Origin of the sequence: Neobacillus sp. GCM10027624 (assembly GCF_042675345.1) — a bacterium.
GTDB classification, from domain to species: domain Bacteria; phylum Bacillota; class Bacilli; order Bacillales; family Cytobacillaceae; genus Neobacillus; species Neobacillus cucumis_D.
Genome location: NZ_JBHTHD010000006.1, coordinates 1 through 57671, shown reverse-complemented (window position 1 = coordinate 57671; position 57671 = coordinate 1). Strand labels below are relative to the sequence as shown.

The 57671-nt window shown below is 40.9% G+C and carries 53 protein-coding genes, 1 rRNA gene and 1 riboswitch (1 of these 55 running past the window's edge); of the genes, 9 read left to right on the top strand and 45 right to left on the bottom strand.

The genetic code is table 11. From position 1 onward, the window contains the following. Window positions 1-1118, bottom strand: the beginning of a protein-coding gene (locus ACFQZ9_RS10815; protein ID WP_498943773.1) for an ATP-binding cassette domain-containing protein. 1162 nt of this gene lie to the left of the window's left edge; 1118 of the gene's 2280 nt are visible here — the first part of the coding sequence; it begins with the start codon at window positions 1116-1118; its stop codon lies off the left edge, out of view. Window positions 1119-1279: 161 nt separating this feature from the next. Beyond that, window positions 1280-2665, bottom strand: coding sequence for a class I SAM-dependent RNA methyltransferase family protein (rlmD, locus tag ACFQZ9_RS10810; RefSeq protein WP_498943772.1), 1386 nt, complete (start codon window positions 2663-2665; stop codon window positions 1280-1282). A 136-nt stretch (window positions 2666-2801) separates the two neighbouring features. Here rlmD and cidR point away from each other — a divergent pair, with 136 nt between their 5' ends. From cidR to ACFQZ9_RS10795, 3 genes are all read left to right on the top strand, one after another. Next, complete coding sequence (cidR, locus tag ACFQZ9_RS10805) at window positions 2802-3692, top strand: LysR family transcriptional regulator (RefSeq protein ID WP_498943771.1); 891 nt, start codon at window positions 2802-2804, stop codon at window positions 3690-3692. A 258-nt stretch (window positions 3693-3950) separates the two neighbouring features. Next, on the top strand, window positions 3951-4481 hold the full coding sequence (locus ACFQZ9_RS10800; protein ID WP_198312980.1) for an acyl-CoA thioesterase: 531 nt from the start codon (window positions 3951-3953) through the stop codon (window positions 4479-4481). Window positions 4482-4483: 2 nt separating this feature from the next. Beyond that, window positions 4484-4855, top strand: coding sequence for a hypothetical protein (locus tag ACFQZ9_RS10795; protein ID WP_198312979.1), 372 nt, complete (start codon window positions 4484-4486; stop codon window positions 4853-4855). Between the two features lie 138 nt (window positions 4856-4993). Here the strand turns inward: ACFQZ9_RS10795 and ACFQZ9_RS10790 are convergent, their stop codons facing one another. The 3 genes from ACFQZ9_RS10790 to ACFQZ9_RS10780 form a co-directional block, all read right to left on the bottom strand. Next, window positions 4994-6457: a nicotinate phosphoribosyltransferase gene (locus ACFQZ9_RS10790; RefSeq protein ID WP_498943770.1), complete on the bottom strand. Its 1464-nt coding sequence runs from the start codon at window positions 6455-6457 to the stop codon at window positions 4994-4996. Window positions 6458-6520: 63 nt separating this feature from the next. Then, window positions 6521-7072, bottom strand: coding sequence for a cysteine hydrolase family protein (locus ACFQZ9_RS10785; protein ID WP_498943769.1), 552 nt, complete (start codon window positions 7070-7072; stop codon window positions 6521-6523). Window positions 7073-7180: 108 nt separating this feature from the next. After that, window positions 7181-8122, bottom strand: coding sequence for a diacylglycerol kinase family lipid kinase (locus ACFQZ9_RS10780; RefSeq protein ID WP_498943768.1), 942 nt, complete (start codon window positions 8120-8122; stop codon window positions 7181-7183). Window positions 8123-8513: 391 nt separating this feature from the next. Between ACFQZ9_RS10780 and plsY the strand changes: the two genes are divergently transcribed. After that, entirely contained in the window at window positions 8514-9128 is a 615-nt protein-coding gene (gene plsY / locus ACFQZ9_RS10775; protein WP_498943767.1) for a glycerol-3-phosphate acyltransferase, read from the top strand. A 39-nt stretch (window positions 9129-9167) separates the two neighbouring features. Here the strand turns inward: plsY and ACFQZ9_RS10770 are convergent, their stop codons facing one another. Next, entirely contained in the window at window positions 9168-9722 is a 555-nt protein-coding gene (locus tag ACFQZ9_RS10770; RefSeq protein WP_198312974.1) for a thioredoxin family protein, read from the bottom strand. 223 nt (window positions 9723-9945) lie between these two features. Here ACFQZ9_RS10770 and putP point away from each other — a divergent pair, with 223 nt between their 5' ends. Continuing rightward, on the top strand, window positions 9946-11427 hold the full coding sequence (putP, locus tag ACFQZ9_RS10765) for an SLC5/6 family protein (RefSeq protein WP_498943766.1): 1482 nt from the start codon (window positions 9946-9948) through the stop codon (window positions 11425-11427). 30 nt (window positions 11428-11457) lie between these two features. On the opposite strand, the gene ACFQZ9_RS10760 is transcribed toward putP, so the two are convergent. The 7 genes from ACFQZ9_RS10760 to ACFQZ9_RS10730 form a co-directional block, all read right to left on the bottom strand. Then, window positions 11458-11997, bottom strand: coding sequence for a DUF1697 domain-containing protein (locus ACFQZ9_RS10760; RefSeq protein ID WP_498943765.1), 540 nt, complete (start codon window positions 11995-11997; stop codon window positions 11458-11460). A 40-nt stretch (window positions 11998-12037) separates the two neighbouring features. Then, window positions 12038-12835, bottom strand: coding sequence for a nucleotidyltransferase domain-containing protein (locus ACFQZ9_RS10755; protein ID WP_498943764.1), 798 nt, complete (start codon window positions 12833-12835; stop codon window positions 12038-12040). A 375-nt stretch (window positions 12836-13210) separates the two neighbouring features. Further along, window positions 13211-14638 (bottom strand): Asp-tRNA(Asn)/Glu-tRNA(Gln) amidotransferase subunit GatB, encoded by a 1428-nt coding sequence (gene gatB, locus ACFQZ9_RS10750; RefSeq protein WP_198312970.1) that lies wholly within the window; start codon window positions 14636-14638, stop codon window positions 13211-13213. A gap of 12 nt (window positions 14639-14650) precedes the next feature. Beyond that, window positions 14651-16108 (bottom strand): Asp-tRNA(Asn)/Glu-tRNA(Gln) amidotransferase subunit GatA, encoded by a 1458-nt coding sequence (gene gatA / locus ACFQZ9_RS10745; protein ID WP_498943763.1) that lies wholly within the window; start codon window positions 16106-16108, stop codon window positions 14651-14653. Window positions 16109-16122: 14 nt separating this feature from the next. Beyond that, window positions 16123-16416: an Asp-tRNA(Asn)/Glu-tRNA(Gln) amidotransferase subunit GatC gene (gene gatC, locus ACFQZ9_RS10740; RefSeq protein ID WP_198312968.1), complete on the bottom strand. Its 294-nt coding sequence runs from the start codon at window positions 16414-16416 to the stop codon at window positions 16123-16125. A gap of 857 nt (window positions 16417-17273) precedes the next feature. Further along, on the bottom strand, window positions 17274-17696 hold the full coding sequence (gene fosM, locus ACFQZ9_RS10735; RefSeq protein WP_498943762.1) for a FosM family fosfomycin resistance protein: 423 nt from the start codon (window positions 17694-17696) through the stop codon (window positions 17274-17276). Window positions 17697-17718: 22 nt separating this feature from the next. Then, complete coding sequence (locus ACFQZ9_RS10730) at window positions 17719-18087, bottom strand: hypothetical protein (protein WP_498943761.1); 369 nt, start codon at window positions 18085-18087, stop codon at window positions 17719-17721. Between the two features lie 276 nt (window positions 18088-18363). Between ACFQZ9_RS10730 and ACFQZ9_RS10725 the strand changes: the two genes are divergently transcribed. Both ACFQZ9_RS10725 and ACFQZ9_RS10720 read left to right on the top strand, forming a co-directional pair. Continuing rightward, window positions 18364-19008, top strand: a complete 645-nt coding sequence (locus ACFQZ9_RS10725; RefSeq protein WP_198312965.1) for a lysozyme family protein — start codon at window positions 18364-18366, stop codon at window positions 19006-19008. Window positions 19009-19025: 17 nt separating this feature from the next. Beyond that, window positions 19026-19484 (top strand): OsmC family protein, encoded by a 459-nt coding sequence (locus ACFQZ9_RS10720; protein ID WP_498943760.1) that lies wholly within the window; start codon window positions 19026-19028, stop codon window positions 19482-19484. A gap of 160 nt (window positions 19485-19644) precedes the next feature. Here ACFQZ9_RS10720 and ACFQZ9_RS10715 read toward each other — a convergent pair whose 3' ends face one another. The 9 genes from ACFQZ9_RS10715 to ACFQZ9_RS10675 all read right to left on the bottom strand — a co-directional run bounded on the left by ACFQZ9_RS10715 (window position 19645) and on the right by ACFQZ9_RS10675 (window position 28751). Continuing rightward, a complete protein-coding gene (locus ACFQZ9_RS10715) occupies window positions 19645-20079 on the bottom strand; it encodes a YueI family protein (protein WP_232490222.1) in 435 nt (144 codons plus the stop codon). A 457-nt stretch (window positions 20080-20536) separates the two neighbouring features. Next, window positions 20537-21823: an isocitrate lyase gene (aceA, locus tag ACFQZ9_RS10710; protein WP_498943759.1), complete on the bottom strand. Its 1287-nt coding sequence runs from the start codon at window positions 21821-21823 to the stop codon at window positions 20537-20539. 48 nt (window positions 21824-21871) lie between these two features. Continuing rightward, a complete protein-coding gene (aceB, locus tag ACFQZ9_RS10705; protein ID WP_498943758.1) occupies window positions 21872-23464 on the bottom strand; it encodes a malate synthase in 1593 nt (530 codons plus the stop codon). A 188-nt stretch (window positions 23465-23652) separates the two neighbouring features. Beyond that, entirely contained in the window at window positions 23653-24702 is a 1050-nt protein-coding gene (locus ACFQZ9_RS10700; RefSeq protein ID WP_498943757.1) for a glycoside hydrolase family 15 protein, read from the bottom strand. Window positions 24703-24794: 92 nt separating this feature from the next. Further along, on the bottom strand, window positions 24795-25412 hold the full coding sequence (locus tag ACFQZ9_RS10695; RefSeq protein ID WP_498943756.1) for an NAD(P)-binding protein: 618 nt from the start codon (window positions 25410-25412) through the stop codon (window positions 24795-24797). Between the two features lie 45 nt (window positions 25413-25457). Then, entirely contained in the window at window positions 25458-26915 is a 1458-nt protein-coding gene (cobA, locus tag ACFQZ9_RS10690; protein ID WP_498943755.1) for a uroporphyrinogen-III C-methyltransferase, read from the bottom strand. 29 nt (window positions 26916-26944) lie between these two features. Next, window positions 26945-27265 (bottom strand): nitrite reductase small subunit NirD, encoded by a 321-nt coding sequence (nirD, locus tag ACFQZ9_RS10685; protein ID WP_198312957.1) that lies wholly within the window; start codon window positions 27263-27265, stop codon window positions 26945-26947. 240 nt (window positions 27266-27505) lie between these two features. Further along, the gene (locus tag ACFQZ9_RS10680; RefSeq protein WP_498943754.1) at window positions 27506-28492 is read right to left on the bottom strand and encodes a hypothetical protein; all 987 of its coding nucleotides are present in this window, start codon (window positions 28490-28492) and stop codon (window positions 27506-27508) included. A 25-nt stretch (window positions 28493-28517) separates the two neighbouring features. Next, window positions 28518-28751 carry a hypothetical protein gene (locus ACFQZ9_RS10675; RefSeq protein ID WP_133339855.1) on the bottom strand — a complete coding sequence of 78 codons (234 nt, stop codon included), beginning with the start codon at window positions 28749-28751 and terminating at the stop codon, window positions 28518-28520. A 375-nt stretch (window positions 28752-29126) separates the two neighbouring features. Between ACFQZ9_RS10675 and ACFQZ9_RS10670 the strand changes: the two genes are divergently transcribed. Then, window positions 29127-29948 (top strand): DUF8832 domain-containing protein, encoded by an 822-nt coding sequence (locus ACFQZ9_RS10670; protein ID WP_498943753.1) that lies wholly within the window; start codon window positions 29127-29129, stop codon window positions 29946-29948. A gap of 51 nt (window positions 29949-29999) precedes the next feature. Here ACFQZ9_RS10670 and pruA read toward each other — a convergent pair whose 3' ends face one another. The 8 genes from pruA to ACFQZ9_RS10630 all read right to left on the bottom strand — a co-directional run bounded on the left by pruA (window position 30000) and on the right by ACFQZ9_RS10630 (window position 41278). Further along, complete coding sequence (pruA, locus tag ACFQZ9_RS10665; protein WP_498943752.1) at window positions 30000-31547, bottom strand: L-glutamate gamma-semialdehyde dehydrogenase; 1548 nt, start codon at window positions 31545-31547, stop codon at window positions 30000-30002. A gap of 135 nt (window positions 31548-31682) precedes the next feature. Beyond that, window positions 31683-32828 (bottom strand): CamS family sex pheromone protein, encoded by a 1146-nt coding sequence (locus ACFQZ9_RS10660; RefSeq protein WP_498943751.1) that lies wholly within the window; start codon window positions 32826-32828, stop codon window positions 31683-31685. Window positions 32829-32842: 14 nt separating this feature from the next. Continuing rightward, complete coding sequence (gene ligA / locus ACFQZ9_RS10655) at window positions 32843-34849, bottom strand: NAD-dependent DNA ligase LigA (protein ID WP_498943750.1); 2007 nt, start codon at window positions 34847-34849, stop codon at window positions 32843-32845. A 26-nt stretch (window positions 34850-34875) separates the two neighbouring features. Further along, window positions 34876-37116 (bottom strand): DNA helicase PcrA, encoded by a 2241-nt coding sequence (gene pcrA / locus ACFQZ9_RS10650; protein WP_498943749.1) that lies wholly within the window; start codon window positions 37114-37116, stop codon window positions 34876-34878. A 67-nt stretch (window positions 37117-37183) separates the two neighbouring features. Then, entirely contained in the window at window positions 37184-37867 is a 684-nt protein-coding gene (gene pcrB, locus ACFQZ9_RS10645; protein ID WP_498943748.1) for a geranylgeranylglyceryl/heptaprenylglyceryl phosphate synthase, read from the bottom strand. Window positions 37868-38071: 204 nt separating this feature from the next. Further along, window positions 38072-38389, bottom strand: a complete 318-nt coding sequence (locus tag ACFQZ9_RS10640) for a YerC/YecD family TrpR-related protein (RefSeq protein WP_198312948.1) — start codon at window positions 38387-38389, stop codon at window positions 38072-38074. Window positions 38390-38417: 28 nt separating this feature from the next. After that, window positions 38418-39470, bottom strand: coding sequence for a DUF3048 domain-containing protein (locus ACFQZ9_RS10635; protein ID WP_498943747.1), 1053 nt, complete (start codon window positions 39468-39470; stop codon window positions 38418-38420). A 65-nt stretch (window positions 39471-39535) separates the two neighbouring features. Then, entirely contained in the window at window positions 39536-41278 is a 1743-nt protein-coding gene (locus ACFQZ9_RS10630) for an amidohydrolase family protein (RefSeq protein ID WP_498943746.1), read from the bottom strand. Window positions 41279-41443: 165 nt separating this feature from the next. On the opposite strand from ACFQZ9_RS10630, the gene ACFQZ9_RS10625 reads away from it, so the two are divergent. Beyond that, complete coding sequence (locus tag ACFQZ9_RS10625) at window positions 41444-41758, top strand: YgaP family membrane protein (protein ID WP_198312945.1); 315 nt, start codon at window positions 41444-41446, stop codon at window positions 41756-41758. A gap of 1393 nt (window positions 41759-43151) precedes the next feature. Here ACFQZ9_RS10625 and purD read toward each other — a convergent pair. The 15 genes from purD to rrf form a co-directional block, all read right to left on the bottom strand. After that, window positions 43152-44423 (bottom strand): phosphoribosylamine--glycine ligase, encoded by a 1272-nt coding sequence (gene purD, locus ACFQZ9_RS10620; protein ID WP_498943745.1) that lies wholly within the window; start codon window positions 44421-44423, stop codon window positions 43152-43154. A gap of 13 nt (window positions 44424-44436) precedes the next feature. Beyond that, complete coding sequence (gene purH, locus ACFQZ9_RS10615) at window positions 44437-45975, bottom strand: bifunctional phosphoribosylaminoimidazolecarboxamide formyltransferase/inosine monophosphate cyclohydrolase (protein WP_498943744.1); 1539 nt, start codon at window positions 45973-45975, stop codon at window positions 44437-44439. After that, entirely contained in the window at window positions 45950-46552 is a 603-nt protein-coding gene (gene purN / locus ACFQZ9_RS10610) for a phosphoribosylglycinamide formyltransferase (protein WP_198312942.1), read from the bottom strand. Before purN ends, purH begins: the two co-directional genes overlap by 26 nt. Next, window positions 46549-47583: a phosphoribosylformylglycinamidine cyclo-ligase gene (gene purM / locus ACFQZ9_RS10605; RefSeq protein ID WP_498943743.1), complete on the bottom strand. Its 1035-nt coding sequence runs from the start codon at window positions 47581-47583 to the stop codon at window positions 46549-46551. Before purM ends, purN begins: the two co-directional genes overlap by 4 nt. A gap of 15 nt (window positions 47584-47598) precedes the next feature. Next, window positions 47599-49011: an amidophosphoribosyltransferase gene (purF, locus tag ACFQZ9_RS10600; protein WP_198312940.1), complete on the bottom strand. Its 1413-nt coding sequence runs from the start codon at window positions 49009-49011 to the stop codon at window positions 47599-47601. After that, window positions 48987-51212 carry a phosphoribosylformylglycinamidine synthase subunit PurL gene (gene purL, locus ACFQZ9_RS10595; RefSeq protein WP_498943742.1) on the bottom strand — a complete coding sequence of 742 codons (2226 nt, stop codon included), beginning with the start codon at window positions 51210-51212 and terminating at the stop codon, window positions 48987-48989. The genes purF and purL overlap by 25 nt, the downstream gene beginning before the upstream one ends. Further along, window positions 51196-51879 carry a phosphoribosylformylglycinamidine synthase subunit PurQ gene (gene purQ, locus ACFQZ9_RS10590; RefSeq protein ID WP_198312938.1) on the bottom strand — a complete coding sequence of 228 codons (684 nt, stop codon included), beginning with the start codon at window positions 51877-51879 and terminating at the stop codon, window positions 51196-51198. Before purQ ends, purL begins: the two co-directional genes overlap by 17 nt. Then, the gene (gene purS / locus ACFQZ9_RS10585) at window positions 51876-52130 is read right to left on the bottom strand and encodes a phosphoribosylformylglycinamidine synthase subunit PurS (RefSeq protein ID WP_498943741.1); all 255 of its coding nucleotides are present in this window, start codon (window positions 52128-52130) and stop codon (window positions 51876-51878) included. The genes purQ and purS overlap by 4 nt, the downstream gene beginning before the upstream one ends. Next, entirely contained in the window at window positions 52123-52836 is a 714-nt protein-coding gene (gene purC / locus ACFQZ9_RS10580; RefSeq protein WP_498943740.1) for a phosphoribosylaminoimidazolesuccinocarboxamide synthase, read from the bottom strand. Before purC ends, purS begins: the two co-directional genes overlap by 8 nt. Window positions 52837-52912: 76 nt before the next feature. Beyond that, window positions 52913-54208 carry an adenylosuccinate lyase gene (gene purB / locus ACFQZ9_RS10575; RefSeq protein ID WP_198312936.1) on the bottom strand — a complete coding sequence of 432 codons (1296 nt, stop codon included), beginning with the start codon at window positions 54206-54208 and terminating at the stop codon, window positions 52913-52915. A 3-nt stretch (window positions 54209-54211) separates the two neighbouring features. Beyond that, window positions 54212-55357, bottom strand: coding sequence for a 5-(carboxyamino)imidazole ribonucleotide synthase (purK, locus tag ACFQZ9_RS10570; RefSeq protein WP_498943739.1), 1146 nt, complete (start codon window positions 55355-55357; stop codon window positions 54212-54214). Beyond that, window positions 55350-55838, bottom strand: a complete 489-nt coding sequence (purE, locus tag ACFQZ9_RS10565) for a 5-(carboxyamino)imidazole ribonucleotide mutase (RefSeq protein WP_498943738.1) — start codon at window positions 55836-55838, stop codon at window positions 55350-55352. The genes purK and purE overlap by 8 nt, the downstream gene beginning before the upstream one ends. A gap of 132 nt (window positions 55839-55970) precedes the next feature. Next, window positions 55971-56072: riboswitch (purine riboswitch) on the bottom strand. Between the two features lie 89 nt (window positions 56073-56161). After that, window positions 56162-56368, bottom strand: a complete 207-nt coding sequence (locus ACFQZ9_RS10560; protein ID WP_498943737.1) for an NETI motif-containing protein — start codon at window positions 56366-56368, stop codon at window positions 56162-56164. Beyond that, window positions 56365-56907 (bottom strand): DUF2179 domain-containing protein, encoded by a 543-nt coding sequence (locus ACFQZ9_RS10555; RefSeq protein ID WP_198312932.1) that lies wholly within the window; start codon window positions 56905-56907, stop codon window positions 56365-56367. The genes ACFQZ9_RS10560 and ACFQZ9_RS10555 overlap by 4 nt, the downstream gene beginning before the upstream one ends. 480 nt (window positions 56908-57387) lie before the next feature. Then, window positions 57388-57504, bottom strand: a 5S ribosomal RNA gene (rrf, locus tag ACFQZ9_RS10550). Window positions 57505-57671 lie beyond the last annotated feature (167 nt).

Genomic DNA, 57671 nt, shown 5'->3' with positions numbered 1-57671 from the left:
GCACTTGGTTCGTCGAAAATGTATGTAATATTGTTTAAACTGCTCCCTAAATGACGAGCGATTTTTACCCTTTGAGCTTCGCCACCGGACAGGGTGCCCATTTTTCTTGATAGACTCAAATACCCTAGCCCCATGTCGACTAGTTGTTTTACATGTGGGATTGCTTGTTGTGCTATAGATTCTCCCATAGGATCTTTTATGTTCTTTAGTTCTTCTAGTATTTCTGGGAGCTCTAAGTGGTCGTATTCTGCAATATTTAAGCCATTTATTCTACATTCTAATACCTTTGGATTCAGGCCTGAACCTTGGCAGGTTGGGCATAATGAATGTGTTGACACCGCTAAGACATCATCTTGGGATACTTGCCTTAGTTTTGAAATGTCTCTATTTATATAAAGGCGCGTAAATCTAGGTAATAACCCATCCCACTCTGCGTTGTGTGGTCCATTTTTGGTATGAAACGGTGCATAGGCTCTTTCACCTTCTCTTGGACCATATAATAGCAGGTGGAGGTCTTCTTCAGAATAGTCCTTTATGGGTTTATCTGGATCGAATAATCCGCAGGTCATCATCCAATTTCCTTGCCAACCGGCAGGTGATAATGGCTTAAATTTCACCGCATAATCTCGAAGTGACTTATCGTAGTCGATCATCTTATTTAGGTTGGGCGTAATTACCTCCCCATATCCACCACATTCTGGACATCTACCAAAAGAACTTTGACTTGAAAAATCGGTGGCAGAACCTATTGCTGGCTTTCCTATTCTTGAAAACAAAAGTCTAACCAATGGATTTATATCCATATAGGTGCCTACTGTTGAGCGCGAATTGCCCCCTATAGGTCTTTGTTCTACTACTACAACCGGACTTAAGTTTTGCATAAGATCAGCGTGGGGTCTTTCATACCTTGGCATTTGATTTCTGACAAAGAGAGGATAGTTCAAAGTCATTTGTCTTCTACTTTCTGTTGCTAATGTATCAAAAACGACTGAACTCTTTCCTGAGCCTGAAAGACCAGTAAATACGATGATTTTTTCTTTTGGTATGTTTAAATCTATATTTTTTAAATTATTTTCTTTAAGCCCTCTTAAAATAATTTCATCTTTTATTTCTGACATTTTATCACCCTTTCTTATTTTATCTACTAAGAGGCGCCTTCAACACTTTAGACACCGGTAATTAGCAAGAGTTGGGCATTGAAAAGACCCCGAAATCGCAAAAGATTTTTTAAACGAAATCAGGGCCTGAGTAGCAAAAGTTTATTCGAACCAGCAAATGTTTATATTAAGGTTATATTTTTTTGCATCAACATAGCAACCGTCTCAACATGCGTCGTCTGCGGGAACATATCCACCGGCTGGACTTCTATGGTTTTATAGCCCCCGTCTTCAAGGATTCGTAAATCTCGTGCCAATGTTGCCGGATTGCAGGATACATAGACAACTTTTTTCGGCTTCATTTCAATAATCGTTTGCAGCAGGGCTTCATCACAACCTTTACGCGGTGGATCAACAACTAATACATCTGCCGTATTACCTTCCTTATACCACTTAGGGATTACCACTTCTGCTTCCCCAACTGCAAACTCCGCATTAGTAAAACCGTTTAAAGCTGCATTGCGCCGAGCGTCTTCAATCGCTTCCGGAACCACTTCCACCCCAAAGACTTTTCTCGCCTTTTGCGCTAGAAATAAAGAAATCGTTCCGATGCCGCAATATGCATCAATAACATTTTCATCACCGGTCAGGCCTGCATATTCGAGTGCCTTATCATAAAGCACCTTGGTTTGAACAGGGTTCACTTGATAAAAAGAAAGGGCCGAAATTGCAAACTTTACATCCCCAATATAATCGTAAATGATTTCATTTCCCCATAAAACGGTTGTTTTCTCACCGAGAATGACATTTGTTCGCTTTGAATTCACGTTATGGACAATCGATTTAATCTTCGGCAGCCGTTCCACAATTCGTTCAACAAGCTTGTTTTTCTGAGGGACATCAGATGTCCGCGTGATGATTACGACCATTAACTCACCGGTTTCCCGGCCATACCGCGCCATAATATGGCGAAGATCCCCTTTATGTGTTTCCTCCTGATAGGCAGGAATCTGAAGCTCACCGCAGATTTCTTTTACCACTTGAACAGCCTCATTAATTTCCGGAAGCTGAATGAGGCTTTCATTTGTATCAACAATTTCATGGCTTCTTGGCTTAAAAAAGCCAGAAATCAGTTTTCCATCTTTTTCTCCAACCGGAACCTGTGCTTTATTACGGTAATGCCATGGATGGTCCATGCCTAAAATTGGGTGAACCTTCACGTCTTCGAGCTTTCCGATTCTGGTAAGTACCTGGCGTACTAGATTTTCCTTATACTTCAGCTGCCCCTCATAACTGATGTGTTCAAGCTGGCAACCACCGTACTTATAGGCCTCACTGCTGTCGATTTCAACCCGGTAGGGGCTTTTTTCATGAAGCTCGACTAATCGTCCAAAACCGTAGCCCTTGTTCACCTTGATTACCTTCACTTTTGCCTTTTCTCCAGGCAGTCCATTCGGAATGAACAGCGGGTATCCATCCACTTTAGCTACTCCTGCTCCATCATGGGTTAAATCTTCAAAAACTACATCTATATATTCATTTTTACTCACGGGTAATGTTTTGCTCATTTAATTCTTCCTTTTCTCCGATTTGACTAGCAAGATTGTATCATATTATCGATTGGAATACGAAGGGCACATGGCGGATTAAGCCGATTAGAAGTAAAATAAGTCTAAACCATTCAACATAAGCAGGTGCATGATCGTGGATATTAAACATTTACAATATTTTATTGAAGTAACAAATTTCAATAGTTTTTCCCGTGCGGCTGAACATTTGTTTATTACACAGCCTACGATCAGTAAGATGATAAAAAATCTTGAAACTGAACTGGGAGTGGAGCTTTTTGACCGTTCCCGCAAGCAATTAACATTAACGGATGCCGGCCGGGTGATCCTTGAGCAGGCAAAATTAATTGATAAAGCGTTTAATAATTTAGAAACAGAACTAGACAATTTATTAGGACTTAAAAAAGGGCATATCCGGATTGGATTGCCGCCGATTTTTGACGCGGCTATTTTTCTCAAAATTGTTGGCAACTTTCATGAAAAATATCCCGGTATTACCTTTCAATTAGTTGAGGATGGCTCAAAGAAGATCGAAGAAGATGTGGCGAACAATCTACTTGATGTCGGTATCATTGTGCTTCCTACGAAAAATGAACTTTTTGAGCATTTCTCTTTTATGGAGGAGGATTTGAATCTTATCCTCCACCCCTCTCACCCGTTTGCTGATCGTTCAGAGGTTGAACTGGTCGAACTACAAAATGAAGCGTTTATTTTATTTAATAAGGATTTTGCCTTAAACGACCGGATTATTCTTTCTTGTAATAGTGTGGGCTTTAACCCGCATATTATCTCTGAAAGTTCACAGCGGTCTTTTATTGAAGAGATGGTTGCCAATAAGCTTGGAGTTTCCCTATTGCCGGAAAGTGTGTGCAAGGATTTAAATCCAAACGTAAAAGCGATTAAAGTTGTTAATCCTTCCATCAGCTGGCATCTGGCGATCATTTGGGGGAAGAACCAATACCTTTCTTATGCGGCGAAAGAGTGGCTGGAGTTCACGAAAAAAGAACTTGTAAAACATTATCATTAATTTTCTCCAAAGATGCTCCCGCCCTGGGTCATCTTTTTTCCTATTATCCCCAACTATAAATGTTTTTGCATAACTGAAAGCATTTACATAGATAAAAGCTATACTACTGATAAAATATAACCATTTTACTTCCAAAACCACCGGGCGTACACTTAAAAGCATGTTAGAAACACCCTTTAATAACTTGGAAATAGTACTTAACCACTAGCTACCCCTCAACAGATTAGACTATATTCCAACTTGAAAGGAAGCAACCAGATGAACGCAAAAAAAGTAAAAGAAAGCCGCATTGTCAATACTGCACAAGTATTATCATGCGATTTAAATAACTATAATACATTATTCGGTGGAGTGTTAATGAAAAAGCTCGATGATGCCGCAACCTTATCGGCACGAAGGCATTCACGGGAAAAAGAATGTGTAACAGCTTCAACCGACTCAATCGATTTCTTATGTCCGATCCACCAAACAGATTCAGTCTGCGTCGAATCGTTCGTTACCTATACAGGAAAAACATCAATGGAAGTATTCTGCAAAGTCATTGCCGAAGACATTATGACCGGTGAACGCCGAATCGCAGCAACCGCTTTTCTAACCTTTGTTGCATTAGGGGAAAATAAACGTCCTGTGGAAGTTCCCAGCGTCATCCCGGAAACTGAAGAAGAAATATTTCTCTTTCAAACCGCGAAAGAACGTGCGGAAATGCGAAAAATCAGAAGACAAAAATCGAAGGAATTAGCCGCCTATATTTCACTTAAGAAACCTTGGGACACTAAAGAGGAGGAATAATAATGATTACATTATCCAGTCTTGATGAGTTAACAGAAGCTAAAGAAGTTCTTAAAACATTAAAAGCAGAATATCCGGTCCTTTTTGAAAAGCTCCAGGATATGATCAATCTTACCAGGGCATTTCAATTTAAATATTATTATATGGGATGTTTGATTATGGGAGAAGATCCGGGAGAACATACACCTAAATTTGTTTACGGTTCTGTCCTCAGACTCTATAAAAGAGAGTTACAAAAGTTATTAGCTGATGCTGATATTGAGGTATTAAATCAATTGTTTACAGATTTTAAAAACATCGGGTACTCCAAGATTAGCCTTTTAGTCCTTGGTCATGCGCCTGAATCATTAGTCGGGTCCTCAAGTATTCAATAATACTTTTAGGATATAGCAAAGGTCTTCCCCTTAACGGAATTTAAATTCCACCTCTGCAAGGAAAAAACAGGAACTACACCCCAGTTCCTGTTTTTTTATCAAAAAGCGCACCTTACTAAAGGGGGCGCCAAATAGAACTTATTCCTTCATTGCTGCAACTTTCTCTTTTACCTCTTCAATATTTTTCATCTTGTTATCCCAGCATTTTTGGCTTAGATCGACTGGGTAATCTGTTGGGTTCATGGTACGCTTGTACTCAGGCCAAAGAGCGTTAAGATTTTGTTTCAGATACTCCCGCGAATCTTCCAGACATGGAATTTCGTACATAAGGTCACCCTTTACAAAGATATCTTCATGAAGCTCTTTTGCCGTGTAGTTCGTGACCACCTTATTGATATACGTATGAGTAGGATGGAACATCTTCAACCTCTTTTCCGGAAGCTTCTCACCCTCCATCGCAATATAATCCCCTTCAGCATGATTGTTCTGATTATTAATAATTCGGTAAATTTTCTTCATGCCCGGTGTCGTCACTTTATCCGGATTAGAGGAAATTTTAATTGTATCCTCCATTTCCCCCTGCTCATTTTCAATCGCGACAATTTTATACACAGCGCCTAGCGCTGCCTGATCGTATGCAGTAATCAGCTTCGTACCTATTCCCCAGCTTTCAATTTTTGCACCCTGGGCTTTTAAGTTTATGATTGTATACTCATCCAAATCGCTCGATGCAAAGATCTTTGCATTTTCAAAGCCTGCCTCATCGAGCATTTTACGCGCTTCTTTTGACAAGTAGGCCAAGTCACCGCTATCTAGTCGGATTCCAATGAAATTAATTTTATCGCCTAATTCTTTCGCCACTTTAATCGCATTTGGCACACCCAGCCTTAGCGTATCATAAGTATCAACCAAAAAAACGCAATCTTTGTGTGTTTCAGCATATTTGCGAAAGGCCGTGTATTCATCCTTATAAGCTTGTACCATTGAATGGGCATGGGTACCCGAAACCGGAATTCCAAACAATTTTCCCGCCCGGACGTTACTAGTTGCCTCAAAACCTGCTAAATAAGCCGCTCTTGTTCCCCAAATAGCTGCATCCATTTCTTGTGCCCGTCTTGTTCCAAATTCCATCGCCACTTCATCGCCGACTACTTGTTTAATCCTTGATGCTTTTGTCGCAATCAATGTTTGGTAATTCACAATGTTAAGCAATGCCGTTTCAATTAATTGCGCTTCCCCTAGTGGGGCATCCACACGAATGATTGCCTCATTACCAAAGACAAGCTCTCCTTCTTTCATCGCACGAATCGTTCCTGTGAATCTTAACTCCTTAAGATAACTTAAAAAATCATCCTCATAACCAACTTCATTTTTTAAATAAGCTAAATCCTCTTCACTAAAACGGAAGCCTTGAATATATTGAATCACTTTTTCTAATCCTGCAAAAACAGCATAGCCATTCCCAAACGGAAGTTTTCGGAAAAATAATTCGAAAACTGCACGTTTATTATGTATTCCGTCTTTCCAATATGTCTCAGTCATATTAATCTGGTACAAATCGGTATGTAAAGTCAAGCTATCATCATGATAAATGTGTTTCATCATAGACCTCCGAATTGCTGCATGAGCATTTTTACCATTTTAATTATTCTACCATTTTAATGACTATTTAACCATAGCGCCAAGCGATTGTTCAAAATGCCCTAAAGCCCATTCATGTCCTTTTTGATTAAAAGAAGCAACAGCTTCCTTATAGACCACAATTTTAAAACCTTTATTATAAGCATCAACCGCTGTGTGCAAGACACAAATATCGGTACATACTCCGACAAGATGCACCTCTGTAATTCCTCGTTCCCGGAGTTTAATCTCTAAATCGGTACCGGCAAATGCAGAATATCTAGTCTTATCCATAAAAGCAACATGATCATGAAGCTTATTCTCTTCATAAACTGTTTGCAGCCCACCAAACAAATGCCGTCCATCGGTTCCCCGTAAATTATGTGGCGGAAACAATTTTGTTTCGGGATGGTATTCATCCCCTTTGTCGTGAACATCAATGGCAAAAACAACATAATCATCGTTTGCAATAAATTCCTTTGTTAAAGCGATGATTTCTTCTTCAATCGCCTGCCCTGGCTCACCACAGGTCAACGCACCGTTCTCTGCTACAAAATCATTGGTGTAATCGATATTGATTAATGCTCTTTTTGACATATTTCGTTCACTCCTTCACAATCCTGTCTTGACTACTGTCTTTCATCCATTATACACAAAATTCTATTTTATCTCACTAAAAAATCCGCTCCCAAAGGAACGGACTTTTTAGCTATATCTTTTTCCCGGCACCCAATCTGTCGGGCGGTCAAGCGGGCGAATATCATCAAGTGGAACAAACACTTCCAAATGACGATACAGATTTTCAAATTCTGCCGGAAGCAAACCACCGAATTCCCCGTCTAAATTCAATTGTACCTTTTCATTTGAGTATACCTTAATCCGATTGGCCTGTGTGTAGATGACATTTGAATCATTAACGTGTTCACCACGAATCGCTAAAGTGGCAACCCTGACAAACTCGGCAAGGTTAATTTTTTTCAAAATTAACAATGAAAAAAGGCCGTCATTAATCGATGCGTCAGGCGCAAGCTTCTCAAACCCGCCAATTGAATTAGTCAGACCTACTAGAAATAGCATGGCCTCCCCTTCAAAAAGCTTTCCATCATATTCGATTCTAACCTCAGAGGCCTTGATGGATGGAAGCATCTCCATTCCTTTTAAATAATAAGCCAGTTGACCAAGCATCGTTTTTAACTTGCTTGGCACTTCGTATGTAAGTTCCGTAATTCTCCCGCCACCAGCAATATTAATGAAATACTTATCATTGATACGGCCAATATCTACAGGAATTAAATCCCCTTTTGTAATAATATCGACAGCTGTACTAATATCGCGGGGAATATGCAGGGCGCGGGCAAAATCATTGGTCGTACCAGCAGGAATAATCCCTAATTTCGGCCGAAATTCTTGTTCTGCAAGACCGTTGACTACCTCATGAATCGTTCCGTCACCACCTGCTGCAATAACTACATCATACCGACGCTTCACGGCAATCCGTGCTGCTTCGGTCGCATCCCCTGCACCGGTAGTTGCATGACAAGATGCCTCATAGCCGGCCGTCTCTAATTTTGCAAGGATTTCCGGGAGATTACGTTTTAAAATCTCACGCCCTGATGTAGGATTATAAATTAATCTAGCTCTTTTCATTCTATCATCATCCTATTTTTTGAAATCAACAATTGGCTTTTTTGGATGTCTCGTTGCACCTTCTATATTCTACCAATTAACATCCTGCCTTACAATCCTTATCGATAGCCATAATGACTATTGTATCCTGAAACTTCCGTCTACTATCATAACGTTTTTTTATTTTTTTGCAAAAAAAGCGCTTTTACACTAAAAAAGAGGCGTCATCTATGCCTTTTTCATTCTGATCATCCATCGATTTAATTTACAGGAATATCCTCCCTTGATCTTGCATAGCTATTAGCAACTTGACCACATCCGTTGGTTTCATATTCAGATGATTTCACCACAGAATGCCATCAATAGATTTTAATAAAGATCGAATAATTACTTTGACAAGGGATTGATGAAAATGTTTTGGTTGCTGCTACTTGCTTCCTACTTAATAGGAAGTATTCCGACCGCCTTAATTGTAGGAAAACTAATCTTCGGCGTTGATATTCGTGAGCTTGGAAGCAAAAATCCTGGCGCAACCAATACCTTAAGGGTTTTGGGGAAAAAATCAGCAATTTTCGTGCTTCTGATTGATGCTGGTAAGGGGGCGGCTGCCTCCTATCTGCCGTTGTACTTCCATCTTGACCACGAGCCGCTTTTCTTCGGGTTTGCAGCCGTTTTGGGGCATTGTTACCCGATTTTTGCTGGATTTAGAGGCGGGAAAGCGATTGCTACTACTGCAGGGGCTTTATTGATTGCCAATCTTCCTTTATTTTTCATTACATATCTTAGCTTCTTTTCCGTTATCTATTTAACCAAATACGTATTCTTTGGCTCCATCTCGGTCGGCTTCAGTATGCTTACCTATGCTTTTTTATCTCCAAAGCTGGAGTCTGAACTCATTTTTCTCGTATTCTCGATTTTTTTAATTTACCTTCATCGTTCAAACATCCGTAATTTCATCCTTGGAATTGAGCCAAAGATTAATGATAAAAACATAAAAAGCGACCGAATACCACCAATAAAAAAATGAGAAGTCTCCGGCTGCCTTTTCAGCCGGAGGCTTCTCATTTTATTTTAAAAGAGTTGCTAATATGCTATTGGCAACGGTCTGCCAGATGCCTGAGTCTGTTTGGTATGATTTCGCTAATCGTTTATACAATGCCAGTTGTTTCTCCTGAAAATCAGGAGACTCTTTATCCGGCAATTCTGCACGCCCTTTTTCAACAAGTGTCTGAATTTCTGGTGCTCGTGGTCCCCAAACACCCACTTCGTTTCCATCTTGGTCGATAAAAATAAAAATCGGAATCGCACGGGATGTCCCATTGGTTAAGTATTGATCCATTAACTCAAGATTCTGATCACGGAGAACAAAACGAACCCCCATGCCGGCGGCCTCTGAAATTCTCAGCAAGATTGGATTATTCAACAATGCGTCTCCGCACCAGTCCTCTGTAAGAACAATTGCCCGGAGTCCCTTCGCTTTTAAAGGTTCAAGCTTTGTTTGATCCTCTGCTCTAACACGGTAGCCCTCATAAATTGAAAGCATTTCCTCTTTATTCCGGATCATTGAATTAATGTATTCGTCTGTATTAAGCCCCTTATGAAACCATTCATTTAAGTTCATTCTATCTAATGCCCCTTCCATTTTCTTCTATGATAATTGAATCGAATATTAGGTACAACGCATGTGCTCACGACCACACTTAACATTATTTTACAATTATATATTCCTATTGTAAAAAAATAATTATTAAGGACTAGTCATATTTATACAAAGTTGATAGAATATTTTATATAGGGGAAATATTATTTTAAATTATTTCCAATATAATAAAGGGGGAAAATGTATGTCTCATCAAACTTTACAACTAGTTTCGATCGGGATTTACCTAGCCGGGATGCTTTTAATCGGTTGGTATGCATATCGTAAAACAAGCAACCTCACAGATTACATGCTTGGCGGCCGTTCGTTGGGGCCAGCTGTAACCGCTTTAAGTGCCGGAGCTGCAGATATGAGCGGCTGGTTACTAATGGGTTTGCCTGGCGGTATTTATGTTACTGGTCTTGCAAGCGCATGGATCGCCATCGGGCTGACAATTGGTGCTTACCTGAACTGGAAACTCGTTGCACCACGCCTGCGCTCTTATACACAGGTCGCAAATGATTCTATCACCATTCCAAGCTTCTTAGAAAACCGTTTTAAAGACAACACAAAATTACTCCGGATTGTTTCAGGTATTGTTATTCTTATTTTCTTTACTTTTTATGTATCATCAGGAATGGTTTCCGGTGCAGTCTTTTTCCAAAGCTCCTTTGGGACAAGCTATCATACTGGTCTTTATATCGTGGGCGGCGTTGTTGTTGCCTATACTTTATTCGGCGGCTTCCTTGCCGTAAGTTATACCGACTTTATTCAAGGATTAATGATGCTGCTTGCCTTATTATTTGTTCCGCTTCTTGGGATTTTTAAAACAGGCGGCCCTGCGGAAACATTTGAAGCCATCCGCCATATTGACCCAACATTACTCGATTGGTTCAAAGGTACAACTTTCGTAGGAATCATTTCAGCAATGGCTTGGGGCCTCGGATACTTTGGCCAGCCGCATATTATTGTGCGCTTTATGGCAATTAGTACTGTTAAAGAAACAAAAAGCGCCCGCCGTATTGGGATGAGCTGGATGATTATCACATTAATTGGAACAATCTTTACTGGTTTAATTGGTAAAGCATATTTCTATCATAATGCAGCTCATAAACTTGACAATCCAGAAGCTGTATTCATTCAGTTAAGCCAGATCTTTTTCCATCCATTATTTGCAGGATTTGCATTAGCTGCCATTCTTGCAGCTGTTATGAGTACAATTTCTTCGCAATTAATCGTTACCTCCAGTGCGTTAATTGAAGACTTGTATAAGGTGGTTGTCCGTAAAGGCGCTAAGGATAAGGAACTTGTATTCTTAGGAAGAATGGCTGTGCTGATCGTCGCTGTTGTCGCTTCCGCTCTTGCCTTCAAGCAAAACAGCACAATTTTAAGCCTTGTTGCTTATGCATGGGCAGGATTTGGAGCTTCTTTCGGTCCTATCATTCTTTTAAGCTTATTCTGGAAAAAGATGAACAACTGGGGCGCCCTCTTCGGAATGATCGTTGGTGCCGTTACCGTAATCGTTTGGAAAAATGTTGGCCTAGGGGACACCCTTTATGAAATCGTTCCAGGCTTCGTCTTTAACTTTATCGTTTCTGTTGTTGTTAGCTTAGCTACACATAAGAAAAATGCTGAAATTGAAAAAGAATTTGATGAAAGTGTCCGTTTGTTAAAAACAGGGGCATAATCAAACGTAAAAACGCCCAGCAGGGCGTTTTTATTTTTCCATTTCTTTAACCATTGAATCCAGTTTCAATACTGTTTTCCAATTCCGTATAGTTGCAGGAACTCCCAGCTTCGGAAGCTGGGCTGCCAGCTTTGAATTCCGTATACTTTGACGGAAGAATAGGTATACATCCTGCCCTTCAATATGATATTCATCATTACCCTTATTAAAGTTGTGAAGATAGTTAATCCCCTCGTCAGTAGGCATACCCGCCAAAAAGGCTACATGGACACTTTCGCCTTCTGAAAGATCTTCAAGAGAGTAGGGGCAATTCTTGATAATCCGGTCCAATTCTGAAGCGCACCTCATGACAACTGTAACAGGAAACCCGAACTCCGCTTGGATTCCTTCCTCTATTTTATGAGTCAACAATTTCGCATCCTCTTCCGACTCAAAGAGAACATTTCCACTTTGGATATAGGTTTTTACCTTTTTAAGACCGATGATTTCAAGCATTTTCTTCAAATCTGCCATCTTAATCTTATTATGTCCTCCGACATTAATTCCACGTAATAGAGCAATATAAATCATGAATAAACCTCACTTTATCTAATTAAGCCGCTATTTTAAACTATTCCCCCCACACCTCATACAATGTTTCCCTAAACAGCTGGTTAAGCTGCTCCGTTGGATCTGGAATGTCAATATTTATCCCTTTTACGTATAATTCTAGATGTTCAATTTCTTTATGAAGATATTGATTGATTACATCAATTCTTGGTTCTAATTTAAGCTCCTCTCCAGCGATTTTCCTTTTTAATAACGTACCGATTTCCTTTCGCAAGGAACCTGCTGGCAGGATACTTTCAACTAAGGAGCTAAACTCAATCGGGGGAATCGTATTATATTTTTCAATCCATTTAGCAGCTAAAATCGGCCGGAGAACGTAAAAATATTTTTTAATTTTAACATCCTGACCTTGAAGGTAATCTCGAAAATTACCTTTAGCCATATTCAAATAGTGATACAAACATGATGCAGGAGAAAAAATGTGCTCATCTAAAACTCTCATTTTTTCAATAGTGGAAAATGAGTGGTAATATATGATACTAGAGCGCAGCCATTCCAAAAGCGGCGGATTCGATTTACGAAACAACTTTAATGCCTTTGTTAATTCCCATCCGCTTACATCTAACAATGGATCAATGGGGATAGAGATTGGATCTCTGCTGGGAACTTCAATTACATCTCTCTCATGGTCGATCGATAAATACCAATTTTTCTGATGGATATAAATAAACCTTACATCATAATCACTGTCTTTCGAAGGAAATCCCCATGCCCGGCTTCCCGATTCACATGCATAAAGAACTTTAATATCATAATCTAGTTCCAGAGTTTTCAATACCTCTTGAATATGCTCTCTCAAAGTAAGTCCTCCTTTTCATCAATCTTCGACCTGTTTTCCCTCTCATTCTTTCCAATCAATCGTTTGATTAAAAATCGCATGAACCTCTCTAACTAAAGGTTTCATACCAATAGGTGCTAAAAAATCTGTCAATCCATGAAATAAATCTAGGCATTTCATAAAAGAATGAAGTGAAAACTGTCAAAATATCACCTTTTCTACTCCCTTCGACAATATCTTTTACTTTCTCCTATTAACCAAACGTTTGATTAAATTCTAAATAATCCCTTTCGCTACTGGATTTTTTCCTGGGAAATGATAAAAAGAATGTCGATTATTGCATCGACAATTTTCTATAAAAATAGCTGGCAGTTTGTGTGCTGCCAGCTTAAATGATTATCTTTTTTGTAATTCCTGTTGCAATAATTTATTAACCACCTGTGGATTCGCTTGACCTTTGGTAGCTTTCATTAATTGACCGACAAGGAATCCTACTGCTTTCTGTTTACCATTCTTAAAGTCTTCAACCGACTGTGGATTCGCATCAAGAACTTCGGCAACAACCTTCAGCAATGTTCCTTCATCTGAAATTTGCACAAGCCCTTTTTCCTTGACGATTTGTTCCGCATCGCCGCCATTCTCTATTAACTCCTTGAAAACAGTCTTAGCAATTTTAGAAGAAATGGTGCCATTTTCGATTAATTTAATCATGCTTGCCAATCCTTCTGCAGTTAAGGCTACCTCGTGCAACTCTTTTCCCTCAGCATTCAAATAGCCTGAAACCTCGCCCATAATCCAGTTGGATGCCAGCTTCGCATCAGCACCGGCATTTACGGTAGCTTCAAAGAAATCAGCGGTTTCTTTTATTACCGTAAGAACCTTTGCATCGTAGACAGGTAATCCAAGTTCTTCTACATAACGTTTTTGACGTTGATCCGGAAGCTCAGGGATTTCCGCACGAATGCGTGCTTTCCACTCATCATCAATATAAAGCTCAAGCAAATCTGGTTCAGGGAAGTAACGGTAATCATCCGAACCTTCCTTCACACGCATTAAGAGTGTTGCACCAGAAGCCTCATCAAAGCGGCGTGTTTCTTGGTCAATTTTCCCACCTGCAGAAACAACTTCTCTTTGGCGCTTCTCTTCATATTCAAGACCTTTACGAACAAAGTTAAAAGAGTTTAGGTTTTTCAATTCCGTTTTTGTACCAAATTCCTCTTGTCCAAACGGACGAATCGAAATATTAGCATCACAACGAAGCGAGCCTTCCTCCATCTTACAATCAGAAACACCTGTGTATTGAATGATTGATTTCAATTTTTCAAGATAGGCATAGGCCTCATCAGGCGTACGGATATCCGGCTCAGACACGATTTCAACAAGCGGTGTTCCTTGACGGTTGTAATCACATAATGAGTAGCCTTTTTCATGGTTTAGCTTACCGGCATCCTCTTCAAGATGGATCCTGGTAATTCCAATTTTTTTCGTATACCCGTTTACTTCAATTTCAATCCAGCCATGCTCACCAATCGGCTGGTCAAATTGTGAAATTTGGTATGCCTTTGGATTATCCGGATAAAAGTAGTTTTTTCGGTCAAATTTTGTGTGGGTAGCAACCTCACAGTTCAAGGCCATGGCTGCCTTCATTCCGAATTCCACTGCCTTTTTATTAAGAACTGGAAGAACCCCCGGATAACCAAGGTCAATTACACTTGTATTTGTATTCGGCTCAGCACCAAAATGGTTTGGACTTGCCGAAAAGATTTTTGATTCAGTTTTTAATTCCACATGGACCTCAAGTCCAATTACTGTTTCAAATTCCATTCTCTTCACCCCCTACAGTCCTGGCTTATGTTTATGAAAGTCTGTTGCCTGCTCAAATGCATGTGCTACACGATAAACCGTTGCTTCATCAAAGTGCTTACCAATGATTTGTAAGCCAAGCGGCAGACCACCATCAAAGCCGCACGGTACAGAAATACCAGGTACTCCTGCCAAGTTCACAGGAATTGTTAAAATATCATTTACATACATCGTTAACGGGTCGTCGATTTTTTCTCCAATTTTAAAGGCTGGAGTTGGTGTCGTTGGACCAACAATCACATCATATTTTTCAAAAACATCTTCAAAATCTTTCTTAATCAATGTTCGAGCTTGCTGTGCTTTTTTATAATAAGCATCATAATAACCTGAGCTTAAAGCAAAGGTTCCGAGCATAATCCGGCGTTTTACTTCATCACCAAAGCCTTCTGCTCTAGTCTTTTTATATAGATCGATTAAATTTTCAGCGTCCGGTGTACGGTATCCATAACGAACCCCATCAAAACGAGCCAGGTTGGCTGATGCTTCTGAAGAAGAAAGCAGATAATAGGTTGCAAGCGCATATTTGGAATGCTGCAGGGAAACCTCTTCCCAAACAGCCCCTAATCCTTCAAGAACCTTTAAGGCATCTAAAACAGATTGACGAACCGTTTCATTGACACCTTCACCAAGGTATTCCTTTGGAACAGCGATTCGTAAGCCTTTTATATCACCTGTTAAAGCTTGGGTGAAATTTGGAACATCCACATTTGCAGAAGTAGAGTCCATTGGGTCTAGACCGGAAATCGCCTGCAAAAGGTAGGCATTGTCTTCAACCGTTCTTGTAATCGGACCAATTTGATCAAGTGATGATGCGAAAGCCACTAGCCCGAAGCGTGATACCCGGCCATATGTAGGCTTCAATCCAACAACACCGCAAAAAGATGCTGGTTGACGGATGGAGCCGCCTGTATCAGAACCAAGTGAAAATAAAACTTCCCCAGCAGCAACTGAAGCTGCAGATCCGCCAGAGGAGCCGCCTGGAACAGTATCCAAGTTCCACGGATTGCGCGTCTTTTTGTATGCGGAGTTTTCATTTGAAGACCCCATGGCAAACTCGTCCATGTTTAATTTACCGATTGTCACAGTTTCAGCCTTTTGCAGCTTTTGCACAACGGTTGCATCGTAAATAGGATCAAAGTTTTCGAGAATTTTACTACCACAAGTTGTCCTTAATCCCTTTGTGACAATATTGTCCTTAACACCTATAGGCATTCCAAATAGCAGACCCTCTGCCGAGTCTGCGTTAAGCTTTTCATCTAGCTCTTTCGCTGTTTGACGGGCGCGTTCTTCGTCTAATGTTAAGAAGGCTTGTACCTTTTCCTCTACCGCGTTGATTCGTTTATACGATTCATCAACAAGGTCTGAGACTTTCAGTTCTTTTTTATGTAAAAGCTCATGAAGATCAGAAACTTTATAATCAAATAAACCCACTATTCTTGCACTCCCTACTCTCCCAAAATTGACGGTACTTTAATTTGGCCATCCTTATGCACCGGTGCATTTTTAAGTACCTCTTCACGCGGCAGCCCTTTTTGCGGAATATCTTCCCGCAGTACATTTTTCATATCCAAAACATGATAAGTTGGTTTCACATTTTCGGTGTCCAGTTCATTTAACTGTTCTGCAAAGGTAATAATCGCATCAAGCTGTTTTGTAAACTTTTCTGCTTCTTCTTCCGTGATGGCAAGGCGTGCAAGGTTTGCAACATGCTTTACCTGCTCACTTGAAATTCGTGACATATACTTTGGACCTCCTGCTTATGTTTAACAATGTTATTTTAATATTGATGATACCAAACTTTTCTGCGTTACCGCAATGATTCCTCATCAGTATTGGCAAGAGTTTTTACTTTTAATTTAATATTTTTCGAAAAATAAAATTATTTTGCCTTATTATGGTAATCTTGGGAATAAGGAGATTTTTTTAGGAGTTTTCATTTTGTTCGTGTGGCTGGGTGTCAGAGGTAACCTCAGTTGATTATAAAAAGAATATATTTAGGAACTAACCGAATGGCATAGTTCCCGTTCGTTGAAATTAACACTGGAGCGGGCACTTTTAGGGGCATAGTTCCCGCGGGTCTGGATTAACACGAGGCGGGCACTATCTGAGCTCCTTGGTTCCCGCGATTCCGATATTTTCACCGGCTCGGGCACTATCCAGGCTCCTTGGTTCCCGCACTTCCGATATTTTCACCGGCTCGGGCACTATCTGGGCTCCATTGTTCCCGCGATTCCGATATTTTCAACCGCTCGGGCACTATCTGGGCTCCATTGTTCCCGCGATTCCGATATTTTCAACCGCTCGGGCACTATCTGGGCTCCTTGGTTCCCGCGATTCTGATATTTTCACCGACTCGGGCACTATCTGGGCCCTATTGTTCCCGCACTTCCGATATTTTCTCGGGCTCGGGCACTATCCAGGATCCATGGTTCCCGCGATTCCGATATTTTCTCGGTATCGGGCACTATCTGGGCTCCTTGGTTCCCGCGATTCCGATATTTTCACGAGGCCGGGCACTATCTGGGCTCCATTGTTCCTGCGGCTTTAATATTAACACAAGTCTGGGCACAATCATTGGTCCTCATAACTCCCATTTCTATTCTTCATAAAATTCCATATGCTGTTTCTCCTGCTTATAATAATCCAATCTGTCCTGTAATGTCCCTGTATGAAATTCAAACTTATGACCATCCGGGTCGGTGTAGTAGATAGATTTTTTATCCTTTTCATCCCTTGAACGGCCTGAAAGAATCGTAACCTGCAAATCTTCCAGTTTATTATATGTCTTAATATAATCTTCCTCGTCGATTGAAAAAGCAATATGAGTATAGGACTCGCTTATTTCATTACGAGGGATATTCTCCTCAACATTTAATGCCAGCCACATACCATTTAAATCAAAATAAGCCGAACTTCTCCCTTTCACTAACAGCTTGGCACCAAATACATTTCGGTAAAATTCTATTGATTTCTCCAAATTGGAAACTGAAAAAAGTAAATGATTTAATCCTTTAATCACCATACCGCACCTGCTTAATTAGTTATTGAAACCGGTTCCCATTATTATATCCCCGATGCTCGGCTGAACTTTCAACGGCCCATTTTAGTAGACTTGTTCGTTCGAAGTATTGTTTTCCGTTCACAATAATATAAGGAAGCATTGTGCCATTAAATTCACCAGATTCAGTCAAGCTTTGCCGTTCAGCTGAAATAACCATTTTTAATTCGTCTGTTGTTAATCCTAGTAATTTAGAAGCTTCGTTGATATTCATCATAACGGCTACTTGATCCGCATTCGTTGCCGCTTTTGAAACAGATTGTTCCTGAAAAGGCTTGAAAGTAATAAGTGAACATCCAATGACGATTCCCAAGGACAAAATGATGGAAGCTGCTAAAAAAGATTTATTCATAGTGTCACTTCCTAATCCGACAATTTTTTTGCTTGGTTTGAAGTAAAAAACCATTTAAATAGGCAACAGTGGGGTTTTTAAATAAACGTTTGATTAAAGAGGAAATCCGTCATACCACGTCGGAAAAAGTCTATTCGTTGTTTTAACTACAATCCTTATACTATATTCTCGACAATTCCAATAAATCCCTCTATTTATATACCCCCTCATATTTCCTTACTATTTAAGATTACGTTATAATAGTCAGGTAGAATTAGAAATTGGAGAGGTAAGTGCATGAAACGAAGACGGAAAAAAAAATCCCGTTTGATTACGCTCCTGTTTATGCTTTGTTTTGCCTTTATTCTCATCAGCAAATTGCTTGAAGGCAATCCTCCTGATATTTTCAACAAGTCCTTCGCAAATGTTAAAAAATATGAACCTTTAATTCACAATGAATTGAAACAATACAATATGGAAAAATACACTCCGGTCCTCGTTGCTTTAATGCAGCAGGAAAGCCACGGCAAGGGCGGGGATCCGATGCAGGCCTCTGAATCGGCCGGACTCGCACGAAATACGATTCAAGATCCAAAGGAAAGCATCCGTCTCGGGGTAAAACATTTTCGACGGGCAGTCATTTATGGAAAACAAAGAAAGGTAGATTTTCCAACCATCATCCAAGCATATAACATGGGGACAGGGTATATCGATTATATCGCCGAGCACGGCGGAAGGCATAGTGAGGAATTAGCGAAAAAGTTCTCTTTACAGCAAGTTAAAAGAAATCCAACCATATATAATTGCGGCGGTAACAAGTTTAATTTCCGTTACCCTTATTGTTATGGTGATTATACGTATAGTACGAAGGTAGCCAAAAATATTCAATCATTGGCAGAAAACGTTCCGGCTTCCGACAGCCAAAAATCAGTTAATTTTTAAATTCAGGGAGGCTCAACATGGCGGAACATCGATTTTTTCTAAAAGCAAACTGGCCAGGATTACGCAATGATGTGGGGGAAATTGAGGCAGGGAACTTAAAAACAAAAATCTCAATTCCTTCTGAAATGGATGGACCCGGGGTTGGCACCAATCCTGATGAAATGCTGCTTGGAGCAGCAGCAACCTGTTATATCATCACTCTTGCAGCGATGATGGAGCGGAGCCATTTGGATAAGGTGAGTTTGACCATGGATTCAGAAGCAATTGTCGATGTAACAAACGGGGTTTTTACGTATAAAAAAATCATCCATCGTCCTTATATTTTGCTAAAAGCAGACGCCTCTGAAAAGGAGTATTCCCTTGCACAGAAGCTCGCTAAAAAAGCAGAAACCTCTTGTATGATAAGCCGAGCTATTCAAGGAAATGTTGAGTTGGAATTACATGCTGTGGTAGAAATGGCAACCGGCCAAAAGTAGTTACTACCATCCGACATCTTTTTCATAGAATTGCATGGAAAAATCCTTTAATAAGAACCTGTTTAACCATTTTAATCAAACGTTTGGTTAAACACGGAATTTGTTGAACGTACCCGAGAATTGTTGTAAATAGTAAATAGCGCTTGGTTCCATCCAAGCGCTATTTCCGCTTAAAGAGCTTTGCAAAAAGGCTCTTTTTCTTTTTCGTGTCAAATTGAATCGGTGCTTTTTTAGTAATAAAGATTTCTTCTTTGTCAATCGCATGGTCTAACGCTAAGACAAGCCCAATCTCTGTATCGTGGTCCTTATTGGTCACAATCGTATGCTCCATTTTATATTTGGCCGCCAGTTTTACATACTTCGATAATTGTCCGTAGTTCATCGTTCCGTTCAAAAATAAATGAGCTTTTGGATTCTTCTTTATTTCCTGTTCCACTTGAGGATAGATCTTAGCTTCGCCAACCTGACCTTTCTTAAGAGCAATGATAATCCGCTCACGTAATGTCCCTAAAAATTTCCGCCTTTCCTCCGGCTTAGTTTCTAGGGGGCCGTAGATTCCCTGCTGCAACACCTCATCAACAGATGGCTTTCTCAAAAAAATCAACTCCATTATAAATGGCTACTTATTTTTATGATAGGACGAGGAAAAAGGTTCCCTACTAAACATTCATCCACTAGTCCCTTATATCAGTTGATTCTAGGTTTACTTTCCAGTTTTTGCACTTTATTATCCAGTTCTGCTCATTTACTTTCCACTTTGACCAAAATACCTTCCACTCCTCATTTAATCCACCCGAAATCCATCTTACCTTGTCATTTTAGTACCTATCCCAAAAGAAAATTACCATTTTAAGTAAAAAAATGCAATGTCATGGGGCTCCATCTGATTCCAATTTTGCTTTACTTTCCAGTTTTCACACTTTATCTTCCACTTTTGCTTATTTACTTTCCAATTTAACCAAAATACATTCCACTACCAAATAATCATGATAATAATTCTAGTAGAGATAAAAAAATCCCTCCCCCCACACACGGGGAGAAGGATCCACTCTTTATTTTTTCGAAGAACTAAATTGCTCTTCTTCAGTTGATCCTTTTAACGCTGTGGTTGAAGAGGTACCGCCTGTGATGACCATGGATACTTGGTCAAAGTAACCAGTACCAACCTCGCGTTGGTGGCGGGTAGCCGTGTAGCCGTATTGCTCACTGACAAATTCAGCCTGCTGCAATTCGGAGTAAGCTGCCATACCACGATCTTTGTAGCCGCGGGCAAGCTCGAACATGCTGTGGTTCAAGGCATGGAACCCTGCAAGCGTAACGAATTGGAACTTATAGCCCATTTTTCCGAGCTCTTGTTGGAATTTCGCAATTGTTTCTGGATCAAGTTTCTTTTTCCAGTTGAAAGAAGGTGAACAGTTATAGGCTAATAGTTTGCCAGGGAACTGTTCATGAATCGCTTCCGCAAACTTTCTTGCTTCCTCTACATTTGGTTCAGAAGTTTCACACCAAATTAGGTCAGCATATGGTGCATAGGCTAAACCGCGGGCAATCGCTTGATCAATTCCGGCTTTTGTCCGGAAAAACCCTTCAGGAGTCCGTTCTCCGGTAATGAATGCCGCATCGTTCATATCGATATCACTGGTAATCAAATCGGCAGCATTTGCATCTGTACGGGCAACAAGCACAGTTGGAACACCCATTACATCAGCAGCCAAACGAGCTGCAATCAGGTTACGAACGGCAGTTTGAGTCGGCAGCAATACTTTTCCGCCCAAGTGGCCGCATTTTTTCTCAGAAGAAAGCTGGTCTTCAAAGTGTACGCCGGCTGCGCCTGCTTCAATCATGCCTTTCATCAATTCAAAGCAGTTCAGTTGCCCGCCAAAGCCCGCTTCCGCATCGGCTACAATTGGGGCAAACCAATCGATAGAGTTGTCACCTTCAGAATGGGTAATTTGATCAGCACGTTGAAGCGCTTGGTTAATTCGCTTTACCACGCTAGGTACACTGTTTGCAGGATACAAGCTTTGGTCAGGGTACATATGTCCGGAAAGGTTGGCATCAGCTGCTACCTGCCAGCCGCTTAAGTAGATCGCTTTCAGTCCGGCTTTTACCTGTTGAACCGCTTGATTTCCTGTCAGCGCACCAAGGGCATTGATGTACTCTTCTTCATTTAATAGTTTCCAAAGCTTTTCTGAGCCTTTTTTTGCCAATGTATGTTCAATATCGATCGAACCTCGAAGCCTAATTACGTCTTCTCCCGTATACGGTCTTGTAATTCCTTTCCAACGGCTATCCATTTCCCAGCTTTCTTGTAACCTTGCAGCTCTTTCATTTGTCATGTTAAATTCCTCCCTATTAATTTATTAAACTATTTTTTATCAAACTTTCTATAAAAGCTCGTAACCCGGTAAGGTTAGAAACTCAGCAAACTCATCATTTTGTATCATTTGGTCAAATAGTTCTGAGGCTTCAGCAAACCGCCCATTCTTATAAGCTTCAGCGCCTATTTCCTGTTTGATTTTCTCTAGTTCCTCCACCTTAAAGGCTTGATACAGTTGTGTTGTTACCTTTCGGCCGTCCGTTAACACACCTTTTGGATGGCGGATCCACTGCCAAAGCTGTGCTCTTGAAATTTCAGCTGTTGCCGCATCTTCCATAAGGTTGTGAATTGGCACTGCACCTTTTCCATCTAACCAAGAAGCAACATATTGAATTCCAACATTAATGTTGACGCGAACCCCTTCTTCGGTAATCGTTCCATTCGGCACCTCAAGTAAATCTTGAGCCGTAACCGTGATGTGCTGCTGTTTTTGTGTATTAATTTGGTTAGAATCAGGCATTTCGCGGTTAAACACTTCTAATGCAACTGGGACAAGTCCAGGGTGGGCAACCCATGTCCCATCATGACCATCGCGAGCTTCCCGTTCCTTATCAGCACGAACCTTTGCAAAGGCTTCTTCATTCGCCTGCGGGTTATTGCGAATTGGAATTTGTGCAGCCATCCCCCCCATTGCCGGAGCCTTGCGTCGATGACAGGTTTGGATGGTCAATAAAGAGTACGATCTCATAAATGGAACCGTCATAGTAACTTGCGAGCGCTCCGGGAGAATTACATCCTTCTGGTTTCGCAGCTTTTTCAAGTAACTGAAGATATAATCCCATCTGCCACAGTTTAAACCAGCAGAGTGTTCCTTTAATTCATATAAAATTTCGTTCATTTCAAATGCTGCCAAGATGGTTTCGATTAATACAGTTGCTTTAATCGTTCCTTGCGGGACACCAAGTTTATCTTGTGCGAAGACGAAGACATCATTCCAAAGGCGAGCTTCTAAATGACTTTCAAGCTTTGGAAGGTAAAAATATGGACCTGTCCCTATTGCTAGCAAATTATTTACGTTATGGAAAAAGTACAATCCGAAATCGAAAAGGCTTCCTGAAATCGGCTTTCCGTCTAGTAATACATTTTTTTCTTCTAAATGTAATCCGCGTGGTCGAACGAGCAGTACTGCTGTTTTTTCATTTAGTGTATATTTTTTACCATTTGGATTTTCAAAAGAAATCGTCCGATTTACTGCATCTCTCAAGTTGATTTGTCCTTCGACGATGTTCTTCCATGTCGGTGAAGTGGCGTCTTCAAAATCAGCCATAAAGATTTTTGCATCAGAATTTAGAGCATTAATGACCATTTTCCGGTCAGTCGGACCGGTAATTTCAACCCGGCGATCCTGAAGATCCTGTGGCAGGGGTGCAATTGTCCAATCTCCATTACGAATATGTTTCGTTTCAGGAAGGAAATCCGGAAGCTTTCCGTTGTCAATTTCCTTCTGTCGTTTTTTTCTGTACTGTAACAGTTCAACTCTTCTATCCCCAAACTTTCGCTCTAGTTCTTCAATAAAATTTAAAGCATCGAATGTCAAAACCTCATCATATTGTGGGTTTATGGCGCCCACCACTTCAATACCCGTCGTTTGCGTCGACATGAACTTAATCACCTCTTTGTTATAATACAGTAGCTATCCTCGTTTTGTATTATATAACACTGAAATTAAAAAGGGAACTACTTTTCAGAAAATTTTTTAAAAATAGTCAAAATAATCCTAAAGTAGTATTTTTTTATCAACAGAAATAATAAAAAGGCCGCTAGGGCAATCCCAACGGACTAAAAGCTTTACATAATCCGTTCATATTTCTCTTTCGCTAATATATACAGCGCACTTCCCCACCCCAATGGTGTGTTGGAATTATAGTCCGAAGATTTGGCAAAATAAAGTTCCGGAAGACTGCCATCGCTAAGCATGACTTTTTCTGTCTGCTGAATATAAGCATTAGCCTTTTCCAAATTTCCTAATTCCAAATAACATAGAGCAAGCCACGGAAGTCCGAAAGTCCATTCCGCTTCCGAACCAAAATAAAAAGATAACTCATGATGCCGTCCTTCATGCTCCAAAAGTGAATAATAGGAGTCACCCTGATAGCGAATAACCCCCCGGTCCCTTAGTAGATTTGTTTCAACCTGCTCAAGGATCAGTTTTGCTTCTTCTCCAGCCACAACACCGTAAGGATAGATTAAGCTCATCTGCGCTAAATCGCAGGGACGGTCGATACTCTCACGCGGAAATAAGGCAGATAATGTCCGTTTCCCTCTTTCCATCCATTCTCCCGGAACAAAGACCAAATCTTGGACAGCCTTAAGTCCAGCCACACAGGCACCAACAGAACTTGTATGTACCTCGCGCCATTCTTCCCACATCCCATTATCCGCATCCTCCCAATAATGAACGCAGCCTAAATACCCGACAAGCTTTTGAACAATTTCATGATCTTTTCCATCTCGGATAATTTGCTTCCCTCGTTTCTGCCCCATTCCGATTCCCCAAAGGATCGCCCCAATCGCATCATGCTGAGCATGTCCCCATGGTGTATCGATTTCTCTTACATCATGGGCTGAATAGCGGGAATGTATGTATTCCCATTGCTCGATTGGCCTTTGCAGGTTATGGATATCCAGTTTCCATTCATATTCTCGGAATAAATCTAAAATCCGATGATAGGTCATTTCATAAATGCCATTTTCCTTTTCCAAATACGGTAAGGACATATAAAAAGAATCCCTCAGCCAAACATAGTGATAATCATTCGAGGAAGATGCGAGATATAACCCATGCGGCAATCGTAACTGATCCAATATTTGATAGCTATTGCTTACTTTTTCGTTCATCTTTCAACCTCACCTTTTTTCTTTTACCCTCCTTTTTGTCCAAATTTTTAAGTCTTTATACGAAAAAAGCAGGCACCTGTAACGGTACCCGCTTAAACCATCTCATTATATAATTTTTGAAAATCCTCTTCCCGGGTGTTGCTTTTTAAAAATTCCTGGCTGACAATCGCCGTTAATAGCTTTCTTTTTACAGAAGGGTCTTTCACTTCTTCCAAAATCCGCTGCCGTACCGTAAAAAGAAACTCAAGATAGCCCTCATAGGATTCATCAAACTGCTCTTCAAGCCCCAAACGAATTCGACTTGCCAAAGTCGGACTTGCCCCGCCCGTCGAAACCGCAATATTTAAACGACCGCGGCGAACCATTGCCGGAACATGGAAATCTGAGCTATCAGGGTCATCTGCGATGGTAATAAGTTGATGGGGACCTGCAGCAGCTTTTACCATCTGATTGATTTCCATATCATTCGTCGTGGCGAACACTAAAGAGGTTTCGGCTAGGTCCTCTGCTGAAAATACCCGGCAATGCCATGAAACCTTACCTTCAGCAACCAGTCTTTGTATTTCTTTGGTTGCTTCCGGGCTAATCACAGAAATCTCCGCGCCAGTATTAAGCAGACCAATTATCTTGCGCTCTGCAACCTTTCCACCGCCAACAATCACTGCCTTTTTTCCTTCCAAATTCATCATAATTGGATAACTTACCTTCATGTTCTCGCCTCGTTATGCCCGCTTATAAATGAGCAGAAACATTTATTATTGTAACTCTACACCATTTTGCTCCGCTAAATACTCGATCAAAGCGGCTTTTGTTGCCTTTGCCGGCATATTGGGATTCATCACCCCAGCTCCTCTAGCAGCAGCAATCGTTTGTTTTCCCATACAAACCACCTGTGAATTTCTTACATACTCGTCTGCAGCAATGCCGCATTCCCTTAATGCCTCAAGAACGGGCTCCACGGATGCACTGCATGGAAAAATGATCGTATCGACCTGTGCCTCCCCGAACATTCGCTTAAAAATCGGTATGAATTGTCGATCAATTTCTTTTATACTCGTCACGAGTACATCAAATACTCCATAATTCTCTGTATTTTTCAAAACACTGTTGTCACTGACAATGAGCAAACTCCCTGAACCATGCATTTCTTCCGCCAACGTAGCGGTAAATCCCCGGTCATTTAAGGCTTTTATCGTCTTAAATGAAGGACCGTAAAAATTAGCCCTGATATTTCGAATATCGATTTGATTGTCAATTAACGCTTCGAAAAATTCAGCAACACTTTCGGGCTGGGCAAACAGTATCTTTTCATAGGCTGTCACTTTTTCTAAGTCAATATGAACCGATGTCTTTTTCCATTTTGGAAATTCTATTACATCTGCTCCATAATCCATTAATTCCTTTGCCAATTCGCTCAGACCATTGCTTGTCCGGGCTAATAAAATTTGCCGGCCATACAACGGCTTTTTTTCAAACCAGTTGATTTTCTCCCGAAGTGAAATTACATCTCCCACTAGGATTATGGAAGGATTTTTAAACTTGGCAGCTGATGCCTTCTCTGAGATATCTGCTAATGTCCCCTGCAATGTCTTCTGGCGGCCAAACGTGCCCCATTGTATCAATATCGCGGGAGTCGAAGAAGATTTGCCGTGTTCGATAAGGTTTTCACAAATGAGTGGTAAATTTCCAACGCCCATATAAAAAGCAATCGTATCCACTCCGCGCGCAAGGCTTTCCCAATCAAGCAACGGCTCTCCATCTTTAGACTTTGCATGAGCGGTTACGATCGCGAACGATTCTCCATATTCCCGGTGCGTAACTGGAATTCCTGCATAAAGGGGGGCCGCAATTCCCGATGTGATTCCTGGAACGATTTCAAAAGGTATCTGAAACTGAGCTAGGGATGCAGCCTCTTCCCCAACGCGGCCAAATACACCCGGGTCTCCACCTTTTAAACGAACAACCTTCTTGCCTTCTAATGCTTTAGCGACTAAAAGTTCATTAATGCTCTCTTGCCGTAAAATATGACGGTCGGGTAATTTTCCGCAATATATAAACTCACACTCTGAGGGTGCATATTCTAGCAACTTTGGATTGGCTAGCCGGTCATAAAGTAAAACTTCAGCCTGCATAATGGCCTCCAAGCCTTTTACCGTAATTAACCCGATATCCCCTGGGCCAGCACCAACTAAAAAAACTTTGCCTGTTCTCATCATGCTGCCTCCTTCCATTCTTTGGTGTCCTATAAAACAATAAATACAATATCCTCTTTTATTTCTACCTTAAATGTACGTACTTTATCACTATCCGAATCCAGGATTTTACCATCCGCTAAGGAAATCTTCAAATCATAGACAGGACAATATAGGTATTCTCCGCTGATAATCCCTTTAGAAAGTACACCGCCGTTTGAATACGGACTGCGATTTTCAAGTGCAAAAATCTTTCCGTTTGACAATTTAAAAAGTGCTATTTCAACTTGATCAATTTTGATAGAAAATCCTTTTCTTTCTTTAAGATTCGAATAATGCGCTACAGGAATTCGTGTAATTGTTTTTAACATTTTACTCCACTCCCTGCCTTGATTGAAAGCATAATATATTATATATTCCCGAATTTTTTTAATCTTTCTTATATTTTAACACGGATTTGAACTCTCATTTTCGTTTTTTCTATAGCTAAATTGTAATCATGGTTTTCATAAAAAATTGTGGGATTTATCACTTTTAACCCCTATAAGCGAATTGTTTCACAATATTGTCATATAAAAAAGGTGTCCCCTATTGGGAACACCTTTCATCTTTCATGCAGGCTGTTTTCTTTTTGGCCGAATTGGCAGTTTTACAACTTGGGAAGCAATCACCGGAACAAACAAGCCGACCATCGCAACCGGTATTGCCTCCCACCATGTTAATGGCGGTGTGATCAGTAATCCTAGACTATTAATGGCAAACAAGGTTAGAAAATAGAACAAACTGCCGGCAAGTCCGGCGAGCCAACTATCCCTTCTGAAAACTAAATAAAAAATCGGAATAAATAAAAGGGTTACCGGGACATAGGATGTTGGATAATGAACAAGATAAAAGACCGATTTAAAGATAAAACGTAATAGGATATAAAGTGCCGCTGCCATAACTGGAATAGTATATTCCCGGCAAAGTTTATTAACAATGACTGTAAAGAGAGCTACCAACAATACCGAATAAATCGGATACACCCATTGGGGGATCCCCCCAAAGATTTGCGACGCAGGGTCTGAGATCAACTGTAGAATTTCTTTTGAGGCAATGGAACGTCCATGAATATATTGATCATAGGATATTGCTCCGTTTTCCTGCTGCATATTTGGAAACATTAAGCACTCCAGCAAAAACATCGCAAACCAAGTATGCAGTGATTTCCATGATGGTATTTGATCCTGAGAAAACTTAAAATAGGCCCGCCATACACCTATAATCATAATATCTGTCGCAATATAATAAATAAAGTGGGTTGGACTCCAGGTGGTTAAATCAATGCCGTAAGCGATATGATAGCTAAAGTCTAAGGGGATACCAATTAAAAATAAAACATATCCAATCGTTACAAGATTTCGCGAAAACCTATCCATGTAATGCAGCTTTCGCCACTCTTTAAATAATAAAAATGCCCCAAGCGCAAAGCCAGTAAAATTAACAATATGCGGAATGGAGTATTCTTCAAATAAATATTTAAAATGGTAAGAGGCATCCCAAGCGGATCCAATGAACTTTAATAAAAAGGCAATGACCCAAATTCGATAATATTTCAATAATTTAACCCCCCTCTTTATCCCTCTATCCAAGCAGGTCAAATATATCCCCGTACACTGCAATTAAGATATAATTAATCGCCAGTGCAATTCCGAAAGTAATTCCCGATTTAAGGACATTTTTTTGTCTAAATAATTTAACAATAAAGAAGACCCCCGCAATAACCAAGAAAATGTTACAGGCTAATAGGGACCAAATCAAGCTGGGGCTTTCACTGTGAGGCACAGCGGTAACATGTAATAAATATTGTGGCAACAATGAAAAAATCTCCATCTTTTCAATCCACTCACCTTTGGTAAAAGTAAAAACCTAGATCATGTATTTCTTAATCATAGCATTTTCTGCTTATATTTTGGATAATTATTTACAATATTCCCTCATATTGGATTTACAGGCAATTCTCCATAATTTTCATTATAAACAATCAAAGTTTATAAAGTTATTAAAGAATAATTAAATTTGTCCTAATTCCTTCTTTTGACTTCGGTGTATTATCCATATTTATCATTCATTTGTATTCCTTTACTTCTCTTTAATGCTTGCTTAGTATTTAATTAGTATATGCAATCGATTAGCAAACTAAAATAACTACTCCTGTAACAATTGATTAAGTTTGAAAGGAGCCTGCCCGTTTTGAAAAGCGTTAAATTGATCCCAATCCTTTTAACTACCGCCTTACTAACCTCATGTAATCCCATTAGGGTTCCGAAATCGACAATGGACCATCAAATGAGTTCAATGCCGCAAAATGTAATCCCAACAAAATCTGAATGGAAAACACCTGAGACACTAAAGCCGAATAAGAAAATTCCAATTTCAATTCTAATAAGAGATAAATCCAATAAACCAATCCAAGCGTTTGAAACGGTCCATACAAAAAAAATGCATTTAATTATTGTCAGTAAAGATTTATCTTATTTTTCTCATCTCCATCCGAAATATAAAGGAAATGGAGAATTTGATATTTCGGCGGCCTTTCCAGCAGGCGGAGATTACCAACTCATTGCAGAAGTTACACCAAAAGGCGGCGGGGATAATAGTGTGGAAAAGCATTGGCTCCATATCGACGGGCCTATCCCTAAATCCAAACCACTCATTCCAGATCAAAAGCTAACGACAGTGGTCGACGGCTTAAAAATAACTTTATCCTTCGACCATCTAATGGCAGAAATGAACTCAAACATGACCTTTATGATTCGGGATGCGAAGACGAATAAACCTATCAAAAACCTCCAGCCTTATCTGGGAGCCTCGGGGCATGCTGTCGCCATAAAAAATGACCTACAAGAATATCTCCACATTCACCCAATGACAACCAAAGGAAACGGACCAAAAGTAACATTCATGACCTACTTCCCCCAAAAAGGAATCTATAAAATTTGGGGACAATTTCAATACCAAGGACGCATCATCGTTGCTCCCTTTATCGTGAACGTACCAAAAATGAATATGTAATTCGACAAAATTCGAGTGGTGACAGGCACCACCCGAATTTTGTCGATTCTATTAGTACAATTCAGAGGATGTTTTTGCTTGCATGTGTAGCAATAGGTAGTCCGGGCCGCCTGCTTTGGAGTCAGTTCCGGACATGTTGAAGCCACCGAATGGCTGGTAGCCGACGATGGCCCCTGTACAGCCGCGGTTGAAGTAAAGGTTACCGACATGGAAATCTTCTCGTGCTTGTTCCATGTGGGCACGGTTTGAGGTGATGACCGCACCTGTTAAGCCGTATTCAGTGTTGTTGGCAATTTCAATGGCTTCATCAAAGTTTCTCGCCTTTGTGATGCCGACAACTGGTCCAAAGATTTCTTCCTTCATAATGCGGGCGTTGGGAGCAAGGTCAGCAAAAACAGTTGGTTGAATGAAGTAGCCCTTTGAATTGTCCCCTTCACCGCCGGCCATTAATTTACCTTCTTGTTTTCCAATTTCGATGTATTCCATGATTTTTTTGAACGCGTTGTTGTCAATTACTGGGCCGGTGAAAGTGCCTTGTTCTGTAGGTTCCCCCACTGTTAGTGGTTTTGTTAACTCAACAACACGGTTTAGGACTGTATCATATACATCTTCAACGATTACTGCTCGAGAACATGCAGAGCATTTTTGACCGGAGAAACCGAAGGCAGAAGCAACAATGGATTGTGCAGCAAGCTCAAGATCTGCTTCACTGTCAACAACAATAGTATCTTTACCGCCCATTTCTGCGATCAAGCGCTTCATCCAGATTTGACCTTCGTTTATTTTTGAAGAACGTTCAAAAATACGGAGACCAACATCACGGGAACCTGTGAAGCTGATGAAACGGGTATCTTTATGATCAACTAAATAGTCACCCACTTCTGCACCGCTTCCTGGCACAAAGTTTAAGACGCCCTTTGGAAGACCTGCTTCTTCCATTACTTCAACAAATTTAGCTGCAATAATTGGTGTGGTAGACGCTGGCTTTAATAGGACCGTATTACCGGATACAATTGCAGCAACCGTTGTACCTGCCATGATTGCAAATGGGAAGTTCCAAGGTGAAATAATAATTCCTACACCAAGAGGTATATAGTCATAACGGTTGAATTCATTTGGACGGCTTTGAACGGGTACACCATTTTTATGCGCCAGCATTTGACGGCCATAGTATTCAAGAAAGTCAATACCTTCTGCTGTATCAGCATCTGCTTCTCTCCATGGCTTCCCTGCTTCTTTTGTCATCAAAGCTGAAAACTCATGTTTACGTCGGCGAATAATCGCAGCCGCTTTGAAAAGCACATCAGCACGAACCTCTGCTTTCGTTTTTTTCCACGTCTTGAATGCTTCTACTGCTGCCTGCATCGCTTTTTCAGCAAGATCTTTGTTTGCTTTCGAAACGCGGCCAATTACCTCTTCTTTATTCGCTGGGTTATAGGAAACAATTTTATCTTCAGTCGTAATTTTTTCTCCGCCAATAACAAGGTCATAATCCTTGCCTAAATAACCTTCAACGGTTTGTAATGCCTGAAGATAAGCTTGGCGGTTTTCATCAACCGTAAAATCTGTAAGTGGCTCATGTTTGTAAGGTTGTACCATGTTTTAAACCCTCCTATGTATTAAAAACGTTTACATCAAAATTCATTTTATAGTATCAATCAATTGAACTTTAGTTATAACTTGAAAAAAAAGATCCGGGTGGCCCCGGATCATTGTTTTAAAAAAGTGTACTATTTAGTAAATATGAACAAACGGTTCTGTATCGTTTGCCTTTTTGACTATAAGTGCCTCAGGACCATCAACAGATGTTACACTGACGGAAACCGAAATATATTTTGGAAAACGCTCCATGACTAGACCTGTTACATATTGGGTAAAGCCGATAGCTTCCATTTTTCCATAGAATTGAATCGGAATGGAAATTTTCAGTTCCTGGAGCTGATCGCCAACATAAAAGGCTCTGCCAATTACGCCGTTATAATTTGGAAAATACTCTTCAACATCCTGCTTAAAGTTTAAAAATGCAGTAAGGTCATCCCGATGCTTATCTTGTGCGTCGGTTGACGGGAATAAGAAATATTTTTCATTTACCTTTTTCCAGCTATCAATACTTGAGCTGCCGCTGTCAACGTTTGTATACGCAAAGAAATTACCCGGCACAACCGATGATTTACTTTGCTGTTCAAATAAGGCAATTGTCACAGGGACATTCGCTAACTTTTTCATACTTCTAATCCGCTTTAATACTTCTGCAGCAAGTTGTTTCCCTTCGCTTGCCATTTTGGAATAATCTATTTTCTTTTCATAGGTTGGTCCGTATTGTACCGTTTGATAGTAATAAATCGAATTTAAAGCAAGTCCTATGGTAATTCCGCCTAGTTTAACCGTACCATTGTCAGTTTTGGTTAAATAATCATGCTCTAAAATATGGGCAAGATAAATGGGTGTTTCACCTTTACCCGTATCAAGCGGGTTAAGACCAATATTTTCAGAAGGCTTCAATCCCTGGTTTTTTAATTGAGATTTTGTAAATTTTCGATTTAGCCAAAGTCTTACAGTATCTCGTTTAATTTCCTGTCCTTCACGAAAATAGTATTGATCCGTATCAAAGGTATTTTGGGCAATCCGCATTAAACCTGTTTCAAATTCATCAATATCGTACCTAGTGTTAAGATTGCCAACAATCATCCCGCGGGCTTCCCCTGGTTCAAATGGTAAAATCGTCCGATAATACTTATCGGAAATATTATATTTAGGAATAATTGCTTTTCCTTTCGTTTTCTCTTTTGTTTGCACGACCTCATCCTGCTTTTGAAAGTTTAATGAACAGCCGCTTAGCAGAAGGACAAACGAAAAGACAAGCAGTAAAAGCTTTTTCACGGTGGTAACACCTCTTATTTATTTAATTCAGCTAATAGCTTCTCTTCGTCCCATACTTCAATTCCTAGTTCTTGCGCTTTGGAAAGCTTAGAACCGGCTTCTTCTCCGGCAATGACCAGATGCGTTTTTTTACTAACGCTTCCAGCAACATTCCCGCCTAGTGCTTCAATTTTTTCCTTGGCTTCATTGCGCGATAGTTTCTCTAGTTTTCCGGTAAGGACAATTGTTTTTCCGGCAAAAATTGAATCAGACTCCGCTGCTAAAACTGGTTTGGCCCCTTTATATTCCATATTGACTCCGTAAGAGGATAGTTCCTTAAGCAATGAGGTCACTTCTTCTTTTTCAAAAAAGGTAACAATAGAATCGGCCATTTTTTCCCCAATTTCGTTAATAGAAATCAATTGTTCCTTTGTCGCGGCGGCAAGATGGTCCATTAAACCAAATTCCTGAGCCAATGTTTTTGCTGCTTTCGCGCCAACATGACGGATACCAAGACCAAAAAGCAGTTTTTCAAGTGAATTGCTTTTTGAAGCCTCAATTGCCTTTAACAGATTGGAAACCGATTTTTCCCCCATTCGTTCAAGGGCTAAAAGCTGCTCTCTTGTAAGCTTATAAATATCAGCGACATCGGCAATTAATTTTTCGGCAAAAAGCTGGCTGATGACTCTTTCCCCTAGACCCTCGATATTCATGGCATCACGCGAAACAAAGTGTATCAGACCTTCGCGGATTTGTGCCGGGCATTTTGGATTGATGCACCGTAAAGCTACTTCCCCGTCAAGACGGACAAGCTCACTTTCACATTCAGGACAATGCGTTGGCATGTAAAAATCTCTTTCGGTGCCTGTCCGCTCTTCAGCAAGGACATTTACGACCTCCGGAATGATATCGCCGGCCTTTTTGATCACGACTTTATCGCCAATTTTTAAATCCTTTTCACGGATTAAATCTTCATTATGCAAAGAGGCACGCTGTACAGTCGTCCCTGCTACCTTAACCGGTATAAGAATCGCTGTTGGAGTTACCACTCCTGTCCGCCCAACACTCAGTTCAATATCTAATAATGTGGTCACTACCTCTTCAGCTGGGAATTTAAACGCAACCGCCCAACGTGGGCTTTTAGCTGTTGTCCCGAGCTGTTCCTGCTGTTCGAGTGAATCTACTTTAATGACAATTCCATCAATTTCATAAGGAAGATGCGGACGCTTTTCAACCCAGCTGTTGACATACTCAATCACATCATCAATTCCCGAACATTTTCTTCGCTCTTTATTGGTTTTAAACCCGAGGGCGTCCAGATAATCAAGTCCTTCACTATGGGAGGTTACACCTAACCCTCCAATATCAGCAATACCGTATAAAAAAACATCGAGATTTCGCGATGCTGCCATTTTCGGGTCAAGCTGCCTAAGGGAACCGGCCGCTGCATTTCTCGGGTTTGCGAAAGGTTCTTCTCCATTCTCCTCTTTCGCCCGATTTAAGGCTTCAAAGGAACGCTTCGGCATAAATGCCTCTCCACGAACCTCAATGGAAACATTCTCACGTAAACGTAACGGAATTGATTTAATCGTTTTTAAGTTGGCCGTAATATCTTCGCCGATCGTGCCGTCCCCACGCGTAGCCCCTTGATGGAACAATCCATTTTCATAGCGTAAGGAAACGGCCAGCCCATCAATTTTTAATTCGCAAACATAGGAAACGTCATCACCCACCGCTTGACGAACCCGGCGGTCAAAATCTCTTAAATCTCCGTCATTAAAAGCATTACCAAGGCTAAGCATCGGTGTACGATGCTCAACCTTTTCAAAAAGGTCTAATACAGGTCCGCCAACACGTTCAGAAGGAGAATCCGACGTTTTCAACTCTGGAAACTTTTCTTCCAGGTTTAATAGTTCCTGCATTAAGCGATCGTACTCAGCATCAGGAACGGTTGGTTTGTCCAGCACATAATATTCATAGCCATATTGATTTAATAGGCTTTTTAGTTCATTGATTCTTTGTTCAGCCGTTTGAAGGTCCATAAATCCAGCCCTTTCTTCATCGTTTCTTATGCCTTTTTAATCGGCGCAAATTTGGCAAGCAAACGTTTGATTCCTGTTGGACTAGGAAAAGCAATATCGAGTTCAGTTCCTTCTCCTTCGCCCTTCACGCTGACAACCGTTCCAATTCCCCACTTACCGTGTTCGGCTTTATCGCCAACCTTCCAGCCAACTTGATCTCCGCCGGTTGTAGCTGCCACTGGCCGCATCACCGGTTTTCTCGCAGCTGGGGCTCCAAATCCTGTACCGGAGCCGGCAAACGAACCTCCTCTTGAACTAAATGGAGAACTCTTCCCAGCCTTTGGGGCCGCATCCTCCAAAAGATCTTCAGGGATTTCCTTAATAAAACGGGAAGCCGGGTTCATGTTTGTTCGACCAAAAAGCGTCCGCATTTGTGCATTAGTCAGAAATAGGCTTTGTTCCGCCCTTGTAATCCCCACGTAGGCAAGGCGGCGCTCCTCCTCCATTTCCGCTTCCTCCATAAGGGAACGGCTGTGCGGGAATACTCCTTCCTCCATGCCAATAAGGAAGACAACCGGAAATTCCAATCCCTTTGCTGAGTGTAAGGTCATGAGCACAATCGAATCCGCTTTTTCCTCTTCTTCATCCATTGAATCAATATCCGCAACAAGGGCTAAATCCGTTAAAAAGGCGACAAGGCTTTTGTCCTCGCTTACTTCCTCAAAGTTTTTCGTAACAGATAATAATTCGTCCAAGTTTTCGAGACGGCTTTGTGCTTCAAGTGATTTTTCTGCTTTTAGCATCTCTCGATAACCGGATTTCTCAAGGATTTCTTCAACTAGTTCTGTTACGGATAGGAATTCCTGCATTTGCGTATAGTTTCGAATAAAATCCCGGAATTCTCGGGCAGACTTCGTAATTTTAGGACTTAAACCAATTAATTCAATTGAATCTAATGCTTGGTATAATGAAAGATCATGCATTGCTGCAAAGTCAGCAATTTTATCGACTGAGCTTGATCCGATACCGCGTTTCGGAACATTAATGATTCTCCGCAGGCTAATATCGTCGTCGGGATTTGAAATCAGTCGTAAATAAGCTAACATGTCCTTGATTTCTTTTCTGTCATAGAATTTTGTACCGCCAACAATGCTATACTCAATATTTGATTTCAGCAAAACTTCCTCCATTACACGGGACTGTGCGTTCGTCCGATAGAGAATAGCAATTTCCGAAAGCTTGTGCTTACCATCACGGGTCAATTCTTTAATTTTGCCGGCTACAAACTGTGCCTCACTCTGTTCGCTGTCGGCACGGTAATACATAAGTTTATTTCCCTCTGGATTTTCTGTCCAAAGGTTTTTCGCTTTTCTATTCAAATTGTTTTCAATCACTTTGTTCGCCGCAAGAAGGATTCTTTTCGTCGAGCGATAGTTTTGTTCTAAAAGGATAACGGTGGCGTTTGGATAATCTTTTTCAAAAGATAATATATTCGCAATATCCGCACCACGCCATCTATAAATCGACTGATCAGAATCACCGACAACGCAAAGATTTTTAAAGCGCATGGCCAGCAGCTTTACTAATAAATACTGGGCTTTGTTCGTGTCCTGATACTCGTCGACATGAATATATTGGAATTTCCGCTGATAATATTCTAAAACGTCTGGAACACGACGGAACAATTGAATGGTCATCATGATTAAATCATCAAAATCAAGCGCCTGATTTTTTCGTAAACGTTTTTGATATTCTTCATACACATCACTAACGACCTGATCAAAGTAACCGCCTGCTGTTTTTGAATATTCCTCAGGATCAATTAATTCGTTTTTGGCAGAACTGATTGCCCCGAGCATCGCCCTCGGGTCAAACTTTTTCGGGTCAATGTTCTTATCTTTTAAAATTCCTTTAATAACCGATTGTTGATCCGTTGTGTCAAGAATCGTGAAATTTCGATTAAAGCCAATCCGGTCAATATCTCGGCGTAAAATTCTTACGCACATGGAGTGAAAGGTGGAAATCCAAATTTCTTCCGCAGCTCCGCCCATCACTTTTCCGATTCTATCTTTCATCTCTCTTGCCGCTTTATTCGTAAAGGTGATTGCCAAAATGTTATATGGATTCACCCTTTTTTCCACAATTAAATACGCAATCCGATGTGTTAACACTCTTGTTTTACCGCTCCCGGCACCAGCCATTAGTAATAAAGGTCCGTCTGTACACTTCACAGCGCTTTGCTGTTCCGGATTTAAGCCATTTAATAGCTTTTCTGATAAATATTGCATTCTTCTTCACCGCCAAATCAAACATTTGTTCTTATTTTACCATTGTTTTTACTCTTCCTGCAATTTTCTATCGAACTGCCTGTACTGTTTTTAAGGCATTTTTAAAATCTTCATAAATTGCATTTCCTACGACAATTACATCAGCAAACTTTGCCATTTCTACTGCCTGCTCATATGTGGATATACCACCGCCATAAAAAAAGGTCGCTTTTTCAAGGACTTTTTTCACGTCTGAAACCACTTCTGGTTGTCCATATTTCCCGCTAAACTCGAGATAAAAAATAGGCAGTTGAAACATTTTTTCAGCCATCATTGCATAGGCCCTTACATCTTCAGCCGTAATCTCCGTAACAGCATTTGTCAGTTTGGCCGCTTTGCATTCACTATTCATGATGCAATAGCCTTCCATAACGATTTCTTCCCAATCCATAATGTCGCCAAATTCTTTCACTGCTTGATGGTGAAGCCCAGTAATCCATTTTGGATCCTTACTATTTAAAATCGTTGGAATAAAATAGAGATCAAATCCAGGGGTAACTGTTTCAACACTTGATACCTCCAGAACACATGGTACAGCAAACTTACGTATTCTGGCCATTAAATCGAGGACATTTTCGAGTGTAACTCCATCTGTACCTCCCACTATCACTGCATCCGTACCTGATTCACAAATTGCTTCTAAATGTTCATCCGATATCTGTTTATTAGGGTCGAGTTTAAACACATGGCGCCACTCGCGAAAATCATACATCCCAAGGTCCTCCTACATTCATTTCATTACACCATTATAGCATTAGAGGAAACGTAATAAAAAAGAAAACCTAATAGAAAGAAAATCCAACTAGAAAAGCGAAAGCGCTTGTTCAGCCTAAGGCAAGTGCTGAAGCAATCTAGAGGACTAGGCGATGGAGCTGGACAAAAGAAAAACCGAAGAATTTCTCTCCGGTTTTTGGCTTTATGCTTCCTCAGTTGTAGTCGATTTTTCTTCCTTGACTCGTTCTAGCACCATTTCATAGGTGTCATTTCCATAGTTTAAGCAGCGTTTTACACGTGAGATAGTTGCAGTACTCGCACCAGTTTCTGCCTCAATCCGGTGATAGGTATTTCCTTCACGAAGCATTCTTGCTACCTCTAAGCGTTGGGCCAATGACTGAATTTCATTAATCGTGCAAAGGTCATCAAAAAAACGATAACACTCTTCAAGATCTTTTAACGAAAGAATCCCTAGAAAAAGTTGATCCAGTTCTTTCCCTCTTAGCTTATTTATTTGCATATTTTATACCCCTTTAGTTTGAATAAAATTATTTCACATTAAACGAAACACTTTTTTGCATTCCAGGGTCTGTTGGAACAACATTTACCCATGTTTTACCTTGGACAAATGGAACCTCTTCCCCATTCTTCATTGGGACAATCCTACCGTTCTCATTTTTCCATTCCACTTCGTTTACTTTCCCCATCTGTACTAAATAACCTTTTCCTCCGGATTGAAAATCAATCGTACGCCGTCCCTTTTTGTCGATTACTTCATGCTTTGCCTCAACAATGAAAATATTATCTAGAAGAATCGGGTCTTTTGTTTCTAAATCAACAGTTTGTTCCCCGCCCTGGAAACGTTTATATTTCCCTGTAGCAGGATCATACTCATACACACAATCAAAATCGCCGCTAGCATAATAAGAAATCTTTACCGATTTAGCATCGGCGCCGGTAACCTTCTTAGCGTCCTCTTCTGAAAGAAATTTAAAGGCAGGTGGTGTTTTGTCCATTGAATAATGGTTCATTTTCGCACCCTTTAAAATATTATCATAGGTGATATACGAATTGTGCGGTGCTACTCTAAAACTCGCCCGATGGAAAAGTGTTCCGTCATAAACTATGCCATTCAAGTTGTCAATATAGCCTGATTTAAGCATTTTTTTGGCTTCCGGGCTATAGCCGTGAGCAATATAAAGTGCATTTAAGCCTTTGGCTAAATCAATATAATAATCCCGGGCGCTCCGAACCGGCCCGATATTTTTCGGCTTTTCGCTTTGAAATACGGCAAGAAATCTTGTGATATTCCCTTCAGCCAAAATTTCATAAACGATATCAGCCTTGTTTAAACCTGATTGCGGTCTTGCTGCAGGATGGTTATTAATCATTACAGCAACAGCCCTGCTATCTGTTTCAGTCTGTGAACCCTTTCCGGTTAAAGGAAAATAATACGGGAATTCATTCTTTTCATCCGCTTTTTGTTCAACTTTTCCTACATCTTTTTTCACATTCTCATCAGGCTTTTTGACAGTTTCCTTTTTGCTGCATCCGGACAACAATAAGAAGACAGCTGCCACTATGACCGCCCATTTCTTCATCTAATAGCCACCCCTATTTTTGGTTAAAAGACTTTTACACTGTAATGCATTAACCTATTTACATTTTAACGCATTATAGACGGAAAGAGTACTGTTTTATTCATAACATCGTACATTCCTTGCTGCGTAATTCGAATGTACGGTAAATGGGTAGAAGAGAAAAATAATAAACTACTAATGGGGTCTCCAAATGAATACCCTCGTTCACTCAGTTCTTCAAGAAGTCTTTTTTCTTCCTCCATTAAACGTTCCATCGGCTTTTCCGACATGATTCCTCCCAATGATAAAGGAACCTCACAAATCACTTGACCATCCTGCACTAACACAATTCCTCCGCCAAGTTCTTTCATTCGATCAAATGCATGGATCATATCTTTTTTATTTTTACCGATTAAAATAATATCTCCTGTGCCCGAAAAAGAACTTGCAAGCGCGGATAACTTTGAAGTAAATCCTTTTAGCATGGTATTGATTCTCCACTTACCTTTACGGTCAATCAATGTGAAAAAGCTTTCATCATGATTCGTTGGCAGTTCATCTCCCGAAACATCAATGGCAATGGAATAAGGTTTGGTTATAACAGAATTCTCCATTTTAATCCCAAATGGCATCGAAAATTGTAAATCATCAATAGTTAAATCCCAATCCAGTTGCAGTGGCTTAAGTCCGAAATCCGGCCAGTTAATCTGTGTATTCACTTCCGTTGGTTTCCCGTCGCGTTTAACCCATTGACCTTTCGCAAGAACTGAAACAGGAGTTGGGTCTTCAATACTCGATAAAAAGTTTATATTGGCAACCCTTCCTGTTGCAATACTTCCGTGTAAATGTTCAATGTTATAGTACCTTGCGACATTAATCGTAGCCATATTATAAGCATCAATGCTCGGAACATCCTTTTCAATGGCAATCCGGATCATTTGATCAATAATCCCCTGCTCGTAAAAGTTTGATGTTGACCCATCTGTCGTAAACATGAACCGATCATAGGTTTGAATCCCTAATCGTTTTATATCGTCAAGAAGTACTGGTAAATCTGGCCGAATCGATGAATGGCGCAATGTTACCATATAACCTTGCATAAGTCGATTATAAACCTCTTCACCTGTCATTGATTCATGGTCGCAATCTGCCCCAAGCAGCATCAGCTTTGCTAACGTCTTTTCAGATGCACCCGGAAAATGACCTTCAATTTTCTTCCGCATCCGCTTTGCTTCCTGAATCCAATGAAGCATCATATCGTCCCCATCTAGAAGCTTCGGCCAACCAGTTAATTCCCCACCCTGAAGGACTGCATCATGCTCAAGCCACAATTTTACATTACTATGTGAAAATGTTTCCTCTTCCCCTAATATTTCTGTTTGTGAGTCAAAACGGCTCCACCAAAACATCGTAGTCGGAATGGTCCGCAGCTCTCTTAATAATGAAAACGCTTCCCTTTTTTTTAAGTTTAAAATTAGCGCCATATTGTCATTGATTAAGGTTGTCGTTCCAAATTGTGATGCATATTCCGCTAATGTATGGGGATTATATAATTGAAACGGATGGGCATGCGGTTCAATGTATCCAGGAACAAGGATTTCATTTGTGCAATCGATCACTTCGCAGTTCTTTAATTTAGCCGGCAAGTTTTCGCCGACATAAACAATTCGATCATCATAAATCCAGATATTAGCTCTCATCCATTGACGAAAAGCCTGATTTAAATACAAAGCATTTTTTAATAAAATGGTGGGAGAAGTTCTCCCTTCTAATACTGATACATGCGTCCGTAAATGTTTATTTTTCCATCGATAACGTTGTTCCAGCACACGATATCCCTCCCTCTTTTAGTCTATTTATCTATAAAAGAATATTGATTTAATCGTAAAGAAAACCCTTACAAAATCCATTTGTTATTATACTATCATATTTCGCAATGTAAAGCAGTAAAGACTTGATAAATAATGTAAAATTTTTGTGAAGGAGTGAACAAAATGAATATTAAACCAAATATCGGGATATTAAATGCATTAATTCGCATTACCTTTGGCTTGACTGTTCTTGCTTGGGCAACCGCCAAGCTTGTTAAAAGACCTTGGAGAGACTCTTATTTATTGGCAGCCGTTTGTGGTGCGATGAAGGTGGGAGAAGGAATTGTCCGTTACTGCCCAGTAACGGCTCTTTATAAAAAATGTCCTGTTATGAATCCCGAAATTAAACAGTCTGAGGCTCATCATGATTCGATGGATGGGTTGGAGGGATTCACAAATCTGGATGGGGATGAGGTATTGCCTTATAACCCTACCTAAATAGAGGTTCACTATAGATAAATGCCTTTTCCTTGACCGGGAGAAGGCTTTTTTTATCGCTTTTCCTTTTATCATGTATTCGCATTTTTCAGCTTCATGGACACTATCCAACCCCGATCGTTCCCGCTCACATGTTTTTTCACTCTTCTTGGGCACTATCTACCTCGAGCCTTCCCACTAATATGGTCTTTCTCGCTTTTTGGGCACTATCTAACCCCGAGCGTTCCCGCTTTTATGATCTTTCTCGCTTCTTGGGCACTATCTAACCCCGAGCGTTCCCGCTTTTATGATCTTTCTCGCTTCTTGGGCACTATCTAACCCCGAGCATTCCCGCTTTTATGGTCTTTCTCGCTTCTTGGGCACTATCTAACCCCGATTGTTACTGCTTTTATGATCTTTCACACTTCTTGGGCACAATCTCTTTCACACTTCTTGGACACTATCCAACCCCGATCGTTCCCGCTTTTATGATCTTTCTCGCTTCTTGGGCACTATCTAACCCCGAGCGTTCCCACTCACATGTTTTTTCTCGCTTCTTGTGCACTATCCAACCCCGATCGTTCCCACTTATATGATCTTTCTCGCTTCTTGGGCACTATCCAACCCCGATCGTTCCCGCTTTTATGATCTTTCTCGCTTCTTGGGCACTATCCAACCTCGATCGTTCCCGCTTTTATGATCTTTCTCGCTTCTTGGGCACTATCCAACCTCGATCGTTCCCGCTTTTATGATCTTTCTCGCTTCTTGGGCACTATCCAACCTCGATCGTTCCCGCTTTTATGATCTTTCTCGCTTCTTGGGCACTATCCAACCTCGATCGTTCCCGCTTTTATGATCTTTCTCGCTTCTTGGGCACTATCCAACCTCGATCGTTCCCGCTTTTATGATCTTTCTCGCTTCTTGGGCACTATCCAACCTCGATCGTTCCCGCTTTTATGATCTTTCTCGCTTCTTGGGCACTATCCAACCTCGATCGTTCCCGCTTTTATGATCTTTCTCGCTTCTTGGGCACTATCCAACCTCGATCGTTCCCGCTTTTATGATCTTTCTCGCTTCTTGGGCACTATCCAACCTCGATCGTTCCCGCTTTTATGATCTTCCTCGCTTCTTGGGCACTATCCAACCTCGATCGTTCCCGCTTTTATGATCTTTCACGCTTCTTGGACACTATCTAACCTCGATCGTTCCCGCTCATATGGTCTTTCACACTTCTTGGGCACTATCTAACCCCGATCGTTCCCTCTAATATGTTCTTTCTCGCTTCTTGGGCACTATCTAACCCCGATCGTTCCCGCTTACATGTTTTTTTCCTGTTCATGAGCACATTTATCCAGAAACTTTCCTATATATAAAAAGAGAAAAGAGGGCTGGCAGCGTAGCCAGTCCCCTCTCATTAGCTATTTACAAACCTTGCTGCTTTATAACCGATATCTTTTCGATAAAAGACACCATCACATTGCAGATTTTCAAGTTCGGTATAAACCTTTTTCTGGGCATCCTCAACAGTTTGCCCAAGTCCCCCCACAAGCAAGACTCTGCCGCCATTCGTAATGAATTCATCCTGCTCATTCTTCGCTGTACCGGCATGAAAAATATAAGCCTGTTCACTAAATTCATTTAACCCATTTAGGACAGCACCCTTTTCATAGGTTTCAGGATATCCCTTTGCTGCCACAACGACCCCAATCATCGTCTGCTCGTCCCATTCAAGACTTGGTGCTCGGCCATCCAAAAGCTCAAGAATCACTTCAACCAAATCAGATTTTAACCTTGGTAAAATGACTTGGGTTTCCGGATCTCCAAATCTTGCATTAAATTCAATAACCTTTGGACCCTTATCGGTTGCAATCAGTCCAGCGTATAAAATCCCGCAAAAGCTTCTTCCTTCTGTAACCATGGCTTCTGCAGCAGGCTTAAGAATCGTTTCTACCGCTGTTTGAACCGTTTCATCACTAATTTGCGGAACAGGAGAATAAGCTCCCATTCCCCCCGTATTTGGACCTTGGTCCCCATCAAACGCTCGCTTATGGTCCTGAGCGATTTCAAGTGGTATTACAGTCTGCCCATTTACAAAGGCCATAAGTGAAAACTCTTCACCTGCCAAAAATTCCTCAATTACAACACGAGAAGACGCTGCACCGAACTTAGCACCAACTAGCATTTCTTCAAGGCTTTCCAAGGCTTCCTCTTTGGTCATCGCCACGGTAACACCTTTTCCCGCTGCAAGTCCATCCGCTTTTATTACAATCGGAGCTCCTTTTTCTTCTATATAATTACTTGCCTCATCAAAGGAAGTGAAAACCGCATAATCAGCAGTTGGAATTTGGTATTTTTTCATTAATTCCTTTGCAAACGACTTACTGCCTTCAATTTCAGCAGCTGCTTTTTTAGGGCCAAAAACAGGAAGACCTGCTTCAGTAAATCGATCTGCCAGTCCTTCAAGGAGCGGAACTTCAGGTCCAATAATCGTTAACCCAATTCCTTCCTCTTTCGCAAATTGAATCAATTTTTCTTGTTCAGACTCTTGCAGCGGAACCAGTTCAGCAAAATCCTCCATACCGGGATTCCCAGGAGCTGCAAAAACATGGTCCACATTACTGCTTTCACTTACTTTACGGCAAATCGCATGCTCTCTTCCACCACGGCCAATGATTAAAACCTTCACAACTACACCCCCATTAGTGTTTGAAATGTCTTACTCCTGTAAAGACCATGGCAATTCCGTACTCATCCGCTTTTTTAATCGAATCTTCATCGCGAATCGATCCACCTGGTTGAATAATTGCAGTGATTCCTGCATTTGCCGCTGCCTCAACGGTATCGTCCATTGGGAAAAAGGCATCAGAGGCAAGTCCTGCACCTACTGCTTTTTCTCCAGCTTGTTTAAAGGCAATTTCAGCTGCTCCAACGCGATTCATCTGACCAGCACCAATTCCGATGGTCATCCCATTTCTTGCAACAACAATGGCATTTGATTTAACATGTTTCACAACCTGCCAGCCCAGCTTCAATGATTCCCACTCTGCTTCTGTTGGTTGTCTTTTTGTTGGAATGGTGATCGTCGCATCCTCAAGTGTGTAACGATCTTGTTCTTGAACAAGCAGTCCGCCTTCAATCGTCGTCATTTTGAATTCAGGTTTTTTAGCTTGATCAAATGGTATAGTTAAAAGGCGAAGATTTTTCTTCCCTGTTAAAATCGATAAGGCTTCCTCAGAAAATGCCGGAGCAATAATAATTTCTAAGAAAATTTCACGAAGCTTCCCTGCAGTCGCCGCATCCACTTCTCGGTTGAATGCAATAATTCCACCAAAAATAGAAACAGGGTCGGCAGCAAATGCCTTTTCAAAAGCTTCATACGCTGTTTTTCCTGTGCCAACACCGCATGGATTCATATGCTTAACCGCTACAGCAGCCGGCTCTGAGAATTCTTTCACAATCTGAAGCGCAGCATCCGCATCATTAATATTATTATAGGAAAGCTCTTTCCCGTGAAGCTGCTTCGAATTTGCGATTGAAAAAGCAGAACCTAATGGTTTTTTATAAAAAGCTGCTTTTTGGTGTGGATTTTCTCCGTAACGGAGTGATTGTTTCAATTCATAGGTTACCGTTAAATTTTCCGGTGTTTCCTCTTGAGCCAAATCTGTCATATATTGAGCAATCAGCGCATCATATGCAGCAGTGTGACGGAATACCTTTGCGGCAAGCTTTACTCTTGTCTCAAGCTTCGTTTGACCTTCCGCTTTTAATTCCTCTGCAACCGTTTGATAATCAGCTGGGTCAACTACGACTGTAATATATTGATGATTCTTCGCGGAAGCACGGAGCATTGTCGGGCCGCCAATATCAATATTTTCAATCGCATCTGCTACCGTCACATCCGGCTTCTCGATGGTTTGCTGGAATGGATAAAGATTTACACATACTAGTTGGATCGGTTGAATTCCGTGCTCTTCTAATTGACCTTGATGTGCAGGATCATCGTGTTTTGCCAATAAACCACCATGGATCAGTGGATTCAAGGTTTTAACACGGCCTTCTAAGATTTCAGGAAACCCGGTAACATCACTTACACTAAGAACTGGAATTCCTTGTTCCTGAATAGCTTTCTTTGTTCCGCCCGTAGAAATAATTTCAAAACCAAGATTTACAAGTTCTTTTGCAAACTCGATTACGCCAGTTTTATCTGAAACACTAATAAGTGCTCGCTTTTTTGCCATTTACAATACCCCCTTGTGTTAAAAGCACCTGTAAAATTGCCGGATATAGCTTGTGTTCAATTGCATGGATTTTGTTCTGTAGGCTTTCACGTGTTTCATCTTCTTCCAAACGAACCCGTTCCTGAACGATAATCGGCCCAGTGTCCATTCCCTCATCAACAAAATGAATAGTTACACCGCTCCATGTTGCTTTTGCGTCAAGCGCCTGACCAATGGCATCTTTACCAGGAAAGGCAGGAAGTAAGGAAGGATGAATATTGACGATTCTTCCTTGAAACTCTCGCAGTAAGGTCGGTCCTATTAAACGCATATAGCCCGCGAGGACAATGAATTCCACGCCACGTCTTTTTAACTCCGCAAGAATTTCCGTCTCATAGGCATCCTTTGATGGATAATCCTTAGCCGAAAAAGCAAAGCTTGGAATTCTGGCGGCATTTGCCCGATCAACCGCAAAAGCACCAGGTTTGTCACAAACTAGAAGTGAAATATCGGCCTTTAGCTCTCCAGATTGAACGACATCAATGATGGCTTGAAAATTACTTCCGCTCCCTGATGCAAATACTGCGATTTTTTTCATTTTTTTCCTCCAGCCGGGATGATGCTAGTTCCATCCGTTTCGGTTACACTCCCGATTTCATACGCTGTTTCACCGCATTGCCCAAAATGTTCTAGCACATCAGAAGCAATCGTCTTGTCTACTGCAATCACCATACCAATTCCCATATTAAAGATATTATACATCTCCTGTCGGTCAATTTGTCCAACAGATTCCATTAGCTTGAACACAGGTGGAATGTTAAAGCTTTGTTCCTGAATTTCTGCACCCAGTCCCTCTGGGAGCATTCTTGGGATATTCTCGATAAAACCACCGCCGGTAATATGAGCCATTCCCTTTAAGTTGAATTTTTTCAAAGCAGATAGAATTGATTTCACATAGATCTTTGTTGGCTTCAGCAGTTCTTCCCCTAAAGTACAACCAAGTTCATCAACATACTCTGATAAAGACTGATTAGCAAAAACTTTGCGTACAAGGGAATAGCCATTGCTATGGATTCCACTTGATGCCAAACCGATAAGAACATCCCCAGGTTTAATCGCTTCACCTGTAATCAATTGTGTTTTTTCACAAGCACCTACCGAAAATCCTGCTAGATCATATTCTGATTCATTGTACAAACCAGGCATCTCTGCCGTTTCTCCGCCAATTAAAGCACAGCCTGCTTGTTCACAGCCATCCGCGATTCCTTTTACAATTGCCTCAATCTTTTCAGGCACAGCCTTTCCGCAGGCTATGTAGTCAAGAAAATACAAAGGCTCTGCTCCTTGGACCACAATGTCATTCACACACATTGCTACCGCATCAATGCCGATTGTATCGTGCTTATCCATCATAAAAGCAAGCATCAGCTTGGTTCCGACTCCGTCCGTTCCCGAAACGAGGACTGGCTCTTTTAATTGAAGCGCAGATAGGTCAAACATGCCCCCAAAACCGCCTAAACCGCCCAATACTCCGGCCCTTGCTGTTTTTTGAACATGCTTTTTCATTCGTTCAACCGCCTCATAGCCTGCTTCGATGTTTACTCCCGCTTCTTTATATGCATTTGCCACGACAGTTCCTCCTATCTACTTTTGGTAATAGTATTGAAGTGTATCCGGATAAATTTCTGTCGGGTAATTTCCTGTAAAGCAGCCTAGGCAATACCCGCCTGTTCCGTTCGCATCCTTTTTACCAATTGCTTCAACCATCCCTTCAACGCTTAAGAAGGTAAGCGAATCGGCTCCAATCAGTTCCCTGATTTCCTCGACTGATTTATCGGAAGCAATCAATTCTTCCTTTGTTGATGTATCAATTCCATAGAAACATGGATTTTTTATTGGTGGAGAGCTGATCACAACATGGACTTCTGTCGCTCCAGCATCTTTTAGCATGGTGACAATTCGTCTGCTGGTCGTTCCGCGGACGATTGAATCATCGACCATGACGACCCGTTTTCCTTCCACTACTCCACGAACCGGTGAAAGTTTCATTTTAACCCCTTGCTCGCGTAACGATTGTGAGGGCTGAATAAACGTTCTGCCAACATAACGGTTTTTAATTAACCCCATTTCGTACGGAATCCCAGAGGCTTCCGCATAACCAATTGCTGCAGAAATACTTGAATCGGGTACCCCGGTAACAACATCTGCTTCAATCGGGGCTTCTTTATATAATTGCTTCCCAAGATTCTTCCGGGCTGTATGAACATTGATTCCTTGAATATCACTATCAGGTCTTGAAAAATAAATATATTCCATCATACAAATAGCTTTTGTTGAACTCACCGCAAATTGTTCCGAGACAATACCGTTATCGTTAATGATAAGCAGTTCCCCTGGCATAATATCGCGTATATATTCCGCACCGATGACATCAAATGCACAGGTTTCCGATGCCACAACATAGGCATCGCCAAGGCAGCCAAGTGATAATGGCCGTAATCCATGTGGGTCAAGTGCTACCAATAATTCTGTTTCCGTCATAATCAGGTAGGCATAAGCCCCTTTTAGCATAGAAAGTGCGTTCTTCGCCTGATCTTTCAACTCAGAATAACCGCTTCTTTTCATTAAGTGAGCCAAGACCTCTGTATCTGAACTTGTTTGAAAAATACTTCCCTGTGATTCCAGCTGATGTTTAAGCGAATTAACATTAACGAGATTTCCATTATGTGCAAGGGCAAGACTACCAACTTGAGAATGGAACAGCAGGGGCTGGACATTTTCATATCCTCCGCCCCCTGCAGTTGCATAACGCACGTGACCAATTGCCCCGTTCCCTGTTAATTCTTTCATCGCATCGGCAGTAAAAATTTCCGTAACCAATCCTTCACCTTTTACGCCTTTAAGTGCCTTACCATCAGTTACAACAATGCCGGTACCTTCCTGTCCACGGTGCTGCAAACTGTGAAGTGCATAATAAGTAAGCTGTGCCGCGTCTTGATGTCCCCAAACTCCAAAAACTCCGCACTCTTCATTTAATCCCTTGATTTCAGCAAGCATGGGATAGCTCCTTTCCAAGCAGCTTTTAATTCGTTCACCGAAGCATCAAGTACAAAGCCGTTATCGCCTGATACCTGCAATGTTGCTGTATCGGTTACTTCCCCAATCAATTTTGCATCAACTAAACGTTCAAACTCTGTTTGATTTTCTTTTTTCACTGTTATTAGAAAACGAGATTGTGTTTCACTAAATAAAGCTGATACAGCATTTCCTGTGATACTCACTTCTGCTCCCAGCTGATTGTCAGCAAAAAGGCATTCTGCTAAAGCCACTCCTAGGCCGCCTTCAGAAAGGTCATGCGCTGATTCAACCACACCCGCACGGATTGCAGCGAGCACTTTATTCTGTCTTTCTTTTTCAATCTTGACGTTCAACTCAGGGGCACGGCCAAAAACTTTTCCGTTCAATAGTTTTTGCAGCTCACTACCGCCAAACTCATCTTTTGTTTCTCCGACAAGATAAATTAAATCTCCGCTGTTTTTAAAATTTTGTGTTGTAATATGATCAAGATCCGTCACTAAACCGACCATTCCAACAACCGGTGTTGGATAGATGGCTGTTCCGCTTGTTTCGTTATATAAAGAGACGTTTCCGCCAATGACCGGTGTCTCAAGAACACGGCAAGCTTCACTCATGCCGTCTGCTGCTTTTTCAATTTGCCAGAAAACTTCAGGCTTTTCCGGGTTACCGAAATTTAAGTTATCGGTAATAGCCAATGGTTCCGCACCTGAGCAAACGATATTACGAGCCGCTTCCGCAACAGCAATTTTTCCGCCCATTTCCGGATCTAAATACACATAACGTGAATTACAATCCGTTGTCATGGCCAAAGCTTTACGAGTACCGCGAATTCTGACTACCGCTGCGTCCGATCCTGGTGATACAACTGTATTTGTCCGTACCATGTGATCATACTGCTCATAAACCCATTCCTTGCTGGCAACCGTTGGCTGACTTAAAAGGTCTAAAAGAGTTGCTTTCATATCCTCTACAAAAGGAGCCTCATTCTCCATTGCCTGGAACTCTGCAAAATAGCTTGGTTCTGTTGATGGCTTATGGTAAACCGGTGCATCCTCGGCTAATGCATCAGCTGGAACATCTGCAACAACTTCTCCGTTATGAAGTAAGCGGAGCTGTTTATCACTTGTAACCTTCCCAATGGCAACAGCTTCTAAATCATATTTTTTAAAAAGATCTACGATTTCTTGTTCTCTTCCTTTTTTCACAACAATGAGCATCCGTTCTTGCGATTCAGATAACATCATTTCATACGGAGTCATTCCTGTTTCCCGCTGTGGAACAAGGTCTAAGTTCATTTCAATTCCCATTCCAGCTTTACTTGCCATTTCCGCGGAAGAACTGACTAAGCCTGCAGCGCCCATATCCTGAATTCCTACAAGGGCATCGGAGTGAATGAGTTCTAAACATGCTTCGAGTAACAGCTTCTCCATAAACGGATCGCCAACCTGTACAGCTGGGCGGTCTTCACTGGATTGCTCCGTTAATTCCTCCGACGCAAAGGTAGCGCCATGGATTCCGTCACGGCCTGTTTTCGCACCGACATACATAACCGTGTTGCCTTCGCCATGCGCCTGACCTTTTTTAATATCCTTATGGTCAATTAGACCAACACACATTGCATTGACTAATGGATTTCCTTCATAGCATGGATCAAATTGAATTTCGCCGCCTACGGTTGGAATTCCGATACAGTTGCCGTATCCGGCAATCCCAGCGACAACTTCTTTAAATAAATAGCGGACACGTGCTGAATCTAACTCTCCAAAACGAAGAGAATTTAGCATTGCAATTGGACGTGCCCCCATTGAAAATACGTCACGGATAATCCCGCCGACACCTGTTGCTGCACCTTGGTAAGGCTCGATAGCTGAAGGATGGTTATGACTTTCAATTTTAAACACAACCGCCTGATTATCACCGATATCAACAATACCTGCCCCTTCCCCAGGGCCCTGAAGTACACGCTCACCTGTAATCGGGAATTTTTTCAATACTGGCTTGGAATTTTTGTAGCTGCAGTGTTCAGACCACATAACCGAAAATAAGCCTGTTTCTGTATAATTTGGCGTGCGTCCAAGGATTTTTTCAACCAACGCAAACTCTTCATCGGACAAACCCATTTGCTGATATACTTTTTCCGCTTTAATCTCATTCGGATTTGGTTCACGCGTTAACAACATGTGCTTCCCTCCAAGTCTTTACAATCGATTGAAACAATTTAAGCCCGTCGGCACTGCCTAAAAGAGCATCCACAGCTCTTTCCGGATGCGGCATCATACCTAATACGTTGCCTTTTTCGTTCATTATACCAGCGATATTTTCTAAGCTTCCGTTCGGATTTTCCTGGTAGGTAAAAACGATTTGGTTATTTGCTTTTAGCTTTGCCAGCGTTTCCTCGTCGCAATAGTAATTCCCTTCACCATGTGCAACTGGAATCGTGATGGTTTCTCCTGCAGCTAATTCAGAAGTAAACATCGTTTGATTGTTTTCAACCTTTAATTCAACTTGCTTACAAATAAAGGATAAACTTTCGTTTCGTCTCATTGCTCCCGGAAGCAAGCCTGCTTCCAAAAGAATTTGAAATCCGTTGCAAACACCCATAACCGGCTTGCCGGCTTGTGCCGCCTTCACAACCTCTTTCATGACATTACTGAATCGGGCAATGGCTCCTGAGCGTAAATAATCTCCGTATGAAAAGCCTCCTGGAAGTAAAATCCCATCAAACTCATCAAGGCTTTCTGCATCATGCCAAACATATTCAACCTGTTCCCCAAGCTCATCTTTAATCGCATGAAACATGTCAATATCACAGTTTGATCCTGGAAAAACGATTACCGCAAATTTCACTGGACCACACACTCCTCTACCTCATAACGGTAATCTTCAATAACCGGATTTGCTAAAAGGTTTGAGCAAATTTCATTGATCACTTCATGAATATCACGGTTAGACTTTTCAATTGTTAACTCCATATATTTACCGATTCGGACATCGGCCACTTCCTTGTAGTTTAAAGAATGTAAAGAATGAGTTACTGCTTTACCTTGAGGGTCTAATACACTTTCTCTTAACGTGACAAATACCTTTACTTTAAACATTCTGATGTCCTCCCAATCTCGCTAAAATATTTTCATATGCATCTGTTAAACTTCCAAGGTCCCGACGGAATACATCTTTATCGAGCTTTTTATTTGTCTCTTTCTCCCACAATCTGCAGGTATCAGGTGATATTTCATCGGCAAGCAGGATTTGCCCATCCGTGTCTTTTCCAAACTCTAATTTAAAGTCAATCAGACGAATACCCAATTCTTCGAAAAAGCTCGATAAAACTGCATCAACTTCTAAGGCTTTCTCTCTTAATACCTTGATTTCTTCTTCTGTAGCTAAATCCAATTCAAGAATATGGTCGACGGTAACAAGCGGGTCGCCAAGTTCATCATCTTTTAAGTAAAATTCAACAATTGGAGCCTTCAACGGCGTTCCTTCTTCAACACCTAGTCTTTTGGAAAAGCTTCCTGCTGCAACATTACGGACAACTGTTTCAAGTGGGATAATATTAACCTTTTTCACAAGTTGTTCTAATTCCGACACACGCTCGATAAAATGCGAATCAATACCCTTTTCTTTTAACTTTAAAAAGAGCAAACTCGTAATCTCATTATTTAAACGCCCTTTACCTGTAATGTCTGCTTTCTTTTGCCCGTTAAAGGCAGTTGCAGAATCTTTATATTCCACTAAAACAACCTGGTCATTTTCCGTTTTATAAATTCTTTTCGCTTTTCCTTCGTATAGAAGTTCTTTCATCAGGAACGCCTCCAAATTTTGCAATATTGGGAATTTTATTCGTAGAAGAGGGGCCCAACTGCTGCCCCTTATTTTTTTAGTTCAAACCTAAACGGTCAAAAATCGTATCTACATGCTGCAGGTGATAGCTGTAATCAAAGCAGTCTGCAATTTCTTCCGCATTAAGAAGGCTGGTAATTTTTGTTTCAGCCTCAATCAACTGACGGAATGGTACTTGTTTTTCCCATGCTTCCATTGCTTTTGGCTGAACAGTATCGTAAGCCTCTTCACGTGATAATCCTTTATCTATCAACGCAAGCAATACACGCTGTGAATAAATTAATCCAAGTGTACGATCCATATTGCGCTTCATATTTTCTGGATAAACTGTAAGATTTTTAATAATATTACCGAAACGGTTCAACATGTAATTTAAAGCGATTGTCGCATCCGGTAGAATAACTCTTTCAGCAGATGAATGAGAAATATCGCGTTCATGCCATAATGGAACATTTTCGTAGGCTGTCAACATATAGCCGCGAATCACGCGAGCCATTCCTGTCATGTTTTCAGAACCAATTGGGTTCCGCTTATGCGGCATCGCTGATGATCCCTTTTGCCCCTTCGCGAAAAATTCTTCAACTTCACGCGTTTCACTCTTTTGCAGACCGCGAACTTCAACCGCAAACTTTTCAATCGAAGTGGCGATTAAAGCAATCGTTGACATATAGTGAGCATGACGGTCACGCTGCAGGGTTTGTGTTGAGATTGGTGCTCTTTGTATGCCAAGCTTTTCACACACATATTGTTCAACAAACGGGTTGATATTGGCATAGGTTCCAACAGCACCGGAAATTTTACCAAATTCAACGCCTTCTGCAGCTTGCTTGAAGCGATCAAGATTCCGTTTCATTTCCTCATACCAAAGGGCAAGCTTTAAACCAAAAGTAGTAGGTTCTGCGTGAACTCCATGGGTACGCCCCATCATAACGGTCATTTTGTGTTCTTGTGCTTTATTTTTTAAAATTTCAACAAAGTTTTCGATATCTTTTAGTAAAATCGCATTGGCCTGTTTTAAGACATACGATAAAGCCGTGTCGACCACATCTGTCGAGGTTAAGCCATAATGAACCCATTTGCGTTCTTCTCCTAATGTTTCTGATACAGCGCGGGTAAAGGCTACAACATCGTGTCTAGTTTCTTCTTCGATTTCTTTAATTCTGTCAATATTAAAGGATGCATTTTCACGAAGCTTTTTTACATCCTCCTTCGGAATTTCACCAAGCTCTGACCAGGCTTCGCAAGCAAGGATTTCTACTTCAAGCCAAGCTTTAAAGCGATTTTCTTCTGTCCAAATAGCACCCATTTCCGGTCTTGTATAACGATCAATCATGTTTTATCCTCCGATCTTTTCTGTTACTTTCCAAATGCCGCTTTGTTCAATTTCTGTAAGGGCCTCTGTTACATTATCACGTAAAATCGTTACGTGTCCCATTTTACGTTTTATTTTTGGTTCTTTTTTTCCGTAAAGGTGAACCTTCCAGTCTTTCATACCCGGAATTTCTTCATACATACTTTCAAGATGTTCCCCTAATAGGTTGACCATAACTACTGGTTTTAATAGCTCGGTACTTCCTAGAGGCAGATTGCAGATTGCACGTACATGCTGTTCAAACTGTGACGTCACGCAGGCTTCAATCGAAAAATGCCCTGAATTATGAGGCCGTGGAGCCAGTTCATTGATATATATTGTTCCATCACTAGTTAAAAACATTTCAACCGCAAGTGTTCCGACTAAATTTAATGAATCCGCAATTTGTTTTGCCTTTTCAATTGCATTTTTTTGGATAACTTCCGAAATGCGGGCGGGAACAATCGTTTGATGCAATATATTGTCTTGATGGATGTTTTCTGCCACAGGGAATATCGCTGTTTCCCCATCAAGCTTGCGTGTGACGATAACCGATATTTCCTTTTCAAAGGGAATCCATTTTTCGAGCACACATGCACCCTGTTTGATGAGTTCCTCCGCTTTTTGCAGGTCCTGCTGAACTTTTATGACAAGCTGTCCCTTTCCGTCGTAGCCGCCTCTTGCCGTCTTCAACACAGCGGGATAGCCGATTGCTTCAATTTTTAAAGATAAATCCTCTTGACTGTTAATGACTTCATATGGGGCTACTTCCACACCTGCCTGCTGGATTGCCGCCTTTTCCTTAATCCGGTCCTGGGTAATCGTCAGTAATGTAGGTCCTTGTGGAACATACGCCCGTTCACAAATCCATTCAAGTGTATCTGCATCAATGTTTTCAAATTCATAAGTTATAACATCACTGATTCCTGCTAACTTACTAATGGCCTCACGATCATCATAAGCTCCAATGACTTCAAAATCGGACACTTGCCCGCAAGGTGAGTCTGAAGTTGGCTCCAAGACAGCGATTCGATAGCCCTGAGCCTTAGCCGAGAGGGCCATCATTCTTCCCAATTGACCACCGCCGATAATCCCAATTGTCGACCCCGGTAAAATTATTTTATTAGACAAGCTGCTCACCGCTTTCTAGAACTTCTTCCTTGATTGCATGGCGTCTTGCTTCTAATTTTTTCGCTAATTCATTATCTTCTGTTGATAAAATTTGTGCTGCTAAAAGACCTGCGTTTACTGCTCCGGCTTTACCAATTGCAACGGTTGCCACCGGTACTCCGCCCGGCATTTGCACGATCGAAAGCAGAGAGTCTAAACCATTTAAGGCCTTTGATTGAACCGGAACCCCGATGACGGGAAGCGTCGTTTTTGCTGCTACCATTCCCGGAAGATGTGCTGCACCGCCTGCTCCTGCAATAATTACCTTTAAACCTCTATCTCGTGCTTCTTGCGCATAGGTAAACATTAAATCTGGTGTCCGATGCGCAGAAACTACCTTTTTTTCATATGCAATTTCGAGTTCTTCTAATATTTCACAGGCATGTTTCATTGTTTCCCAGTCCGATTTGCTTCCCATGATGACACCAACAAGCTTCGTCATGCCGCATCCCCCTTTTAGCCAAATAAAAAGCCCAGACAAATAGCATCCTCTAAAAGAGAAAGCCATTTGTCCGGGCATCTTGATGAAAAGGTCAACAAAGTTAAGGTTTCTCCCCTAACTGTATTGTTGCCGAACATATTGACTTTCCCTCATAGTCCAATAATTTACGGTTATTGGGTAGAAACTTATGGGCCCTATTCCCATTGATATACGAGGGTAAGATTATTTGTCATTTGCTACACACTTATCTTACAATCCAATCGATTAGCTGTCAACCATTATATCGAACAATTAAAATTGGTTAGCACTATATTGTTCGTGTTTTACTCATTAAAGCGCCCTTCAAAGACAATTTGACGGCCAATTGGTTCAAAACTGGTTTCATTTCCCTTTTTGATTTCTTGAAAAATCGGCTTTTCAAGCCGTCTGATTGGGACATATCCCTGCTGCTTCATTCGTGTTAGGCACGCATCAATGGTTTCATTTTCCTGTACTTCAAATTGCATTTTTCTCTTGCTCTTTTGACTCATGAAAATAACTTCCCTCTTTTCACGGATTTGACCCAGAACCCCCCGTGGATGGATTTGGGTTCATACGAAATAATAAATGCCTTTGGATCTAGATTCTTGATTGTATCATAGAGCTTTAATTCAAATTTTCTCGGGGTTAGGATTTGCATCGCCATCCGATCCCCTTCAAGTCCGTTTGCTTCCCAGTTTGTTACTCCGTATCCCTTTTCCCGCAGTATTCCCGGTAAATTTTTATCATACTCGCTTGTGATTACATTGACAGTAATATAGCCAAGTGCGAGCTTTTCCTCTATTTTCATTCCGACTACAACACCGATTCCGTATCCCACCGCATACGCAATGAGGTTCTGGATTTCATTTAAGTTATTTAACACTAGGCCAAGGCCCAGTACATATATAACTACTTCAATCATACTGAGGAGTGCAGCCAAATACCGTTGTCCTTTTAAGGTTAAGATCATTCTAATTGTAAAAAAGGAGACATAGACAATATTGATAACAAGGATTATGGCTACCATCATGAAACTATTCTCTAACAAAATATTTACCCCCTTTATATATCCTTCCCCCACTTTAGCACAATTTTTACAAAGGTCTAGTAGCTTGATTATGTATTTAGAAAAAATTTTCTTACTTAACATTTTTGTTCCATGTTGCATCATATATGTTCCGGTTTGTTTGTTTTATGTTCCATTTAAAAATTTTTATGCCAAATTAGTCCGTTTTATATTCCTATACCCTTTTAGATAAAAAAAAATCCAGACAGATGTCTGGATTAAGTAACAATTAATTCACTCAATTATATCCAAAAAGAGATTTATTAGGTGTATTGCTTAGTTATAAAGTTACCTTTTTTAATTGTTTTTAATTTTATGTTCCATATTAAACCATATATGGACTAACTCATCTTTTATATGTTCCAATTTAGAATTATATCTTCCACATTATTATTTTTATGTGCCACTGCTTTATCCACGAACACCAAAAAAGACAACCTTCATCAGGTTGTCTTTTTTGGTGCCTGGCAACGTCCTACTCTCACAGGGGGACAGCCCCCAACTACCATCGGCGCTGAGAAGCTTAACTTCCGTGTTCGGTATGGGAACGGGTGTGACCTTCTCGCCATTATTGCCAGACTATTTTGTTTGAGGTATCATTCCCTCAAAACTAGATAATACAGAAGAAGTTTTAGTAAAAACGAGTTCACCTTCATATGGTATATATGACTTGGTTAAGTCCTCGATCGATTAGTATCAGTCAGCTCCACATGTCACCACGCTTCCACCTCTGACCTATCAACCTG

Bases quoted from the DNA above. Each gene is read 5' to 3' on its own strand.
- ACFQZ9_RS10725 (WP_198312965.1), top strand. From the start codon at position 18,364: ATGAAACGAAGACGGAAAAAAAAATCCCGTTTGATTACGCTCCTGTTT.
- putP (WP_498943766.1), top strand. From the start codon at position 9,946: ATGTCTCATCAAACTTTACAACTAGTTTCGATCGGGATTTACCTAGCC.
- pcrB (WP_498943748.1), bottom strand. From the start codon at position 37,867: ATGTATGATTTTCGCGAGTGGCGCCATGTGTTTAAACTCGACCCTAAT.
- ACFQZ9_RS10720 (WP_498943760.1), top strand. From the start codon at position 19,026: ATGGCGGAACATCGATTTTTTCTAAAAGCAAACTGGCCAGGATTACGC.
- ACFQZ9_RS10795 (WP_198312979.1), top strand. From the start codon at position 4,484: ATGATTACATTATCCAGTCTTGATGAGTTAACAGAAGCTAAAGAAGTT.
- ACFQZ9_RS10770 (WP_198312974.1), bottom strand. From the start codon at position 9,722: ATGAACTTAAATGAATGGTTTCATAAGGGGCTTAATACAGACGAATAC.
- ACFQZ9_RS10785 (WP_498943769.1), bottom strand. From the start codon at position 7,072: ATGTCAAAAAGAGCATTAATCAATATCGATTACACCAATGATTTTGTA.
- ACFQZ9_RS10635 (WP_498943747.1), bottom strand. From the start codon at position 39,470: ATGAAGAAATGGGCGGTCATAGTGGCAGCTGTCTTCTTATTGTTGTCC.
- purB (WP_198312936.1), bottom strand. From the start codon at position 54,208: ATGATTGATCGTTATACAAGACCGGAAATGGGTGCTATTTGGACAGAA.
- purC (WP_498943740.1), bottom strand. From the start codon at position 52,836: ATGAAAGAACTTCTATACGAAGGAAAAGCGAAAAGAATTTATAAAACG.
- purL (WP_498943742.1), bottom strand. From the start codon at position 51,212: ATGTTGTTAACGCGTGAACCAAATCCGAATGAGATTAAAGCGGAAAAA.
- rlmD (WP_498943772.1), bottom strand. From the start codon at position 2,665: ATGAGCAAAACATTACCCGTGAGTAAAAATGAATATATAGATGTAGTT.
- ACFQZ9_RS10695 (WP_498943756.1), bottom strand. From the start codon at position 25,412: ATGAAGGTAAGTTATCCAATTATGATGAATTTGGAAGGAAAAAAGGCA.
- plsY (WP_498943767.1), top strand. From the start codon at position 8,514: ATGTTTTGGTTGCTGCTACTTGCTTCCTACTTAATAGGAAGTATTCCG.
- purF (WP_198312940.1), bottom strand. From the start codon at position 49,011: ATGCTTGCTGAAATCAAGGGATTAAATGAAGAGTGCGGAGTTTTTGGA.
- ACFQZ9_RS10780 (WP_498943768.1), bottom strand. From the start codon at position 8,122: ATGAAAAGAGCTAGATTAATTTATAATCCTACATCAGGGCGTGAGATT.
- pruA (WP_498943752.1), bottom strand. From the start codon at position 31,547: ATGGTACAACCTTACAAACATGAGCCACTTACAGATTTTACGGTTGAT.
- ACFQZ9_RS10760 (WP_498943765.1), bottom strand. From the start codon at position 11,997: ATGATTTATATTGCTCTATTACGTGGAATTAATGTCGGAGGACATAAT.
- cobA (WP_498943755.1), bottom strand. From the start codon at position 26,915: ATGAGAACAGGCAAAGTTTTTTTAGTTGGTGCTGGCCCAGGGGATATC.
- purN (WP_198312942.1), bottom strand. From the start codon at position 46,552: ATGAAAAAAATCGCAGTATTTGCATCAGGGAGCGGAAGTAATTTTCAA.
- nirD (WP_198312957.1), bottom strand. From the start codon at position 27,265: ATGTTAAAAACAATTACACGAATTCCTGTAGCGCATTATTCGAATCTT.
- aceA (WP_498943759.1), bottom strand. From the start codon at position 21,823: ATGACAAATGAAAGAGCTGCAAGGTTACAAGAAAGCTGGGAAATGGAT.
- ACFQZ9_RS10790 (WP_498943770.1), bottom strand. From the start codon at position 6,457: ATGAAACACATTTATCATGATGATAGCTTGACTTTACATACCGATTTG.
- ACFQZ9_RS10560 (WP_498943737.1), bottom strand. From the start codon at position 56,368: ATGAGTCAAAAGAGCAAGAGAAAAATGCAATTTGAAGTACAGGAAAAT.
- ACFQZ9_RS10800 (WP_198312980.1), top strand. From the start codon at position 3,951: ATGAACGCAAAAAAAGTAAAAGAAAGCCGCATTGTCAATACTGCACAA.
- aceB (WP_498943758.1), bottom strand. From the start codon at position 23,464: ATGTCGACGCAAACGACGGGTATTGAAGTGGTGGGCGCCATAAACCCA.
- purH (WP_498943744.1), bottom strand. From the start codon at position 45,975: ATGGCAAAAAAGCGAGCACTTATTAGTGTTTCAGATAAAACTGGCGTA.
- ligA (WP_498943750.1), bottom strand. From the start codon at position 34,849: ATGGACCTTCAAACGGCTGAACAAAGAATCAATGAACTAAAAAGCCTA.
- pcrA (WP_498943749.1), bottom strand. From the start codon at position 37,116: ATGCAATATTTATCAGAAAAGCTATTAAATGGCTTAAATCCGGAACAG.
- ACFQZ9_RS10730 (WP_498943761.1), bottom strand. From the start codon at position 18,087: ATGAATAAATCTTTTTTAGCAGCTTCCATCATTTTGTCCTTGGGAATC.
- purE (WP_498943738.1), bottom strand. From the start codon at position 55,838: ATGACGAAGCTTGTTGGTGTCATCATGGGAAGCAAATCGGACTGGGAA.
- gatC (WP_198312968.1), bottom strand. From the start codon at position 16,416: ATGTCACGAATTTCAAGTGAGCAGGTAAAGCATGTTGCAAACCTTGCA.
- purS (WP_498943741.1), bottom strand. From the start codon at position 52,130: ATGTTTAAAGTAAAGGTATTTGTCACGTTAAGAGAAAGTGTATTAGAC.
- ACFQZ9_RS10700 (WP_498943757.1), bottom strand. From the start codon at position 24,702: ATGAACGAAAAAGTAAGCAATAGCTATCAAATATTGGATCAGTTACGA.
- ACFQZ9_RS10625 (WP_198312945.1), top strand. From the start codon at position 41,444: ATGAATATTAAACCAAATATCGGGATATTAAATGCATTAATTCGCATT.
- ACFQZ9_RS10640 (WP_198312948.1), bottom strand. From the start codon at position 38,389: ATGCAAATAAATAAGCTAAGAGGGAAAGAACTGGATCAACTTTTTCTA.
- gatB (WP_198312970.1), bottom strand. From the start codon at position 14,638: ATGGAATTTGAAACAGTAATTGGACTTGAGGTCCATGTGGAATTAAAA.